This is a genomic window from Streptomyces sp. GQFP (assembly GCF_021545335.1).
Lineage (GTDB): Bacteria > Actinomycetota > Actinomycetes > Streptomycetales > Streptomycetaceae > Streptomyces.
In genome coordinates this window covers 4182702-4237607 of record NZ_CP089312.1, presented here as the reverse complement: position 1 = coordinate 4237607, position 54906 = coordinate 4182702, and the positions used below count along the sequence as shown (strand labels likewise).

59 protein-coding genes (2 of these 59 running past the window's edge) are annotated in these 54906 nt (G+C 70.3%); 33 read left to right on the top strand and 26 right to left on the bottom strand.

From position 1 onward, the window contains the following. Window positions 1-432, top strand: the 3' end of a protein-coding gene (locus tag LUX31_RS18840; protein WP_235475940.1) for a hypothetical protein. 666 nt of this gene lie to the left of the window's left edge; only the last 432 of its 1098 coding nucleotides appear in the window; its start codon lies off the left edge, out of view; it ends in the stop codon at window positions 430-432. A 308-nt stretch (window positions 433-740) separates the two neighbouring features. On the opposite strand, the gene LUX31_RS18835 is transcribed toward LUX31_RS18840, so the two are convergent. Together LUX31_RS18835 and LUX31_RS18830 are read right to left on the bottom strand one after the other, a co-directional pair. Beyond that, a complete protein-coding gene (locus LUX31_RS18835) occupies window positions 741-1034 on the bottom strand; it encodes a DUF6087 family protein (protein ID WP_235475939.1) in 294 nt (97 codons plus the stop codon). 13 nt (window positions 1035-1047) lie between these two features. After that, on the bottom strand, window positions 1048-2418 hold the full coding sequence (locus LUX31_RS18830) for a Tat pathway signal protein (RefSeq protein ID WP_235475938.1): 1371 nt from the start codon (window positions 2416-2418) through the stop codon (window positions 1048-1050). Between the two features lie 156 nt (window positions 2419-2574). Here LUX31_RS18830 and LUX31_RS18825 point away from each other — a divergent pair, with 156 nt between their 5' ends. Genes LUX31_RS18825 through tgmC form a run of 3 tightly spaced genes read left to right on the top strand, consistent with a single transcriptional unit; the run spans window position 2575 to window position 5023 of the window. Next, window positions 2575-2841 (top strand): putative ATP-grasp-modified RiPP, encoded by a 267-nt coding sequence (locus LUX31_RS18825; protein WP_235475937.1) that lies wholly within the window; start codon window positions 2575-2577, stop codon window positions 2839-2841. Window positions 2842-2844: 3 nt separating this feature from the next. Further along, window positions 2845-3843, top strand: a complete 999-nt coding sequence (tgmB, locus tag LUX31_RS18820; protein WP_235475936.1) for an ATP-grasp ribosomal peptide maturase — start codon at window positions 2845-2847, stop codon at window positions 3841-3843. Beyond that, entirely contained in the window at window positions 3821-5023 is a 1203-nt protein-coding gene (gene tgmC, locus LUX31_RS18815; RefSeq protein WP_235475935.1) for an ATP-grasp peptide maturase system methyltransferase, read from the top strand. The genes tgmB and tgmC overlap by 23 nt, the downstream gene beginning before the upstream one ends. A gap of 154 nt (window positions 5024-5177) precedes the next feature. On the opposite strand, the gene LUX31_RS18810 is transcribed toward tgmC, so the two are convergent. Both LUX31_RS18810 and LUX31_RS18805 read right to left on the bottom strand, forming a co-directional pair. Beyond that, a complete protein-coding gene (locus LUX31_RS18810; RefSeq protein WP_235475934.1) occupies window positions 5178-5384 on the bottom strand; it encodes a DUF397 domain-containing protein in 207 nt (68 codons plus the stop codon). After that, a complete protein-coding gene (locus LUX31_RS18805; RefSeq protein WP_235475933.1) occupies window positions 5381-6250 on the bottom strand; it encodes a helix-turn-helix domain-containing protein in 870 nt (289 codons plus the stop codon). Before LUX31_RS18805 ends, LUX31_RS18810 begins: the two co-directional genes overlap by 4 nt. Window positions 6251-6421: 171 nt before the next feature. Between LUX31_RS18805 and LUX31_RS18800 the strand changes: the two genes are divergently transcribed. The 3 genes from LUX31_RS18800 to LUX31_RS18790 are packed head-to-tail and all read left to right on the top strand — an operon-like array spanning window position 6422 to window position 7536. After that, complete coding sequence (locus tag LUX31_RS18800; RefSeq protein ID WP_235475932.1) at window positions 6422-6835, top strand: ATP-binding protein; 414 nt, start codon at window positions 6422-6424, stop codon at window positions 6833-6835. Further along, window positions 6823-7146 (top strand): hypothetical protein, encoded by a 324-nt coding sequence (locus LUX31_RS18795; RefSeq protein WP_235475931.1) that lies wholly within the window; start codon window positions 6823-6825, stop codon window positions 7144-7146. Before LUX31_RS18800 ends, LUX31_RS18795 begins: the two co-directional genes overlap by 13 nt. Before the next feature lie 45 nt (window positions 7147-7191). Next, window positions 7192-7536, top strand: a complete 345-nt coding sequence (locus LUX31_RS18790; protein WP_235475930.1) for a hypothetical protein — start codon at window positions 7192-7194, stop codon at window positions 7534-7536. On the opposite strand, the gene LUX31_RS18785 is transcribed toward LUX31_RS18790, so the two are convergent. After that, a complete protein-coding gene (locus LUX31_RS18785) occupies window positions 7526-7918 on the bottom strand; it encodes a type II toxin-antitoxin system VapC family toxin (protein ID WP_235475929.1) in 393 nt (130 codons plus the stop codon). The two genes, LUX31_RS18790 and LUX31_RS18785, sit on opposite strands and share 11 nt — an antisense overlap. Then, a complete protein-coding gene (locus LUX31_RS18780; RefSeq protein WP_235475928.1) occupies window positions 7915-8196 on the bottom strand; it encodes a hypothetical protein in 282 nt (93 codons plus the stop codon). Before LUX31_RS18780 ends, LUX31_RS18785 begins: the two co-directional genes overlap by 4 nt. A 292-nt stretch (window positions 8197-8488) precedes the next feature. On the opposite strand from LUX31_RS18780, the gene LUX31_RS18775 reads away from it, so the two are divergent. Continuing rightward, window positions 8489-9754, top strand: coding sequence for an acyltransferase family protein (locus LUX31_RS18775; RefSeq protein ID WP_235475927.1), 1266 nt, complete (start codon window positions 8489-8491; stop codon window positions 9752-9754). Between the two features lie 258 nt (window positions 9755-10012). Here LUX31_RS18775 and LUX31_RS18770 read toward each other — a convergent pair whose 3' ends face one another. Continuing rightward, window positions 10013-11794 (bottom strand): FAD-binding dehydrogenase, encoded by a 1782-nt coding sequence (locus LUX31_RS18770; protein ID WP_235475926.1) that lies wholly within the window; start codon window positions 11792-11794, stop codon window positions 10013-10015. Between the two features lie 249 nt (window positions 11795-12043). Between LUX31_RS18770 and LUX31_RS18765 the strand changes: the two genes are divergently transcribed. Together LUX31_RS18765 and LUX31_RS18760 are read left to right on the top strand one after the other, a co-directional pair. Next, on the top strand, window positions 12044-13351 hold the full coding sequence (locus LUX31_RS18765; protein WP_235475925.1) for a PucR family transcriptional regulator: 1308 nt from the start codon (window positions 12044-12046) through the stop codon (window positions 13349-13351). Window positions 13352-13448: 97 nt separating this feature from the next. After that, entirely contained in the window at window positions 13449-14381 is a 933-nt protein-coding gene (locus LUX31_RS18760) for a glycosyltransferase family 2 protein (protein WP_235475924.1), read from the top strand. 221 nt (window positions 14382-14602) lie between these two features. Here LUX31_RS18760 and LUX31_RS18755 read toward each other — a convergent pair whose 3' ends face one another. Together LUX31_RS18755 and LUX31_RS18750 are read right to left on the bottom strand one after the other, a co-directional pair. Then, a complete protein-coding gene (locus LUX31_RS18755) occupies window positions 14603-16315 on the bottom strand; it encodes a bifunctional 3'-5' exonuclease/DNA polymerase (RefSeq protein WP_235479977.1) in 1713 nt (570 codons plus the stop codon). Window positions 16316-16373: 58 nt separating this feature from the next. Beyond that, on the bottom strand, window positions 16374-17132 hold the full coding sequence (locus LUX31_RS18750; protein ID WP_235475923.1) for a Clp protease N-terminal domain-containing protein: 759 nt from the start codon (window positions 17130-17132) through the stop codon (window positions 16374-16376). A 79-nt stretch (window positions 17133-17211) separates the two neighbouring features. On the opposite strand from LUX31_RS18750, the gene LUX31_RS18745 reads away from it, so the two are divergent. Continuing rightward, complete coding sequence (locus LUX31_RS18745; RefSeq protein WP_235475922.1) at window positions 17212-18372, top strand: DUF2786 domain-containing protein; 1161 nt, start codon at window positions 17212-17214, stop codon at window positions 18370-18372. Between the two features lie 506 nt (window positions 18373-18878). Here the strand turns inward: LUX31_RS18745 and LUX31_RS18740 are convergent. From LUX31_RS18740 to rpmB, 3 genes are all read right to left on the bottom strand, one after another. Next, window positions 18879-19445, bottom strand: coding sequence for a hypothetical protein (locus LUX31_RS18740; RefSeq protein WP_235475921.1), 567 nt, complete (start codon window positions 19443-19445; stop codon window positions 18879-18881). A 66-nt stretch (window positions 19446-19511) separates the two neighbouring features. Beyond that, a complete protein-coding gene (gene rpsN, locus LUX31_RS18735) occupies window positions 19512-19817 on the bottom strand; it encodes a 30S ribosomal protein S14 (protein ID WP_235475920.1) in 306 nt (101 codons plus the stop codon). A 47-nt stretch (window positions 19818-19864) separates the two neighbouring features. Next, window positions 19865-20101: a 50S ribosomal protein L28 gene (rpmB, locus tag LUX31_RS18730; RefSeq protein WP_235475919.1), complete on the bottom strand. Its 237-nt coding sequence runs from the start codon at window positions 20099-20101 to the stop codon at window positions 19865-19867. A gap of 72 nt (window positions 20102-20173) precedes the next feature. Here rpmB and rpmG point away from each other — a divergent pair, with 72 nt between their 5' ends. The 5 genes from rpmG (at window position 20174) to LUX31_RS18705 (ending at window position 22634) form a co-directional block, all read left to right on the top strand. Then, a complete protein-coding gene (gene rpmG / locus LUX31_RS18725) occupies window positions 20174-20338 on the top strand; it encodes a 50S ribosomal protein L33 (protein WP_030573688.1) in 165 nt (54 codons plus the stop codon). Between the two features lie 9 nt (window positions 20339-20347). Beyond that, window positions 20348-20596: a type B 50S ribosomal protein L31 gene (locus LUX31_RS18720; RefSeq protein WP_105970889.1), complete on the top strand. Its 249-nt coding sequence runs from the start codon at window positions 20348-20350 to the stop codon at window positions 20594-20596. A 10-nt stretch (window positions 20597-20606) separates the two neighbouring features. Beyond that, complete coding sequence (locus LUX31_RS18715) at window positions 20607-21833, top strand: CobW family GTP-binding protein (protein ID WP_443045978.1); 1227 nt, start codon at window positions 20607-20609, stop codon at window positions 21831-21833. Between the two features lie 7 nt (window positions 21834-21840). Further along, window positions 21841-22074: a 30S ribosomal protein S18 gene (gene rpsR, locus LUX31_RS18710; RefSeq protein ID WP_235475918.1), complete on the top strand. Its 234-nt coding sequence runs from the start codon at window positions 21841-21843 to the stop codon at window positions 22072-22074. A gap of 281 nt (window positions 22075-22355) precedes the next feature. Further along, window positions 22356-22634: a DUF397 domain-containing protein gene (locus tag LUX31_RS18705; RefSeq protein ID WP_235475917.1), complete on the top strand. Its 279-nt coding sequence runs from the start codon at window positions 22356-22358 to the stop codon at window positions 22632-22634. 104 nt (window positions 22635-22738) lie between these two features. On the opposite strand, the gene LUX31_RS18700 is transcribed toward LUX31_RS18705, so the two are convergent. Next, on the bottom strand, window positions 22739-23248 hold the full coding sequence (locus LUX31_RS18700) for an ATP-binding protein (protein ID WP_235475916.1): 510 nt from the start codon (window positions 23246-23248) through the stop codon (window positions 22739-22741). Window positions 23249-23594: 346 nt separating this feature from the next. On the opposite strand from LUX31_RS18700, the gene LUX31_RS18695 reads away from it, so the two are divergent. From LUX31_RS18695 to LUX31_RS18670, 6 genes are all read left to right on the top strand, one after another. Continuing rightward, window positions 23595-24419, top strand: a complete 825-nt coding sequence (locus LUX31_RS18695) for a helix-turn-helix domain-containing protein (protein ID WP_235479975.1) — start codon at window positions 23595-23597, stop codon at window positions 24417-24419. A gap of 103 nt (window positions 24420-24522) precedes the next feature. Beyond that, complete coding sequence (locus LUX31_RS18690) at window positions 24523-25992, top strand: aldehyde dehydrogenase family protein (protein WP_235475915.1); 1470 nt, start codon at window positions 24523-24525, stop codon at window positions 25990-25992. 58 nt (window positions 25993-26050) lie between these two features. Next, the gene (locus LUX31_RS18685) at window positions 26051-26311 is read left to right on the top strand and encodes a type II toxin-antitoxin system prevent-host-death family antitoxin (RefSeq protein WP_235475914.1); all 261 of its coding nucleotides are present in this window, start codon (window positions 26051-26053) and stop codon (window positions 26309-26311) included. Window positions 26312-26334: 23 nt separating this feature from the next. Further along, on the top strand, window positions 26335-26976 hold the full coding sequence (locus tag LUX31_RS18680; protein ID WP_235475913.1) for a PadR family transcriptional regulator: 642 nt from the start codon (window positions 26335-26337) through the stop codon (window positions 26974-26976). 90 nt (window positions 26977-27066) lie between these two features. Further along, entirely contained in the window at window positions 27067-28023 is a 957-nt protein-coding gene (locus LUX31_RS18675; protein WP_235475912.1) for an ATP-binding cassette domain-containing protein, read from the top strand. Window positions 28024-28088: 65 nt separating this feature from the next. After that, window positions 28089-28817, top strand: coding sequence for an ABC transporter permease (locus LUX31_RS18670; protein ID WP_235479974.1), 729 nt, complete (start codon window positions 28089-28091; stop codon window positions 28815-28817). 9 nt (window positions 28818-28826) lie between these two features. Here the strand turns inward: LUX31_RS18670 and LUX31_RS18665 are convergent, their stop codons facing one another. Next, on the bottom strand, window positions 28827-30254 hold the full coding sequence (locus tag LUX31_RS18665; RefSeq protein WP_235475911.1) for a glutamate decarboxylase: 1428 nt from the start codon (window positions 30252-30254) through the stop codon (window positions 28827-28829). 88 nt (window positions 30255-30342) lie between these two features. Here LUX31_RS18665 and LUX31_RS18660 point away from each other — a divergent pair, with 88 nt between their 5' ends. Then, the gene (locus LUX31_RS18660; RefSeq protein ID WP_235475910.1) at window positions 30343-31104 is read left to right on the top strand and encodes a MerR family transcriptional regulator; all 762 of its coding nucleotides are present in this window, start codon (window positions 30343-30345) and stop codon (window positions 31102-31104) included. A gap of 18 nt (window positions 31105-31122) precedes the next feature. Here the strand turns inward: LUX31_RS18660 and LUX31_RS18655 are convergent, their stop codons facing one another. After that, the gene (locus tag LUX31_RS18655; protein WP_235475909.1) at window positions 31123-31488 is read right to left on the bottom strand and encodes a YbjQ family protein; all 366 of its coding nucleotides are present in this window, start codon (window positions 31486-31488) and stop codon (window positions 31123-31125) included. Window positions 31489-31636: 148 nt separating this feature from the next. Between LUX31_RS18655 and LUX31_RS18650 the strand changes: the two genes are divergently transcribed. Continuing rightward, entirely contained in the window at window positions 31637-32482 is an 846-nt protein-coding gene (locus LUX31_RS18650) for a DedA family protein (RefSeq protein ID WP_235475908.1), read from the top strand. A gap of 107 nt (window positions 32483-32589) precedes the next feature. Here LUX31_RS18650 and LUX31_RS18645 read toward each other — a convergent pair whose 3' ends face one another. Further along, window positions 32590-34287, bottom strand: coding sequence for a threonine/serine ThrE exporter family protein (locus tag LUX31_RS18645; RefSeq protein WP_235475907.1), 1698 nt, complete (start codon window positions 34285-34287; stop codon window positions 32590-32592). Window positions 34288-34402: 115 nt separating this feature from the next. After that, window positions 34403-34894: an inorganic diphosphatase gene (locus LUX31_RS18640; RefSeq protein WP_053746895.1), complete on the bottom strand. Its 492-nt coding sequence runs from the start codon at window positions 34892-34894 to the stop codon at window positions 34403-34405. Window positions 34895-34973: 79 nt separating this feature from the next. On the opposite strand from LUX31_RS18640, the gene dacB reads away from it, so the two are divergent. The 6 genes from dacB (at window position 34974) to folE (ending at window position 43012) form a co-directional block, all read left to right on the top strand. Beyond that, a complete protein-coding gene (gene dacB, locus LUX31_RS18635; RefSeq protein ID WP_235475906.1) occupies window positions 34974-36725 on the top strand; it encodes a D-alanyl-D-alanine carboxypeptidase/D-alanyl-D-alanine endopeptidase in 1752 nt (583 codons plus the stop codon). Between the two features lie 318 nt (window positions 36726-37043). Continuing rightward, window positions 37044-38177, top strand: a complete 1134-nt coding sequence (locus tag LUX31_RS18630; protein WP_235475905.1) for a zinc-dependent metalloprotease — start codon at window positions 37044-37046, stop codon at window positions 38175-38177. Window positions 38178-38367: 190 nt separating this feature from the next. Beyond that, window positions 38368-39411, top strand: coding sequence for a tRNA lysidine(34) synthetase TilS (gene tilS, locus LUX31_RS18625; RefSeq protein ID WP_235475904.1), 1044 nt, complete (start codon window positions 38368-38370; stop codon window positions 39409-39411). A gap of 52 nt (window positions 39412-39463) precedes the next feature. After that, entirely contained in the window at window positions 39464-40024 is a 561-nt protein-coding gene (gene hpt, locus LUX31_RS18620) for a hypoxanthine phosphoribosyltransferase (RefSeq protein WP_044471976.1), read from the top strand. A gap of 197 nt (window positions 40025-40221) precedes the next feature. Further along, window positions 40222-42258: an ATP-dependent zinc metalloprotease FtsH gene (ftsH, locus tag LUX31_RS18615; protein WP_235479973.1), complete on the top strand. Its 2037-nt coding sequence runs from the start codon at window positions 40222-40224 to the stop codon at window positions 42256-42258. A gap of 148 nt (window positions 42259-42406) precedes the next feature. After that, window positions 42407-43012 (top strand): GTP cyclohydrolase I FolE, encoded by a 606-nt coding sequence (gene folE, locus LUX31_RS18610; RefSeq protein ID WP_235475903.1) that lies wholly within the window; start codon window positions 42407-42409, stop codon window positions 43010-43012. 86 nt (window positions 43013-43098) lie between these two features. Here folE and LUX31_RS18605 read toward each other — a convergent pair whose 3' ends face one another. The 6 genes from LUX31_RS18605 to LUX31_RS18580 form a co-directional block, all read right to left on the bottom strand. Next, window positions 43099-43563 (bottom strand): DUF3180 domain-containing protein, encoded by a 465-nt coding sequence (locus tag LUX31_RS18605; RefSeq protein WP_389355982.1) that lies wholly within the window; start codon window positions 43561-43563, stop codon window positions 43099-43101. Between the two features lie 80 nt (window positions 43564-43643). Next, window positions 43644-44255, bottom strand: a complete 612-nt coding sequence (folK, locus tag LUX31_RS18600; protein WP_235475901.1) for a 2-amino-4-hydroxy-6-hydroxymethyldihydropteridine diphosphokinase — start codon at window positions 44253-44255, stop codon at window positions 43644-43646. Continuing rightward, a complete protein-coding gene (gene folB, locus LUX31_RS18595) occupies window positions 44252-44611 on the bottom strand; it encodes a dihydroneopterin aldolase (protein WP_189150548.1) in 360 nt (119 codons plus the stop codon). Before folB ends, folK begins: the two co-directional genes overlap by 4 nt. Window positions 44612-44856: 245 nt before the next feature. After that, complete coding sequence (locus LUX31_RS18590) at window positions 44857-45360, bottom strand: nuclear transport factor 2 family protein (RefSeq protein ID WP_235475900.1); 504 nt, start codon at window positions 45358-45360, stop codon at window positions 44857-44859. Then, entirely contained in the window at window positions 45357-46253 is an 897-nt protein-coding gene (folP, locus tag LUX31_RS18585) for a dihydropteroate synthase (protein WP_235475899.1), read from the bottom strand. The genes LUX31_RS18590 and folP overlap by 4 nt, the downstream gene beginning before the upstream one ends. A gap of 179 nt (window positions 46254-46432) precedes the next feature. Continuing rightward, window positions 46433-48241 (bottom strand): phosphatidylglycerol lysyltransferase domain-containing protein, encoded by a 1809-nt coding sequence (locus tag LUX31_RS18580; protein WP_235475898.1) that lies wholly within the window; start codon window positions 48239-48241, stop codon window positions 46433-46435. A gap of 232 nt (window positions 48242-48473) precedes the next feature. On the opposite strand from LUX31_RS18580, the gene LUX31_RS18575 reads away from it, so the two are divergent. Next, on the top strand, window positions 48474-49595 hold the full coding sequence (locus LUX31_RS18575; RefSeq protein ID WP_235475897.1) for an alpha/beta hydrolase: 1122 nt from the start codon (window positions 48474-48476) through the stop codon (window positions 49593-49595). A 134-nt stretch (window positions 49596-49729) separates the two neighbouring features. Further along, a complete protein-coding gene (locus LUX31_RS18570; protein ID WP_235475896.1) occupies window positions 49730-51058 on the top strand; it encodes a hypothetical protein in 1329 nt (442 codons plus the stop codon). 31 nt (window positions 51059-51089) lie between these two features. Here the strand turns inward: LUX31_RS18570 and LUX31_RS18565 are convergent, their stop codons facing one another. Both LUX31_RS18565 and LUX31_RS18560 read right to left on the bottom strand, forming a co-directional pair. After that, window positions 51090-52427, bottom strand: coding sequence for a PH domain-containing protein (locus LUX31_RS18565; protein ID WP_235475895.1), 1338 nt, complete (start codon window positions 52425-52427; stop codon window positions 51090-51092). Beyond that, the gene (locus LUX31_RS18560; RefSeq protein ID WP_235475894.1) at window positions 52424-52939 is read right to left on the bottom strand and encodes a PH domain-containing protein; all 516 of its coding nucleotides are present in this window, start codon (window positions 52937-52939) and stop codon (window positions 52424-52426) included. The genes LUX31_RS18565 and LUX31_RS18560 overlap by 4 nt, the downstream gene beginning before the upstream one ends. Window positions 52940-52970: 31 nt before the next feature. Here LUX31_RS18560 and LUX31_RS18555 point away from each other — a divergent pair, with 31 nt between their 5' ends. Continuing rightward, on the top strand, window positions 52971-54131 hold the full coding sequence (locus LUX31_RS18555) for an NADH-quinone oxidoreductase subunit D (RefSeq protein ID WP_235475893.1): 1161 nt from the start codon (window positions 52971-52973) through the stop codon (window positions 54129-54131). A gap of 24 nt (window positions 54132-54155) precedes the next feature. Here LUX31_RS18555 and LUX31_RS18550 read toward each other — a convergent pair whose 3' ends face one another. Then, window positions 54156-54906 carry the 3' portion of an SAM-dependent methyltransferase gene (locus LUX31_RS18550; RefSeq protein ID WP_235475892.1) on the bottom strand. It continues 263 nt past the right edge of the window, so 751 of the gene's 1014 nt are visible here — the last part of the coding sequence; the start codon falls outside the window, past its right edge — the gene reads right to left on this strand; the stop codon is at window positions 54156-54158.

Sequence of the window (54906 nt, the reverse complement as noted above, 5' to 3'; positions counted from 1 at the left end):
TTCAGCCGCTTCCAGCCCTCCCGCACCCAACTGGTCGGCGACGTCGTGAAGACCCGGGGCCGGCTCACCTACCGGGAGGGCGAGCGCGGCGCGCTCCAGGTGACCGCCGACGTCACCTTCGTCTACCCGGTCACCCGCGCGGACGGCGGCGGCGACGAGATCGTGCGCACGATAGCCCGGCGCGAGCTGGTCCTGAACTGGGACGACCCGGACAAGGTGATCACCGAGCCGGGCACGTTCTCGATCGTCTCGTACAAGTACGACGTGACCAACGGCGGCTGCGGCGTCCCCACGGGCTACTTCACCCCACCCTTCGACACGGACGACCAGACGGCCGAAACCGGCACGGAGATCGACCCGTACGACCGCAGCGTGCCGGTCGGGCAGGCCGGGTCCGCCGGGGACGAGTGCGTGAGGGCGACGCGGTCGTAGGGCGGCCTTGACCGGTGGCCGCGTGGTGAGGCGTATCGGCTCCAGGTATCTCCAGCCTTGGTGACCAAACGGGTGGCTGGGTCGTGGAGGGACGCCGATCTCCCGCAGATGGACTTGGAGGCTGACCGGGTTCATCGGCTGTCCGGGCAGGTTCGGCAGGACAGCACTCGGCTCAGCCAGCGCCTGGAGCGAGCCGAAGACGACCTCGCGACGGCGCGAACCAGCCTCCGCCGCATGATCCGGGACGAATGCCGTACCAGTGGCCGTTGGCCAGGTGCTCTCCGTTGCCGGGCGCCTCTGCCGAGGCTCTACTCATGATCGGTCGATTCGTGGGAGCCGAGCCCGTGAGCCCAGGCTGTGGCTGCTGCGAGGTCGGGGGCAGTACCGACAGGGACGTAGGCGAAACCGTCCCACTCCTCCAAGGCCCTGGGCTCTTCAGGCCGACAGTGGCCGGCACCGCCGTGCAGCGGCCGGTAACGCCGGTACTGGTCCATCGGAGGACGGCGCCGCTTGGTGTATGCGGCGAGCGGGTCGTCGGCATCGACGCGCGGGAGAGCGCGCGACGGCTGGTTCGGCGGTCCGGGACGGCTGTGCTTGCCCATGCGCTCGATGGTCTCAGGCCGCGATGGTGGTCGGCCGGGCGGTGGCGAGGTCTTTCGCCCTCGTACGCACCGCGTCGACGACGGCTGTTTCGTGCGGGCGGGCCGCGTCGAGCAGGGTGTTGAGCCGCGAGACCACCAGTGTGGAGTCAACCCGAGCGGCATCGTCGAGCGCCCGCTGGGCCGCCGCGGCGCCTGTCTGGGCCTCACCCTCGTCGAACAACGCGGCGGCGAGACCAACGCGGTCCATGACGCGGACGCGGTCGAACCCCGGCCTCCTGAGTTTCAGCGCATCCTCGAAGTGGCGGCTCGCTCGTTTGCGGGCACGGCCGAGCCCCGTGAGATCCCGGGCGGAGACCGCGCGGGCACCGGCGTGCTCGGCAGCGTCGAAGTACGCGACCCATTCCGGGACGTCCTCACCCAGCCCGTCGGCCACGAGTTCATCGGCGTCGCCGAGATGCTGCTCGGCCTGGCGCTGGTCGCCGAGGGCCGCGTGCACCCGACCTGTCTGCGAGGCGACCAGCGCCTTGACCGCGGGCAACTTCGCCTTCGCCGCGGCGACACCGAGGAGACCGAGAGCGTCGGCAGGGCGACCGAGAAAGATCATCTGATGTGACATGCGGGTGACGATCTCCACTCCGCGATCGCGCTGCCCGGCCTCACCGGCCGCGTACACGCCGTAGCTCCAGTACCGCTGTGCCGTCGGGTACCGGCCGCAGTCATGGCTGACCCACCCGGCGAGCGCCGCCAGGTCGGCCGTCGCCGCGAACACCCGGGGTCGCAGACTCTTCGGGATGCCGTCCTGGATTCGACGGGCGGCCTCGGCGAGCTGGGCGACGATCGCCGAGCGGTACAGGCCGCCGCCCTTGGACGCGTCCGCCCTGGTGAAGAAGGCGGTCACCTCCTCCAGCGCGGTGACGGTATCGGCGTCGAAGCCCTTACGGCCGTGATTCAGGGTGCGGGCGGTACCGCCGAGCATCCGCTCGGCGGCGAGGATCAGCGGGGCGCCGACGGCGAGCTTCAGGGTGTCGCGGCGGCTCATGAACAGGTCCATCTGCGTCCATCCGGCCAGGGTCTGGGCGGCTGCCTCTGTCAACAGCGGGAGCTGGATGCCATCCAGCTCCGGGCCCGTGGCCGTCAGGCCGAGATCACCGGGAGTGAGCGGTTGCCCGACCGCCTCCGAAAGGACCTCCGCGAGCAGGGCGGGCACCGGAGAGCGGGGCCGCTCGCCGTCGACCCAGCGCCGGATGCGGGTCGTGTCCGGCGCGACCTGGCGATGGCCTTGGGCTTTGGCCGTCGCGGCGATGCGTCGGGCGATTTCGCCGTGGGACAGCCCGGTCGCCACGATCCACAGCGCCAGGTGCGGGTTGCTGGATCTGCTGCCCATCACTGCCTCGCCTTCCCCGCCTGCATATACGGAGCGTGGCATTTTCGCCACGATTCGCGACCTCTACGGTACTGGTCAGGGCACCGGGCGGGCACCGATTCTGTGCAGGCGGGAGCCAATCGGCTACCGCGCGGCGTACAGGGGAAGGAACAACGCATGGCGACGCTTGCACCCAGGGTTCCGTGGGCGATGCGGCTGGTCACCGACCGGCTCCCGGTCGGCCCGCCGTCGTACGCGGCGGTGACGCTCGATCCGGTCACACAGACCGCGCGCTACACCGACAGCGCCGGCCACCTGGTGGAGATGAGCAAGCACGGCACCAGCAAGACCACCGGCACCGCGTCGATGTCGGGTGGCGGCGACGGTCAGAACCCGCAGCCACAGACCCAGGACGACCACACCACCGACTACGAGTCGGACTGACCGATGGCCTCCACCGTCCTGGTCGTCACCGCGCTGGAAGACGTCACCGCGGACTGGGTCGTCGCCGCGCTGAACGAGCGTGAGGTACCCGTCGTGCGCGTCGACCCCGCCGACATCGGGCCAGGCCTGACGTTCTGCGCCCGCATCGGTCCGGACACTCCGACATGGGGCGGGCGGCTGCGCACGGCGAGCCGGGAGGTGGAGCTGGGGGAGGTGGCGGCGGTCTACTACCGTCGCCCCACCCCCTACGCCAGCCGGTACGAGCATCTGCCCGCCCAGCAGCGGGACTTCGCCGCCGCTGAGGCCCGGCACGGGCTCGGCGGCATCCTCAACAACCTGCACAGCGCGCTGTACGTCAACCACCCGGCTGCCGTGGCCCGCGCCGACTTCAAGCCCGCCCAATTGCAGAGCTTTGCCGGACTCGGGCTCCGGATCCCGCCGACGGTGATCACCAACGACGTTGAGCAGGCACGCAAGTTCGCGACCGAGCACGAGCACGTCATCTACAAGACGTTCCGAGGCCTGCCCCGAGGCGAGGACGGGCACACCGGCGCGATCTGGGCCCAGCGCATCGATCCGGAGACCTTCGACGACTCGCTCGGGGTGATGCCGCACCTGTTCCAGGCAGAAATCCCCAAGATCGGCGACGTGCGGGTGACCGTGGTCGGCCGACGCGTCTTCGCGAGCCGGATCGAGTCACCGGACGGCGCCTTGGACTGGCGCCGCGGCGACTGGAACGACCTCACCCACACTCCCGTAGCTGTCCCGGCCACGATCGAGGTGGCTCTGCACCGCTATCTGGCGTCGTTCGGCCTGGTCTTCGGCTGTTTCGACTTTGCTCTGACCGGCCCCGAGAGCATGACCGGATCCTGGACGGCCATTGAGTGCAACAGCAACGGGCAGTGGGGCTGGCTGCCCGACGCACCAGCCATTATCGAGGCGTTCGCCGACATCCTGACCAGGAAGGAGACGGTGGACCATGACCACGCCCACCGACCTTGAGACCGACGCGGCCCGTCTGCGCGAGGCCATGGTGAAGGCCCTCGCCGAAGACGGAGCTCTCACGGATCCGGCCTGGCGACAGGCGGCGGAGAAGGTGGCGCGGCACCCGTTCGTTCCCGGCTTCTACCTGCCCGCCGATGAGCGCGACGGACAGGGCCTGACGGTGTGGGACCCGGTCACCGCCGAACTCGACCATGACCGATGGCTGGCCGCCGCGTACTCGGACACCACGCTCATCACACAGTTCGATGGCGATGAACCCGACTGGAAGAACCCGGCGGAAAGGCATGGCGGAGCCCCGACGTCGTCCTCCACGCTGCCCTCGCTCGTCCTGCGGATGTGGGCCGACGCCGACCTTCAGGAGGGACACACGGTGCTGGAGATCGGCACGGGGACCGGCTACTCGACGGCGCTCGCATGCGAGCGCCTCGGCTCCGCCGACGTCACCAGCATCGAGGTCGACCCACACCGACTGGAGACGGCGGCGAGCGCACTGTACGGCTGCGGCTACACCCCCACACTCGCCGTGGCGGACGGGCTGTACGGCTACTGGCCCGAGGCCCGCTTCGACCGGATCGTGGCCGCCTGCTCGTTCCGAGCTGTACCGCCCGCGCTGCCCGCCCAGACCCGGCCGCGAGGGAAAATCCTGCTCACCCTCAGCGGCTGGCTCTACGGATACGCCCGCGTCCTGCTGACCGTCGCCGAGGACGGCACGGCTGAGGGCCAGTTGCTGGGCGGCACAGTTTCGTTCATGTCCGCGCGTGCCCACGCGGCGCCGACGTTCGGCAACCCCGCCCACTGGGCGGCCGGCCTGCCGGAGAGACCGCGGACCGGTCGACACAGCCCGCAGCGGATTACCGACGTCACCGAGGAGGCGTTCCACCTGCGGTTCCTCGCCCAGAGCGCGGTGCCGGACACGCAGATGACGACGGTCGGCGATGTCGTGCACCTGGTCGACGTGGTGACCGGCTCAGCCGCCACCCTCACCCCGTACGACGGCGGTTGGCAGGTGCGCGAGGTCGGCCCGGTGCGGTTGTGGGAGCGCGTCGAGCGCGTCCTGGACGCCTACGACGAGGCAGACCGGCCGGGACCGGAGACATTCACCCTGCACGTCCACGAGGGCGGACAGCACCTGCGACACCCGCAGATGCCAGGTCTGCCGTTGCCAAGGCTGTTCTGATCCATGTCCCGGAGCGCGAGCTGTACCGCCAGTTCTGTCCCGTGCCCTTGTACTCGGCGAAAGCGCCGCCACGATCTACCGGGCCTCCGCGGTCTCTTGTGGCAGTTCGAAGCGCTGTCGTCGGCGGCGGACGGCGTGGTCACTGACCTGCTCCTCAGTGAGTGGAGCGGCCGAACTCCTGGGCCTTGGCCCCACCGAGGAAGCCGTGCCAGCTGCCGGGGCCGAAGGTGAGCATCGGGCCGGCCGGGTCCTTGCTGTCGCGCACGGCTCGGCCGCCGGTGGTGGTGTCGGCGACCTCGACGCAGTTGCTCTGCGTCCCGGAGTACGACGACTTCCAGAAGGGGCCTGCAACCTCGGTCACGGTGTGTCTTCCTTGGTGGTCCGCAGTACACGCCGGATGAGTCTCGTACTCGCGTCCGGTGCCAGTGCTGCCGAGCGTAGTAGGTCGTACGCGTTGGCGTAAGCGGTTAGATCCTCGGGCCCTTCGAGGACCGATGTGCCTCGCAGGTTCTCCAGGGTCACGGCCTCGACCGTTGGTTCCGCGTCAAAGCTGAACGTGGAGAAGGCAGAGGTCAGCGCCGCCAATGCACCCGCGCTGAACGGCAGCACCTGCACGGTGACGTTCTTCCGCTTACTGATCTCCAGGATCGCGGACAGCTGATCCCGGTGAACCTCGGTGCTCACCAAGGGATGCGTGATGACGCCTTCCCAGAGGATGGCGCTGTACGTTGCTCCGCCCTCCTCGATCTTGACCTGTCGCGCCTTGCGTACCTTCAGCAGGTCAGCGACCAGTTCTGGGGCAACGTAGTTGGGATCGGCCGCGATGTTCCCCTCCGTGTAGGCGGGGATCTGCAGAAGTCCCGGCACCAGAACCGGCTGCCACTCGCGGATGTACGTTGCGTCGTCCTCCAGCGCGATGTGGTCGAGGTAGTCCGGACGCAGGTGCGCCGCATGTTCGAGCCACCAGCCGCGCCGGTTCGACTGCTTGGCCAACTCCTCCAGTTTCAGGCGTACTTCGGGTTCGTCGTTGCCGTACGCCTTCAGCATCGCCCGGATCTCGATGGGGCGGGCGATGACGTGTCCAGTCTCGATGCGGCTGACTCGGGTCTGGTGTGCCGCGATCACCTCGGCAGCCTGCGGCTGGTCAAACCCGGCCGCTTGCCGGAACCTCCTGAGCGCCGCCCCAAGTCGCCTGCTGCGCACGGTCGGTCGTCCCCCTGCGGGCATCCCGAATCCCCTCTCTCGCAACTCCACTGTAGGGCAGGGCAGTTGTCGCACATTAGTAATACCGCATGCATGCGACCTTTCTGCTTGCGGTTGTTTCTCATGTGGCTCTAGCCTCAGTGCACACGCTCCACTACAGAGCGCGAACATGACCGAGCGTCAGGGGGTACCGCCATGCCCGAACCCACCACCTTCCGCATCCCCAAGCACCCCAGAAGCGTCCCCGAAGCCCGAGCCCAGGTCCGAAAGGCCCTCGCCGACTGGGGCCTGCCCCCTGAACTCGCCGCCGACGTCGCCCTCGTGGCCACTGAGTTCGTCACCAACTCCGTACGGCACTGCGAGGTGACCTTCTCCCTGGTCGAGGTGACCCTGTCCCTCCAGGACGGCCAACTCCTGCTGGAGGTCTCCGACCCCGACAAGGAGAAGACCCCGGCACCCCGCACCGCCGGTCAACACGACGAGAACGGGCGCGGGTTGGCAGTCATCGCAGCCCTGACCAACCAATGGGGATACGACGTACGCCGCTTCACCAAGTGCGCCTGGGCCACCTTCCCGCTGCCGGAAGTCGCCCCCGCATGCTCCGGCTGACGACCCGACTGCTCACCAGGCTGACCGCCGTACTCCACCCCCGCCCACCAGCCGCCCCCACACCCACCTCGCCACCACGCACCCCCGACCCCTACGTCTGGACCCTCCCCAACCCCCACCACGCCCGCTGGCGCCGCTGGCACCGACGCACCCAACACACCCCACCCCAGGACCGAACCTCCCCCCTCCTCCCCGAGGAACCCTGCTGGCAGCAACCCGCACCCACCCCGCCCCGCCGCCCCTTGAACCGCGCACCGCACGACGACCCCGTACGCCTCTACGTACTCCAGGCCCTCGGCGAGGAGTGGTGACGCCAGGATCTAGGCTGCGGTCAGGACCTTGGAGGGGGGGCCGGAATGGGATTTGAGGGACAGATCTGGCGCCTGGAGCGGGACCGGCAACTCCTCGGCGAGATCCTGATCGACGACGCCGACTTCCCCTGGCTCAGGGGCCGCTTCGCCCCCGAGCCCGCGTTCGTCGAGGTCGAGCCCTGGTTCGTCGAGCTGCTCGCGCTGGTCGAGACGGAGGAGCACGAGCGGTTCGACGAGGTGTACGACCGGATCGCCCGGGCCCTGACTCTGGTGTCGCCGTCGGGGCCGGTCGCGGAGTTCCTCCTGCACGTCGAGGGCGACCAGGCCTGGTTCCGCTGGAGTGACGAACCGTTCGAAGACTTCGAAGACGTGGCTGAGATCAGACCTTGATCACTTGGGCACCCGTGCCGCACAGCATGACGAGATCCTCGGGGTCCGAGGTCAGGACGGTCACCGGGGCCGGTGACGCGAGCGCGGTGGCCGCGACGATCGCGTCGAGGGCGTGCTTGTGGCCGTGCAGCCCCGCCGCGGCCAGGAGCTTGCTCGCGTGGCGGGCTATGGCCTCGGTGGGCGGGATGATGTTGACGCGAGAGACGGCGTGGTCGAAGCGGGCCTGACCGGTCCTGGGATCGCGGGCCTCGACGAGGGTGACGGAGCTGGTGACGACGCGGATGTCCTCGCCCTCGGCCGCGGCCAGCCACTCGGTGAGTTCGGGCGTACGGCGCACCAGCTTCGACAGACCCTCGCAGTCCAGGACAAGGGTGCCGCTCACGCGGCGTTCACCGAACCTGTGGCGTCGCCGCGCAGAACGGCTCGCTTGGCCTCGACCGCTGCCTGGTCGACCGGGCCGTGTTCGGTTTCCGCGTCCTCGATGAGCTCGCGGAGCCGCTCGCGTTCCAATTGACGCTGGATGAGGGCTTCGACGTACGCGGACATGCCTCGCTTGCCGGTCCGCTCCTTGAGGGCGGCGATGGTGCCCTCGTGGAGGGAGACAGAGACCGGGCGGACGGGGCCTTCGCCGGGGGCGGGGGATGCGGGGGGTGTACCCATGGGGCCATTTTAACAAGAGTTTTGTTATCAAGGTGTCGCCAACGCATCGCCCCGACCGCGGCACGATCAGGAACAGAACCCTCCGTATTCCGTCGAAATCCGATCCCTTTCGCTCTACAACCCTTGAACTGACCCAGAAGTCTCTTTGCGTGAACCATGAGGTTCTACGGTGTTCGCGGGTTTGCCGTGGCTCTTGATGGGCAAGCGCTCGCCGTTCCGCTGTCGGCTGCTGACGCCGTTCCAGGGGCGCAGACGGTCGGTGCGGGCGAGCTTTCCGATGGGGGAAAATCAGGTGTCGATGCAAGGTGCGGACAGTGGGCCGCCGATGCGTGGGCGGGTCACGGCCGGGATGCAGAAGGTGATCCCGTCTCCGAGGCAGCCGCTCCCGCTGGCCACTACCGAGCATGTGCCGGGGCCTGCGGGATCCGCAGGGGCGACGAAGAAGCCCACCCGGACGACGGCGAAGCACGCCGCCCTCCCGGGGCGCGGCGACCGTCGGCTCTACGCCATCGACGGGCTCCGTCTGCTCGCCGCCCTCGTCGTGGCCCTGCATCACTACGCCGGGACCTGGAGGGTCAACCAGCCGGACAATGCGATCTGGGGCCGGGCGGTGTCCGACATCATGCCGACCTGGTTCCGGTTCTCCGCGTACGGCTGGCTCGGCGTCGAGATCTTCTTCGTCATCAGCGGGTTCGTCATCTGCATGTCGTGCTGGGGCCGCACCCCGCGCCAGTTCTTCACCTCCCGCGTGATCCGGCTCTACCCCGCGTACTGGTTCGCCATCATCTTCACCTCGGTGGCCCTGATCGTCCTGCCCGGGGTGTGGCCGCGGCACCGGGCACGCGACGTCCTGCTCAACTTCACGATGCTGCAGTCCGGTTCGTTCGTCGCGAACGTCGACAGCGTGTACTGGACCCTCTGGTCGGAAATGCGCTTCTACCTGCTCTTCATGGCCGTCGTCGTGACCGGGCTGACGTATCGCAAGGTCGTGGTGTTCTGCTGCCTCTGGGGCGCCGCCGCGATGATCGCCCCGGCGGCCGGCTTCCGCCCGGCGACACTGATCATCAACCCGGAGGGCGCCTGGTACTTCATCGCCGGCCTCGCCCTCTACCTCATGCACCGCTTCGGCCAGGACCTGCTGCTCTGGGGCATCCTCGCCATGTCCTGGCTGATGGGTCAGCGGGAACTGGGGCATCGCATCGACACGGTCGAACGCGTCTCCAGCTGGCGCGGAAGCGTGCTGATCTTCACCCTCTTCCTGCTCCTCATGGTCGCCATCGCGCTCGGCTACACCGACCGCATCCGCTGGAAATGGCTGGTCACGGCCGGTGCGCTGACCTACCCGTTCTATCTGATGCACTACCTGGTCGGTACGACGGTCATCAACCGCCTGCGCGACACCATGGACGCCCGCCTCCTGGTCGTCTCCGTGATCGCCGGCTTCCTGGTGCTGAGCTGGTTCGTCCACAAGTTCGTCGAAGCACCCCTGGCGCGGATCATGAAACGGGGCCTGGACACGTCGTTCGCACGACTGCGCAACGCCTCGTCCATGCACTGAGCCCATGCACTGAGTCCATGCGCTGACCGGCCGACCGCGCCCCCTCCGCCGAAACCCCGGGTCACCCTCCTGGCCCGGGGTTTCTCGGTGTTCGCGGACGGCCAACCGACGTCCGCCTCGCGGGCGTTGACCCGCCCGGGGCTACTCGTTCCTGCGCGGCGATCGAGTAGTGATCGAGTAGTGCTGGAATACGGCCGGACAACAAGGGAGTGCGCCGCACGACGACCGTGCGGCGCACCCAAGCAAACTGAAGGACAGTCAGGCAGTGGCCGCAGCCGCCGCCCTCCCCGCCTGCCGCCCAGAGAACAGACACCCCCCGAGGAACGTCCCCTCCAGCGACCGGTACCCATGCACCCCGCCACCCCCGAACCCCGCGACCTCCCCAGCCGCGTACAGCCCGGGAATCGGCGCCCCGGCAGCATCGAGAACCCGCCCCGACAGATCGGTCTGGAGCCCGCCCAGGGTCTTGCGCGTCAGGATGTTGAGCCGCACGGCGATCAGCGGCCCGGCGGACGAGTCCAGGATCTTGTGCGCCGACGCCGTACGGCTGAGCACGTCACCGGGATACGACAGCGCGTTCCGGATGCCCATGACCTGCGCGTCCTTGCTGTACGCGTTGTCGATCTCCCGGTCCCGCGCCTCGATCTGCCGCTGCAGCGAGGCCAGGTCGATCAGACTCGTCCCGGTCAGCTTGTTCATGCCCCGGACCAGCTCGGACAGCGTCTCGGAGACGATGAAGTCCTCGCCGTACTTCTTGAACCGCTCCAGCGGTTCCGGCGTCTGCCAGATGCGCGAGAGCAGCATCCAGATGTCCTTATTTGTTAGATCAGGATTCTGTTCGGACCCGGAGAGCGCGAACTCCTTCGCGAGGATCTTCTGGGTGGTCACGAACCACGAGTAGTCGTAACCGGTGTCGGTGATCGACTTGAGGGTGTGGAGGGTGTCGTAGCCCGGCATGTCGGGCGCGGAGAACCGCTTGCCCGTCGCGTCGAACCACATCGAGGACGGCCCGGGCAGGATCCGGATGCCGTGGCCCGCCCAGATCGGGTCGTAGTTCTTGATCCCCTCCGTGTAGTGCCACATCCGGTCCGGGTTGACGATCCGCCCGCCCGCCTTCTCGGTGATCCCGAGCATCCGCCCGTCCACGTGCGCGGGCACACCCGTGATCATCGACTTGGGCGCGGTGCCCATCCGGGCCGGCCAGTTGGCCCGTACGAGATCGTGGTTGGCGCCGATACCGCCGGACGTCACGATCACCACCTCGGCGCTCAGCTCGAAGCTCCCGACCACCGTCCGCGAACTGGCCTTGCCCCGCGCGGCTGTACTCGCTTCGAGCACCGCGCCGCGGACGCCGGTGACGACACCGTTCGTCCGCACGATCTCGTCCACGCGATGGCGGTGCTTGAACGTCACCAGCCCGTCCGCCACCGCCGCCCGCACCTTCTTCTCGAACGGTTCCACTACGGCGGGACCCGTACCCCAGGTGACGTGGAAGCGCGGTACGGAGTTGCCGTGGCCGTCCGCGAGACCGCCACCGCGCTCCGCCCAGCCGACCATCGGGAACCACTGCATGCCGAGGCCCGCCAGCCAGGACCGCTTCTCGCCGGACGCGAAGTCGACGTACGACTCGGCCCACTTATAGGCCCAGTAGTCCTGGCCGAGCGGGTCGTCGATGCCCCGGTCGAAGCCGGCCGTGCCCAGCCAGTCCTGCCAGGCCAGTTCCGGCGAGTCGTTGACGCCCATCAGGCCCTGCTCGACGGAGTCGACGAAGAACAGCCCGCCGAACGACCAGAACGCCTGCCCGCCGAGGTTGGTCTCCGGTTCCTGGTCGAGCAGCAGCACCTTGCGGCCCGCGGCGGCGAGTTCGGCCGTGGCGACCAGCCCGGCGAGACCGTGGCCGACGACGATCGCGTCGGCGGTCGTGGCCGCCGCCGAGGCCCCGAAGGCCGTACCCGTCTGGGTGAGGGCGGTGGCGGCGACCGCGCCGCCGGCCAGGGTCAGTGCCCGGCGGCGGCTGACCGGGTCAGTCAAGTGCTCCATGGGGGTGCCTTCCGGGAGGACGTACGGCGGATGCGGGTGCGAATGCGTGATCGGACGCGGGATCGGATGCGCGTGCACGGGCGCGTGGGGCGTCCGCGCGAAGGGTGTGTTTCTGGCGAGCCTGGGGTTACCGTCGGTAGCGCCCAGGGAATCAGGTCGGTACGACAGCGCGGTAGTAGCCGGGAGCCAACGCATCCGCCCCTCCGTTGTGTCCCGGCGACACCGCACCGACGCGGAAGGGAGAGGCCCATGACGGTCCTCACCGACGTCTCCGAGCGGTCCGGACGGCCCGACCGCGAGACCGTCGCCGAGGTGCTGCGCGCCATGGCCGCCGACGCGGACGTCCAGGGCGAACTCGTGCACGCGGCCCGGTCGCACTCTCCCGAGGTGGCCCGGCTCGCCGAGGCGGAGACCCACTGGCACGTCACCGCCATGATCGACGCGGCCGGCGCCTGGCTGGGCGACACGAACCTCGATGAAGGCGGCCTCCGTATAGGGGACAGCGACGAACTGGGCATCGACACCCAGGACTTCGCCGCCGCCCTCCTCCTCGGCGCCGACCGCGCAGCCCAGGGCGTGCCGATGACCGCCGTACTGCGCGGAGTTCAGGCCGCCCACACCCGCGCCGTCGAGATCACCGTCGACCGCTGCCGCTCGGCCGGCGTCCCCGACGCCGCGCTGCTCACCGCCGTCCTGCGCCTCAAGGAGTACGGCGACGCCCTGCAACGGCACGTCGTGCACGGCTACCGCGCCGCCGAGTGGGACACCCCGCGCGCCCTGGGCGAGACCCGGGCGCGACTGCTCCGCCGGCTCCTCGTCGAGGGCGAACCACCGCCCGCCGCCGAGGAGTTGACGCGCGCCGGGCTGCGCCAGGACGCCGTACGCCACCTCCTGGTCGCCCGCCCGGGCGGCGACCCCGCCCGCACCCGGCGCCTGACCCACCGCCTCGCCGCCCTGCGCGGCTGCCTCTTCGGCATGCTCGACGGCCGCCTGGTGGGCCTGTACCCGCAGCTGCCGGCGGGCGAGCGCATCGATGACGGGGAAGGAGAGGGGGAGGGGGAGTGGGGCGAGAACGGTAGCGGTAGCGGTAGCGGTACGGAGGGCGCCGGGCCGCTCGTCGTGGTCTCACCGGCCGTCCCCCTGGACGACCTCCGGGCGGCGTACGGCCTCTGTGTCCGCGCCCTGGACCGGGGCCCGTGTCTGCACCCCGGCGTGTACGAACTCACCGAGCTGGCCGCCGAGATCGCCCTCGCCGACCAGCCGCTGCTGGGCGCCTGGCTCAGCGCCCGTCTGCTCGCGGACCTGGACCCCCGGGACGACTTCCACCGCCAGATCGCGGTCACCGCGCTCGCGTTTCTCGATCACGGTCGCCGCCTGGACCGGACGGCGGCTACCCTGTTCACCCACCCCAACACCGTCCGCTATCGCCTGGCCCGCCTCCAGCAGCTCACCGGTGAGTCCCTGACCGATGATCTGCCGGGCGTCTCCTCCGGACCGCTGGGAACGTTGCACTGGTGGTGGGCGCTGCGGACGTGGTTGGAATCCGGCTCCGACTGAACGCCTTAGGGTGTTTGTGCAAGGGTGTTATGCAGAAGAGACGTACTCAATGCGTACTTAATACATCCTTACTGTAAACAGATAACATCCGACCGCGATGGTGGACGTCGGCGGCCGGAACGAGGTGGGTCTGGTGGGTGGCATGACGGTGGAGCCGCGTATCGCGGTGGCCGTGGTGACCATGGGAAACCGGCCCGCCGCGCTGAACGCGCTGCTGGAGTCGGTCGCCAAGCAGGACCTCGCCCCCGACCGCGTCGTGCTCGTCGGCAACGGCTGTCCGCTGCCCGAACTCCCCGGCCTCTCCGGCGAGGTCACCACCATCGAGGTCGACGAGAACCTCGGCTGTCCGGGCGGCCGAAACGTGGCGCTGGCCCGGCTGCGGGAGTTCGGCGACATCGACGTCGTGGTCGACCTCGACGACGACGGCCTCCTCGTCGACCCCGATGTGCTCACCCGCGTACGGGACCTGTACGCCGCCGACCCCCGGCTCGGCATCGTCGGCTTCCGCATCGCCGACGAGAACGGCGTGACCCAGCGCCGGCACGTGCCCCGGCCCGGCGCCGGCGATCCGATGCTCGGCGGGTACGTCACCCAGTTCCTCGGCGGCGGCCACGCCCTGCGCATGGAGATGCTCGACGAGACCGGCGACTGGCCGGCCGCCTTCTTCTTCGCGCACGAGGAGACCGACCTCGCCTGGCGGGCCGTCGACGCCGACTGGAAGATCCTCTACGAACCCAGGCTCCTGCTGCGCCACCCCAGCACTTCACCTGCCCGCCACGCCATCTACCACCGGGTCACCGCCCGCAACCGGGTCTGGCTGGTCCGCCGCCGACTGCCGCTGCCGCTGATCCCGGTGCACCTGGCCGTCTGGATCGCGATCACCGTCCTGCGGGCCCGCTCCACGGGCGCACTGCGGGCCTGGTTCGCCGGCTTCGCGGAGGGCCTGCGCGAACCGGCGGGCGAGCGCCGCCCGATGAGCTGGCGAACGGTGTGGAGACTGACGAGACTGGGCCGCCCACCGATCCTGTGAACCGGCGAATCCTGTGAACCGGCGAACCCGCGGACGTCGTGCCTAGGCAGCCCTGAACCGCCTGGTCTCCGTAGCCCTCCTCAGCCCTCCTTGTACGGCCACTACGCACCCACGACCTGGTCCGGGACTTCGCGCGTGAACCGGCCGCGGCCGAGCAGGCGGCCGAAACAGCGGGCGAAGAGACGGCCGCCGCCCCAGCCACCCGGCGCGGTTGACGCGCGTCACTTGGCGTCGGCATAGCACTCCACCACCGCCGTACTGAACGGAAACCGCACCGGCGTCTCCCCGAACGTCAGCCGCCCCGCCAGCTCGGCCGCCTCCCGGATCGCCGCCACGACCGTCTCCGCCTCCGCCTCGGGACAGTGCACGATCACCTCGTCGTGCTGGAAGAAGACCAGCTCGGCTGCCATCCCCGCACAGGTCCGGCGCAGCGCGGCGAGCAGCAGCAGCGTCCAGTCGGCGGCGCTGCCCTGGACGACGAAGTTCCGCGCGAAGCGGCCCCGGGCACGGGAGTTGGAGGAGGCGTACCCCGGCACCCACTCCTGCGCCTCCGCACTCGCCGGCCCGCTGCCCTCGTCCTCCGAGAGCGGGATACCGGCCTCCTCCACCGAGTCGTCGCCGGTCCGCACGGCCGGGGGACACGTACGCCCCAGCCAGGTCCGTACGAGCCGCCCCTCCTCTCCCGCGCGGGCGGCCTCGTCGACGTACGCCACCGCCTTCGGGAACCGGCGTCTGAGTGCGGCGAGGTTCTTGAGGCCGTCCCCGGACGTCTGTCCGTACACCGCGCCCAGCACGGCGAGCTTGGCCTGCTCCCGGTCGCCGGAGAACGCGCGCTCGGAGACCGACTGGTACAGGTCGCTCTCCCGCCCCGCGACCTCCATCAGCCCGGGGTCGCGCGAGATGGCGGCCAGCACCCGCGGCTCCATCTGGTCGGCGTCGGCGACCACGAGCCGCCACCCCGGGTCGGCGACCACGGCCCGCCGGATCACCTTGGGGATCTGCAGCCCGCCCCCGCCGTTGGTGACCCAGCGCCCGGTGACCGTCCCGCCCGCGAGGAACTCGGGCCGGAACCGCCCGTCCCGCACCCAGTCCTGAAGCCAGGACCAGCCATGGGCGACCCAGATCCGGTACAGCTTCTTGTACTCGACAAGCGGCTTCACCGCAGCATGATCAAGACTCTCGATCTCCCATCGCCGCGTGGACCGCACCTTGATCCCGGCCTGCGCGAAGGCCTTGACGACATCGGCGGGCAGATCGGGCCGTACCCGCCGCCCGAACGCCGCCGACACCTCGTCCGCCAGCTCGGCGAGCCGCCGGGGCTCACCGCCGCCCGCGTACCGCTCGCCCAGCAGCTCGTGGAGCAGCTCCCGATGGACGTCCGCCCGCCACGGCAGCCCCGCCGCGTTCATCTCGGCGGCCACCAGCATCCCCGCCGACTCGGCGGCCGTCAGCAGCCGCATCCGGTCCGGGTGCGCGGTCGCGTCGTGCCGGCGCTGCTGATCGGCGTACACCTCCAGCAGATCCGCCAGCGGCAGCCGCACGCTCTGCGGTTCGAACAGCGGTGACTGCGCGCCCGGCTCGGCGGCCCGCTGGGGCGGATCCGGCGGTACGGGACCACCGCGCAGCCGGCCGAGGGCCGCCGCCGCGGACCGGGGCTCACCGAGCCGCCCCTCGTGCCCGAGTAGCAGCGTCTCGGCGTCCTCGATGTCGTAGCACCGCTCGACTCGCACCCCCGTGGCGAGCAGCCGTGGATAGACCTCGGCGGTGGACCGCCACACCCACCGCGTGACCTCCGGCCGGTCACGGACGGCCGCGCCGAGATCCCCCTCCCGCCGCACCGGCCCGGCGGGCAGCCCGTCCGGACCGAGGGGGGCGATCTCCACGCCGCCGTCCTCGGCCGGAGCGAGCGCCCAGCGCTCGGCGGTGTCCGCCATCCCTGCCATGTCCGAGAGTGTGGCAGGAGGGTCTGACAATGCGCCTGACCTGGACTTTTCAGCCCTTCTCCGCGCCCTTGCCCTCGCCCTTCCCCTCGAAGTCCACCTTGATCTTCGCGAGGGCCGCGACGACGTACTCCTCCGTCGCCGCCTTGGTGAGACCGGCGCCGGAGAGCACTCCCTCGCCGTTCTCGAACTCCAGCAGGGCGAGCAGGATGTGCTCGGTACCGATGTAGTTGTGGCCCAGGCGCAGGGCCTCGCGGAAGGTGAGTTCGAGGGATTTCTTCGCGTTGGCGTCGAAGGGGATGAGGGCGGGGTCGTTCTCGCCCCGTGGCGGGAGGTCGGCGGTCGCGGCCTCGCGCACGCTGTCCAGGGAGACGCCCTGCGCGGTGATCGCCTTCGCCCCGAGGCTCTCCGGGTCGGCGAGGAGGCCGAGGATCAGATGCGCGGTGCCGATCTGGTCGTTGCCGGCGGCCTTGGCCCCTTCCTGGGAGAGGACCACCACGTTCCTGGCCCGTGGCGTGTAGCGGCTGAACCCCTGGCTCGGGTCGAGGTCCGACTCGCCCTTCGGCACGAACCGCTTCTGCGCGGCCTGCCGGGTGACGCCCATGCTCCTGCCGATGTCGGTCCAGGAGGCCCCGGAACGCCGGGCCTGGTCCACGAAGTGCCCGATCAGATGATCGGCCACCTCCCCGAGGTGATCAGCGGCGATCACCGCGTCCTGGAGCTGTTCGAGGGCGTCGGTGTGCACTTTCTTGATGGCCTCGATGAGGTCGTCGAGACGTACGGAGGCCCGGACGGGCTGATTGGTCGTCATGTGTCAACCGTAGGTTGGCAGTGGTGGACTGTCAACCAAGAGTTGACGCTCGAGGTGGCGGACATGGCACGATCGACAGGTGACCAGCAGCACCAACAACACCAACAACGCCGGCGACACCGTCGAACAAGCCTTCAAGGCGGCCCTGTACGCCGACACGGACACGACCCTCGACACGGGCGCGTCTCTCCTCGCCGCCGATCCGACGGCGGACGCCGAACTCGCCCGCCGAGGCGAGGAGTTCGTGGCGTCGGCCTGGCGCCGGGGCTGGCAGCCGGCAGATGTCGTACGCCTGGTCCGCCGCGAGCTGGACGAAGCACACGTACGCGCGGTGTCGACCCTGATAGTCGCCCAGGCCCGCAACGACCGCGCCCGGGACCACCGCTGGACGGCACAACTGACCGACCTGCGTACGGAGACCACGCACCCCGCGGCCCGCACGGACCGCTTCACGCACGCGACGACGATCTTGGAGCTGTACCGCCTCCTGCTGACACTGCCGACGCTGGAGCCCTTGGACGGCGGTTCGACCGGAGGCGCGGTCCGCCCGGAGTCCCGAATGCTGCCCCGTATCCGCGCGCTGCTGGCGAAGGCGGAGGCGACGGGCTTCCCGGAGGAGGCGGAGGCGCTGAGCGCGAAGGCCCAGGAACTGATGGCCCGGCACAGCATCGACGAGGCCCTGCTGGCGGCCGGCGCCCCCGCACCCGACGCCCCGCGCGCGTGCCGCCTGGGCGTGGACGCGCCGTACGAGGAGGCGAAGGCGGTCCTGCTCCACGCGGTGGCCGACGCGAACCGCTGCCGAGCGGTGTGGAACGAGGCGCTGGGCTTCTCGACGGTGGTGGGCTTCGAACCGGACCTGGAGACGGTGGAACTCCTGTACACGTCGCTGCTGGTGCAGGCCACGACGGCGATGACGAGGGCGGAGGCGGCGCAGCGGGCGCAGGGTCGCAAGCGCACAAAAACATTCCGCCAGTCCTTCCTGGCGGCGTACGCCTACAAGATGGGCGCACGCCTGGAGGAGGCGGCAGCAACACAAAGTCCGGCGCCCGAGACGGCCGACTCCCTGCTCCCGATCCTGGCGACCCGAGACCTGGCGGTCACGGCCCACCTGACCCACCTGTTCCCGACGACAACGACAACGCGCCTGAGGGGCGTAACAGACGAGGCAGGCTGGACAGAAGGCACACGAGCGGCAGCCCAGGCAGCGCTGCACGACCGCCGACGCCTACCGGGCGCCTAGGGGGCCTTGTCCAGCCGCGGCGGCCCGGCGACGGCTGATCGCGCAGTTCCCCGCGCCCCCGAAAACGCCGCCTGTCCCGATCCGTCTGTCTGCGGCCCGGTGGGGGCTGCTCGCGCAGTTCCCCGCGCCTCTGAAAACGCCGCCTGTCCCGATCCGTCCGTCTGCGGTCCGGTGGGGGCTGGTCGCGCAGTTCCCCGCGCCCCTGAAGGGGCGCCCCAGCGGCCCGGAGTTCACAGGCACCGAGCCGCGCGACCAACTCGCCCGCCGCCTCCCGCCCAGCCGCGGGCATGCGCGCCGTTGGGCGGCGCCCATCAAACCCGCATAGCTGCGGGCATGCGTGCCGCTAAGGGCGGCACGGGTGGGCGCAGCGGCACCCCGTACAGCGCCGGGCTGCGCGACCCACCCCGAGGTTCACGTCAACGCCGGGTGCCTTGGACGCCGCCCGCCCCCGAGGTCCACGTCAACCAGGGGCGCCGTGGACACCGCCACCCCCCGGAGGGACCCCCTCAGGACCCCAACCCCGCCGTAGGCAACCCCGACGGCAGCTGGCCGCCCTCCGCCTTCGTGTACGTCTCCGTGCCGAGACCGCTCTCCCACGTCACCTTCATCGACGTCGCGTCAACGGAGTCGACCATCCCCTCGGCCCGGTCCTTGTTCCCGTCGGAGCATGTGAGCCGGATCATCTGCATCCCCGTCTCCTTGCCCGCCGTACCGCTGCAGACCATCCCCCCGGTCGCGAACAGCCCGGCCTTCGCCCCGGTGACCACCAGCGCCACAGCACTGCCCTTGCTGGTGGTCAACCAACTGCCCGCCAACGCCGTGTCCGCCGCGGTCGTACCCCCGCTGCCCGAGCCCGAGCCCGATCCGGAGTCGGAGGGCGACGGCGAAGAGGACGCGGCCGACGAGCCCGTACCCCCGCTCCCCGCCCCGTCGTCCGACCCCCCGTCACCACTGCACCCGGCCAGCAACACCACCCCAGCCACCCCGGCCACCGAAGCCACACCAGCCCTGCGCAGCAGCCCGCGCGCGTACGACACCGAAGTCACCGAAGTCACCGAGTTCAGCGAAGTCACCGGGAAGCTCCCAACCAGTAGCCGTCGGCAAGAGCCGTCACGACCGCACGACAGGACCGCAGCAAGCTACCAGGAGGACTTTCGAACCCCTGGGAGGAACCCTGCATGCGCCTGTGAACGCAAGCTCACCCGCGACAGCCCGAACGCCCGGAAGTACCCGCGGGGCCGCCCGTCCACCTGGTCCCGGTTCCGCACGCGCGTCGCGCTCGCATCCCGAGGCTGCCGTTCCAGCTCCCGCCGCGCAGCAGCCCGCTCCGCCTCCGTCGACCCCGGCCGCCGGATGATCTCCTTCAGCTCGGCCCGCCGCTCCGCGTACCGCGCGACGATCTCCTGCCGCTTCCCGTTCTTCGCGATCTTGCTCTTCTTCGCCATGTCGCTACTCCCTTACCCCTTCTGCCCTTTCCGCCCTTTCCGTCCCCTCAGACCCTGACTCCACGCGCCCGAATCCGGGCCACCGCCGCCTCGACCCCGATCGTGTCGACGGTCTTGATCCCCTTCGTGCTCAGCCGCAGCCGCACATGCCTGCCCTCGCTCGGCAGCCAGTACCGCTTCGACTGGATGTTCGGGTTGAAACGGCGCGACGTACGCCGGTGCGAGTGGCTGATGTTGTTGCCGAAGCCCGGCTGGGCGCTGGTCAGCATGCAGTGGGCGGACAAGGTGACGCACCTCTCTCGGTTGGATCTCGTTCAGGTTATGCAAATGGAAGTCGTTTTCAGTAAGATACCAGCATGGCTCGCAACGAACTCCGGCCGGTCATCAAGCTCCGGTCCACGGCCGGGACCGGCTACACGTACGTCACCCGCAAGAACCGCCGCAACGACCCGGACCGTATGACCCTGCGCAAGTACGACCCGGTCGCCGGCCGTCACGTCGACTTCCGAGAGGAGCGCTGATCAGCCGCCATGCGTAAGGGAATCCACCCGGCGTACGGGCCCGTCGTCTTCCGCGACCGGGCCGCGAACCACGCCTTCCTCACCCAGTCCACGATGACCAGCGAGAAGACGGTCGACTGGGAGGACGGCAACACCTACCCCGTCGTCGACGTCGAGATCTCGAACATCAGCCACCCCTTCTACACCGGCACGGCCCGAGTCCTGGACACGGCCGGCCGCGTGGAGCGCTTCGAGCGCCGGTACGGCAAGAAGGGCTGAGGGGCCACACGTGCAGGCGCACAAGCATGAGCATGAGCACGAGCCTTCGGGAACGGCTCGCAACCTCTCCGTGGCGATCGTCGGCGGACTCCACGCCGACGCCCGCAAGGCAGCCGTCGCCCGGCTGCTCGTCGACGTCCCCGGCAGCGTCGTACTCCACCACGACCTCGCCACGGCCGTCGCCGGCACGGTCGTCCGGACCGTCAGCGACGCCGGCGGCATCCTCTCCGCGGGAGAGGCGCCGCTGGTCAACGACTGTGCGTGCTGTGCCCTGCGCGAGGACCTCGTCCCGGAGCTGCGGCGGCTCGCGGACGCCGGGCTGACGCGGCTGGCGATCGTCGAACTGTGGGACTCCGTCGAGCCCAAGGCGATGGCCGAGGTGGTGACGGCGGGCGGCCTCACGGTCACCGGCGTCATCACCGCCGTCGACCCCGCGCTGCTGCTGCCGTACCTCGGCAACGGCGACGACCTGGCCGAACGTGGCCTCGCCGCCGCGGCCACCGACCGGCGCACGGTCGCGGACACCTTCGCCCGCCAGCTGGAGTACGCCACCGTCCTCGCCCTCGTCGACTCCCCGGAGGCCGACGACGAGGACCGCGAACTGCTCGCCCAGCTCCACCCGACAGCCCGCCAAGTCCCCGTAACGGGCGGCCACCCAGGGGACTTGGCGGGCCCGGCATCAAGGGAGACGGCGCCGCTCTCCCCCCTCGCCTCCGCCGCCCTCGCCGGATTCGACGTCGAGGCCGCCGCCGCTGCCCAGCACCCGGCGTGCGCCCTGCTGCCCGCCGAGGCCGACGCGCACGGCGTGTCCACCTTCGTCTGGCACCGGCGCCGCCCCTTCCACCCGGAGCGGCTGTACGAGGCGCTGGAGGACCTGACCTGTGCCGCAGCCCGCAGCCGGGGCCGGTTCTGGCTCGCCGACCACCCGGACACACTGCTCCACTGGGACGCGGCGGGCGGCGCTCTGTGCGTGGAGAGCGCGGGCCCCTGGCTCGCCTCCCTCCCGGACGCCGCCTGGGACATGGTCCCGCCCGTACGCCGGGCCGCCGCCGCCCTCGACTGGCACCCCGAACACGGCGACTGCTGCCAGCACCTGGTGTTCACGTCCCCCGGCCTCGACCGCGACGGGCTTGCCGAGCTCCTGGAGTCGTGCCTGCTCACCGACGCCGAGTACGAGGGCGGGCGCGTCGCCTGGAAGCGTCTGCCGCCCGCCTTCGACACCCTCCTGGAGGTCTGACCCCGCCATGGCCCGCAAGATCGAACGCAAGCCCGTCAAGGCCCGCCCCAACCCGCTGGACGCCGCCAAGATCACGTACATCGACTACAAGGACACGGATCTGCTGCGGAAGTTCATCTCCGACCGCGGCAAGATCCGCAGCCGCCGGGTCACCCGCGTCTCGGCCCAGCAGCAGCGGATGCTCGCCCGCGCGATCAAGAACGCCAGGGAGATGGCGCTGCTGCCGTACGTGTCCCGCTAGCCCCACGCATACCTTCAGCCCCGTACCCCCGCCTCCATTTGTCCCAGGAGGTGGGGGTACGGGTGTGCTGGGGGCCCGTGGGGGAACGCGTAGGGGCGCGCGTGCGTCAAGGTGTGTAGCGGCGCGAACACCCCGCGTGCACGTGCATCTGACCGTGCGCATGCGCATGCATACGCCCGTGCATACGTCCATGCGTCTGCACGTGAACAGAGTTATGATCCGGGTCAGTTGACCACTGCAGCAATGGCCTCACCAGCCAGTGCACCACCAGGGAGCGACCTGTGGACCACGACGTGTACGACGTTGGCGTAGACGATGAGTCCGGCGTGTACAACGGCATGGCCGCCGCGCGGCTGGACGGCGTCGCCGCCTGGCAGAAGAGCCGGCACAGCAACTCGCAGGGTTCCTGCGTGGAGTTCGCGCGGCTGCCCGGCGGCGAGGTGGCGGTACGCAACTCCCGCTTCCCCGACGGTCCGGCGCTCGTCTACACGCGCGCCGAGATCGAGGCGATGCTCCTCGGCATCAAGGACGGCGAGTTCGACCATCTGATCGCGAGCTGACCGCCCCGCTTCCGTTCCGGCGCCGAAGCCGGTCGAAGCGGGGCGTAACCACTGTTCAACTCACGGTGACGCGCGTAGAACCGAGACGCGAGAAAACGCCCGCCTCACTCCGCGGGGTGCAGCCGGAACAGCGCCCAGACGACCTTGCCGCCCAGCGAGCCCGAGAGCGGGTGCCAGCCCCAGCTGTCGCTGAACGAGTCGACCAGGAACAGCCCGCGCCCCGACTCGGCCGAGAAGTCCTCCGAGAACTCCTCGGCGTCGTACGCCACCGGACTCTCCCGGCTCGGATCGCGCACCGCGCACACCAGCCGCTCGGTCCAGCGCATCAGATGCAGCCGTACGGGCGGCTCCTGGGCCGACGGGAGCGAGGTGTCCGCGGGCACCGCGTGCCGCAGGGCGTTGGTGACCAGCTCGGAGACGACCAGGCAGACATCGTCGAAGCGGTCGCCGACGTCCCACTGGGCGAGTGTTCTGCGGCTGAACTGCCGTGCCTCGCGCACCGCTTCGTAGCGGGCGGGCAGCGCGCACGACGCCGCGTTGGACACGGTGGAGGGATCCAGTGGCGGAAGGCCCTGCCTTAACGGCTCGAGCATGGTTGATCCATTCGTCCCCATGCGAGGCACTCCCGGGAGATCGCGGTCGTTGCGAAGCAGTCATTGCGTTGCAGCGGTGGCGCGAGACCATGGTTTCCGATGCGTACGGCGGATGCAAGGGCAGATGCACGTGCACGCGCCCCAATTGGACCCTCCCGTACCGCTTCTTGGTCATTTTTTCCGCCAACTTTTCACCTCTGGCTGGTCTTCCCCTTGCCCCAACCTGTGCGTACGCTCTGACGTCTTCCCATTTGAGTAACCGGACGAGTACTGCTCGGAGTGATTTAGTGGCAGACTGCGGCCCCTGGAGAGGTTGGGGAGGTTGTCGAACGTGAGCGCGGGAGAGCCGGGATCGGTGGTGCGGCGCATGCTGCTCGGATCACACCTGAGGCGACTGCGTGAGGCGCGGGGGATCACGCGAGAGGCGGCGGGTTACTCGATCCGTGCCTCCGAGTCGAAGATCAGTCGTATGGAGCTGGGACGGGTGAGCTTCAAGACGCGGGACGTCGAGGACCTGCTGACGCTGTACGGCGTGAGCGACGAGGCCGAGCGCAACGCGCTCCTCTCCCTCGCCAGAGAGGCCAACGTCGCGGGCTGGTGGCACAGTTACTCGGACGTCCTGCCGAGCTGGTTCCCCACCTACGTGGGCCTGGAGGGCGCGGCATCACTGATCCGCGCCTACGAAGTCCAGTTCGTGCACGGCCTGTTGCAGACCGAGGCGTACGCGAGTGCGGTCGTCGGGCGCGGCATGAAGGGCGCGAGCCCCGACGACATCGAGCGCCGGGTCGCGCTGCGCCTGGAGCGGCAGAAGAACCTCCTCTCCGACGGCGGCGCGGAGTTCCATGTCGTCCTGGACGAGGCGGCCCTGCGCCGGCCGTACGGCGACCGCGAGGTGATGCGCGGCCAGCTCCAGCATCTGATCGACGTCTCCGAGCGGCCCAACGTACGGCTGCAGATCATGCCGTTCGGCTTCGGCGGACACGCGGGCGAGAGCGGCGCGTTCACCATCCTGAGCTTCCCGGAGTCGGACCTGTCCGACGTGATCTTCCTGGAGCAGCTCACCAGCGCGCTGTACCTGGACAAGGCGGAGGACGTCACCCAGTACGAGAAGGCGATGAAGGAGCTCCAGCAGGACAGCCCCGGGCCGGGCGAGAGCCGGGACCTGCTGAGGGGTCTGCTGCAACTGTCGTGACCGGCGAGCCGGTTGATCCCCCAACTCCCTTGGAACGCACGTACGATGACGTGCGATCAGACCGTGATAAGGGCTTTACGGTATTGAGGGATTGAGGGATCACATGCCAGCACCTGCGTACTACTTCACCGACCTCGCGCAGCAGTACATCGGCGGTGAGTGGCGCCCGGGCACCGGCTCCTGGGACATCATCGACTTCAACCCGTACGACGGCGAGAAGCTCGCCGCCATCACGATCGCCACGGTGGACGAGGTCGACGAGGCGTACCGTGCCGCCGCCGCGGCCCAGAAGGAATGGGCCACGACCAACCCGTACGCCCGCCGCGCGGTCTTCGAGAGAGCCCTGCGCATCATCGAGGACCAGGAGCAGGAGATCGCCGCGGCGATCATCGCCGAACTCGGCGGCACCCACCTCAAGGCCGGCTTCGAACTGCACCTCGCCAAGGAGTTCCTGCGCGAGTCGATCCGCCTGGCGCTGACCCCCGAGGGAGAGATCATCCCCTCGCCGGTCGACGGCAAGGAGAACCGCGTCTACCGCGTCCCGGTGGGTGTGGTGGGCGTGATCAGCCCCTTCAACTTCCCCTTCCTGCTCGCCCTGAAGTCGGTCGCCCCGGCCCTCGCGCTCGGCAACGGCGTCGTCCTCAAGCCGCACCAGGACACCCCGATAGTCGGCGGCTCCCTGGTGGCGAAGATCTTCGAGGACGCGGGCCTGCCGCCGGGCCTGCTGAACGTGATCATCACGGACATATCCGAGATAGGCGACGCGTTCATAGAGCACCCGATCCCGAAGGTCATCTCCTTCACCGGCTCGGACAAGATCGGCCGCCACGTCGCGGCTGTCTGTGCCCCCCTCTTCAAGAACGTGGTCCTCGAACTCGGCGGCAACAGCGCCCTGGTGGTCCTGGACGACGCGGACGTCGACTACGCGGTCGACGCGGCGGTCTTCAGCCGGTACGTCCATCAGGGCCAGGTCTGCATGGCCGCCAACCGGGTCCTGGTGGACCGCTCGATCGCCGCCGAGTTCACCGAGAAGTTCGTGACCAAGGTCAAGTCCCTGAAGGTGGGCGACCCGAGCGACCCCACCACGGTCATCGGCCCGGTGATCAACTCGTCCCAGGCGGAGGCGCTCTCGGGCGTGGTGCGACGGGCACTGGAGGACGGCGCGACGGCGCTGCTGCACGGCACGACGAAGGACAACCTGGTCGAGCCGTCGGTCCTGACCGACCTCGCCGCCGACTCGCCCCTCCTCCAGCAGGAGATCTTCGGCCCGGTGGCCCTCCTCGTCCCCTTCGACGGCGAGGAGGAGGCGGTCCGCCTCGTCAACAACACGCCGTACGGCCTCAGCGGCGCCGTCCACACGGCCGACGTCGAACGCGGCATCGCCTTCGCCAAGCAGATCGACACGGGCATGTTCCACGTCAACGACGGCACGGTCCACGACGAGCCCCTGGTCGCCTTCGGCGGCGAGAAGTCCTCGGGCATCGGCCGCCTGAACGGCGAGGCGACGGTGGCGGCGTTCACGACCCAGAAGTGGATCTCCGTGCAGCACGGGCGGAGCGGCTTCCCGTTCTGAGCTGTCGGTTCTGCCGCTCTGCGGACATGCGTCCAGGGTTGCATGTACATATGGACGTATGTCCGCTACGTATCCGATCGCCGAGGCGAGGGGCGAGCTCGGTGATCTCGTGCGCCGGGCCGCCCAGCACGAGCGCATCACTCTGACCGATCGGGGTGTCCCGGTGGCCCTCCTCATGTCCCCCACCGAACTGGCGGACCTCGAGGGCGCGCTGGCTCTGGCTCGCCTGGAGCGCGACCGTGCCCTCGGCTGCCCGGAGGCTCGCGTCCCACACGAAGAGGCGCGCCAAGCTCTGCTGGCCCGGGAGCGGGCCGCTTGACGTCGGGGTCCTAATGTGGCCGCATGTCAGCGATTCGTCTCCTCGTGCTCGGCGCGGTCCGTCAGCACGGGCGGGCCCACGGCTACCAGGTGCGCAACGACCTGGAGTACTGGGGCGCGCACGAGTGGTCCAACGCCAAGCCCGGCTCGATCTACCACGCGCTCAAGCAGATGGCCAAGCAGGGGCTGCTGCACGCGCACGAGATCGCGCCCTCCACGGCCGGCGGCCCGCCCCGCACGGAGTACGAGATCACCGACTGGGGCACCGACGAATTCCTGCGCCTGCTGCGCGAGGCCCTGACCTCGTACGACCAGAAAATGGACGTCAAGTCGGCGGCCATCGGCTTCATCGTCGACCTGCCCCGCGTCGAGGCGGTCACCCTCCTCAAGGAACGCACCCGGCGCATCGGCGAGTGGCGGGCCTCCGTCACCGAGCACTACGTCCCCGAGGACGGCCCCGAACAGCTGGGCCACATCGGCGAGATCATGAACCTCTGGATCCACACGGCCGACGCCGAGGCCGAGTGGACGCTGGGCCTGATCGCCCGGATCGAGGGCGGGGCGTACACCTTCGCGGGGGAGGGCGAACCGTTCATCGGCGTCCTGTCCGAGGGTGAGGCGAACCCGTACGCGACGGGGGAGAAGCACCCCGAGGACGCCAGCTAATCAAGTTTGACCAATTACTCCGGGCGGGTTACCTTCGACATGTAATCAAGTTTGACTAGCAAGCTGGCTTTGCCTAACGAGGAGGGCTCCGTGGCCGACGCGGCGATCACCGTCGAAGGCGCACACAAGAAGTACGGCGACACCCAGGCACTGTCCGGACTCGACCTCCTGGTCGCCCGCGGCACGGTGCACGGCGTGCTCGGGCCGAACGGCGCGGGCAAGACGACCCTGGTCCGCATCCTGTCCACCCTGCTGCGACCCGACGGCGGCCGGGTCGAGGTGGCCGGCCACGACGTGCTGACGGAGGCCCGGCAGGTCCGCTTCCGCATCGGCCTCCTCGGCCAGCACGCCGCGCTCGACGAGGAGCTGAGCGGCCGGCAGAACCTGGAGATGTTCGGCCGCCTCTACCACCTGGGCGCCCGCCACGCGCGCGTGCGGGCCGGTGAACTCCTCGCCCGCTTCGGACTCGCGGACACCGGCCGCAAGGCGGTCCGGCACTACAGCGGCGGAATGCGCCGCCGCCTCGACCTCGCCGCCTCCCTGATCACCGACCCGGAGGTGCTCTTCCTGGACGAACCGACGACCGGCCTCGACCCGCGCGGCCGTACGGAGGTGTGGACCGCGGTCCGCTCCCTCGTCGGCGGCGGTACGACGGTCCTGCTCACCACGCAGTACCTGGAAGAGGCCGACCAGCTCGCCGACCGCGTCTCGGTCGTCGACCGGGGCCGGGTCGTCGCCGACGGCACACCGGACGAGCTGAAGGCCCGCGCGGGCGGCGACCGCATCGACGTCGTCCTGCGCGACGCGGGCCAACTGGGCGCGGCCGTCGCCCTGTTGCCCGTACCCGCCGACGGCGTCTCCGCGGACCCCGACCGGCGGCTGCTGAGCGCCCCGGTCACCGACCGCATGGCGGCGCTCTCCGGGGTCGTACGGGCCCTGGAGGCGGCCGGGATCGAGGCCGAGGACATCGCCCTGCGGCGCCCGACGCTGGACGAGGTGTTCCTGGACCTCACCGGCGGCGACGAACGGACGAAGGAGCCCGCGTGACGACGTGCGAGACGTACAAGGTGACCGGTGGGCCCGGCACGCGCGCGTTGAGCGACTGCTGGACCATGACCCGCCGTGAACTCGCCCATTGGGCGCGGCAGCCGGTCCAGGTGGTGGTCGGGCTGGTCTTCCCGGTGATGCTGCTGCTGATGTTCGGCTACCTGGTCGGCGGCGGCCGGGAGGTGAGCGGGGACTACGTCGACTACCTGGTCCCCGGCATGCTCGTGCTGACCATGGCCTTCGGCCTGGAGGGCACGATGCTGGCCGTCACCCAGGATCTCAACAAGGGCGTGATCGACCGTTTCCGGTCGATGCCCATGGCCAACGGCGCGGTCCTGGTGGGCCGTTCGGCCGCCGACATGCTCCAGTCGGCCCTGGGGCTCGCCGTGATGCTCGCGGTGGGGTACGCGATCGGCTGGCGCGCCCACGGGGGCGTGGCGGCCCTCCTGGGGGCCGTGGGCCTGCTCCTGCTGTTCCGCTTCGCCATGCTGTGGATCGGCATCCAGCTGGCCATGGTGGCCGGGAAGCCGGAGCTGGTGCAGGCGGTCCAGATCCTGGTCTGGCCGGTCGGCTTCCTGTCCAACGCCTTCGCCACCCCCGAGTCCATGCCGGGCTGGCTGGGCACGGCCGTCCAATGGAACCCCATGTCCCAGACGGCCACCGCGGTACGCGACCTGTTCGCCAACCCGGGCGGCGAACCGGGCCACCTCTGGGCGGCCGTCGCCTGGCCCCTGGCCCTGCTGGCGGTCTTCTTCCCCTTGGCGGTACGGAGGTTCGGCCGCCTGAGTCGGTAACTCGGCGTCCTAGTGGTGGAAACCGGTGGCCGCGTCCTTGTCCCGGGTGGACGGGCGCGGCTGCCGGCGCAGTTCCGGCAGCAGTCGTTCCAGGTCCTCCACGAACAGTTCGGCGAGGTCCGCGGAGAAGCCGTTGCGGCACACGACCCGGAGTACGGAGAGGTCCTGCCGGTTCTCCGGGAAGGTGTACGCGGGCACCAGCCAGCCCCGTTCGCGCAGCCGCCGGGAGACGTCGAAGACGTCGTACGCGGTCACGTCCGCCCCGGTCGTGAAGGCGAAGACGGGCAGCTCGTCGCCCCGGGTGAGCATTCGGAAGTCGCCCAGCTCCTCGATCCTCTTGGCGAGGGAGCACGCCACATCGCGCGTGGACTGCTGCACCGCCCGGTAGCCGTCGCGGCCCAGCCGCAGGAACGTGTAGTACTGCGCGACCACCTGGGCTCCGGGACGCGAGAAGTTGAGCGCGAACGTCGGCATGTCGCCACCCAGATAGTTGACGCGGAAGACGAGTTCCTCGGGGAGGGCCTCCTTGTCCCGCCACAGCGCCCAGCCGACGCCCGGGTAGACCAGCCCGTACTTGTGCCCGGAGGTGTTGATCGAGGCCACGCGAGGCAGCCGGAAGTCCCACACCAGGTCCTCGTCGAGAAAGGGCGCCACCATGGCCCCTGAGGCCCCGTCGACGTGCACCGGGATGTCGAGCCCGGTCCGCTCCTGCAGGGCGTCCAGGGCCTCGCACAGGCCCGCGACGGGCTCGTACGACCCGTCGAAGGTCGACCCGAGGATCCCGACGACCCCGATGGTGTTCTCGTCGCACAGCTCGGCCGCCGCCTGCGGATCGAGATGGAACCGGTCGCCCTCCATGGGCACCAGACGCGGCTCCACCTCCCAGAAGTTGCAGAACTTGTCCCAGCAGACCTGCACGTTGACGCCCATGACGAGGTTCGGCCGGACGTCCCGCCCCGGATACCGGTCGGCGTTGCGTGCCGCCCACCGTCGCTTCAGCGCCATCCCGGCGAGCATGCACGCCTCACTCGAACCGGTGGTCGAACAGCCCACCGCGGCGGCCGGATCGGGCGCGTTCCACAGATCGGCAAGCATCGCCACACAGCGCCGCTCCAGCTCGGCGGTGCGCGGGTACTCGTCCTTGTCGATCATGTTCTTGTCCCGGCACTCACCCATCAGGACACTTGCCTGCGGCTCCATCCAGGTGGTGACGAAGGTGGCCAGGTTGAGCCGCGAGTTGCCGTCGAGCATCAGTTCGTCGTGCACGAGCTGGTACGCCGTCGTCGGCGGCAGTGGCGCGTCCGGCAGCCGGTGCGTGGGCGGGGCCTCGGTCATCCCGCCGACCGGATTGGCCTCCCCGTAGAACGGGTTGACGGCGAGCCTGCGCCCGTCGCCCTTGTCGGCCGGTGTTCCGCTGTCCCCTGGGTGCAGTGGCATGCCTACGACGGTAGGTCCGGGCCGTGGGACTTGCACCTCACGCCACGTAAGGATTCATCGTGAAGGGCGTACCCAGAAGGGAGCGGAGATGAGCTACTCGGTCGGCCAGGTCGCCGGTTTCGCCGGCGTCACGGTGCGCACCCTGCACCACTACGACGAGATCGGCCTGCTCGTACCCAGCGAGCGCAGCCACGCGGGCCACCGGCGCTACGGCGACGCCGACCTCGACCGGCTGCAGCAGATCCTGTTCTACCGGGAGCTCGGCTTCCCGCTCGACGAGGTCGCCGCCCTGCTGGACGACCCGAAGGCGGACCCGCGCGCGCAGTTGCGCCGCCAGCACGAGCTGCTGACCGCCCGGATCGAACGGCTCCAGAAGATGGCGGCGGCCGTGGAGCACGCCATGGAGGCACGCAGAATGGGCATCAACCTGACACCCGAGGAGAAGTTCGAGGTCTTCGGCGACAAGGACCCGGAGGCACACGCGGAGGAGGCCGAGCGCCGCTGGGGCGGCACGGAGGCCTACGCGGAGTCGCAGCGCCGCGCCGCCGCCTACACCAAGGACGACTGGAAGCGCATGCAGGCCGAGGTGACCTCCTGGGGCGAGCGCTACGACGCCCTGATGGCCGCCGGTGAGCCCTCGTCCGGCGAGGCCGCCATGGCCCTGGCCGAGGAACACCGGCAGCACATCACCCAGTGGTTCTACGCATGCACGTACGAGCTCCACCGGGGCCTCGCCGAGATGTACGTCTCGGACGAACGCTTCAAGGAGTTCTACGACTCCATGCGCCCGGGCCTCGCCGAACACCTCAGGGAGGCGATCACGGCGAACGCGGCCCGGCACACCGCATAGGGATCTCCTGGTCCGGGACTACTCCCGGACCAGGACCACCGCGGTCCCGTACGCGCAGACCTCCGTGCCCACGTCGGCCGCCTCGGTCACGTCGAAGCGAAAGGCGAGGACCCCGTTGGCGCCACGCGCGCGTGCCTGCTCGACGAGCCGCTCCATGGCCTGATTGCGGGTCTCCACCAGCGTCTTGGTCAGCCCCTTCAGCTCGCCGCCGATCATCGACTTCAGCCCGGCCCCGATCTGGCTGCCGAGATGCCGCGACCGCACGGTCAGCCCGAAGACCTCACCGATGACCCGCTCGACCCGGCGACCGGGTACGTCGTTCGTCGTCACGACCAGGACGTCCGACTCAGGTCCCTGGCCGCCGCCGTACTCTTCGATGCCCATAACCTCACAGGGTGGCCCCAGTTCCCGCACAGCGCACCCTGGAGTGGCGCATGGAAGCTGTTGGAACCTGGAGGGGGCACGATGCGTTGATAGCTTTGCCCCACTCAATTCTCTGCTCATCTCTGCCAAGCACCAGGAGCCCGGAACAGTGACGACGCTTGCCCTTGGACCGAGCTGGCTGGACCCGGACTATCTGCTGGACCAGTTCGGCATCTGGGGCCTGCTCCTGATCGTGTTCGCCGAGTCCGGCCTGCTCATCGGCTTCTTCCTGCCGGGTGACTCGCTGCTGTTCACGGCGGGCCTGCTGATCACCTCGGGCACGCTGGACTTCCCCCTGTGGGGGGCGGTCGCCCTGATCTGCGTCGCCGCGATCCTCGGTGACCAGGCGGGCTACATGTTCGGCAAGAAGGTCGGACCGTCGCTCTTCAGCCGCCCGGACTCCCGGCTCTTCAAACAGGAGAACGTCACCAAGGCCCACGAGTTCTTCGAGAAGTACGGGCCGAAGTCCCTGGTCCTGGCCCGCTTCGTGCCCATCGTGCGCACGTTCACGCCGATCATCGCCGGCGTCAGCGGCATGAAGTACCGCTCGTTCCTCATCTTCAACGTCATCGGCGGCGTCCTGTGGGGCGCGGGCGTCACCGTGCTCGGCGCGGTGCTCGGCGACATCGAGTTCGTGAAGAAGAACATCGAGCCGATCCTGCTGCTGATCGTCTTCATCTCGGTCGTCCCGATCATCATCGAGTTCGCCCGAGCCCGCAGCAAGGCCAAGAAGAACCCGCCCCAGCAGCCCCCGGCTCCGCCGACGCCGATGGACGACGCGACAACCCAGCTCCGCCGAATCCCCCCGGCCCAGCAGCAGAACGACGACCAGGGCTACGCCCAGCAATACGCCCAGCAGTACCCGTACAACCCGGACTACGGCTACCAGCAGCAGCCCCAGCAGCAGTACCCCTACGGCAACCAGAACCAGAACAACGGCTACCCCCAGAACTGACCCGCGCCGGGACGCGCCCCAAAGGGGCGCGGGGAACTGCGCGACAAGCCACAACGCCCCCGCACCCGCGACACAACAGAACCCCCCGAGCTCCTAGGCGCCCGGCATCAGAACCCGCGGGTTCGCTTGGCGGCCCTGCGCCCCCCAGCGGCCCCGCTGGGCAACCTCAGGAACAACCGCGAGATCTCCGACCCCAGATTCACCCCGATGGCAATAGCCATCGACAGCGCCGCCGCTTTCGCCAACGACACCAACCCCGCGTCCATATCGTTCTGCGCGATCGACAACAGCCCGAAATACGTGGCCGACCCTGGCAACAGGGGCCCGATCGCCGCGGTGGTGTACGGCAGCGCCGACGCGAACCGGTACCGCGACAGCAACTGCCCGAACAACCCCACCAGCCCCGCCGCGACGGCGGTCGACGCCACCGGCGAGAACTCACCGGTGTCGTGCATCGCGCCGTACACGGTCCAGGCGACACCCCCGTTGAGCGTCACGACGAGCACGGTGGATCGTTCCTGCTGGAGCATGACCGCGAAGGTCAGCGACAGCAGCATGGAGGCGCCGATCTGCAACAGCGGCTCAGCCGTCCCCAGTGCGGCGTCCGGATTGAGCTCGGCGCCGAGCTCGACCCCGAAGTACAGAATCAGCAGCACCCCGACGACGATGCCCACGAAGAAGTACATGACCTCCAGCAGGCGCGCGGACGCGGTGATGTAGAACCCGGTCAGCCCGTCCTGCACCCCGGCCACCAGCGCCCGCCCGGGCAGCAGCGCGAACAGCCCGCCGGTGATCACCGCGGACGCCTTCACGTCCACGTCCGCGAGCGTCAGCGCGACCCCCATCGCGGCCGGCGGCATCGCGGCCACCGTGAACTGGTAGAACTCCGGCAGCCCGCGCCCCGCGCACAGCCACGCCAGCCGGTCGCCCAGCATCGCGCCGAGCGCCGCCGCCACGAACACCACCAGGTCGCCGCCGACGAGCACGGAGGCGGCGCCCGCGAGCAGCCCGGCGGCCACGGTGAGCCCCCAGCCGGGATACGGGTGCCGGTTGCGCCGGATCTCCGCGAGGCGCCCGTAGGCCTCTTCCAGCGACGGGGCGGTCTCCGGGTCGCTCAGGTCGTCCACGAGCCGGTAGACGGCCGCCAGGCGCGTGTAGTCGGTGCCCCGGCGCCGGACCGTCCGTGACGCCGTCACGGGGTCGTCGACGAGCGAGGGCTGGTACGAGATCGACAGCAGGGTGAAGGTGACGTTCGGCTCGCAGCGGTCGAGGCCGTAGGACCGGCAGACGGCGAACATGGCCGCCTCCACGTCCTCGGCGCCCTCGCCGCCCGCGAGCAGCAGCTCGCCGATGCGCAGCGTCAGGTCGAGCACGCGCGGGACGGCCGGCCCGCCCTCCTCGGCCGCCTTCTGCAGCCGCTCCGGCGCGGGCCGCTCGGCCACCGGCATCCGCAGCATCGTGCGCATCCGGTCCTGCCAGGGCACGTCCTTGGTGAGACTCACCACAGGGATCCCGCTGGGCGGTGTGAACGCGGGCGCCCGGTACGTACGCGGGGTGCTGAAGGCGGAGCCCTCGCTGTCGCCGCCCGGCGGATGCGGGACGTCGAGCCCCTCCGGCAGGGCGAACTCGGAGGTGGTCTCGGACTCCCCGGCGACGGGCTTCGGCGGAGCCAGCCCCTCGGGAAGCGCGAACTCGGAGGTCGTGGACGAATCCCCGTCACCACCGCCGGTCGTACCGCCCACGAGGGGAACCGTGAAGACGCCCCTGGCCTCGTCCGACGGCGGCTTGCGGTCCTCTTCCGTCACTCCGTATCGCTCCCTGCGCACGCCCTTTCAGTACGCCTCAGTATGCGCACAGACACACGAACGGGCCGCACGCGCACGCGTGCGGCCCGTTCAGCGTGACGGGGCTGGAGGGGCCTCAGTGGCCGCCCTGCTCCTTCAGTCGCTTGTACGACCGCTCGATCTCGGCCTCGGCGTCCGCGCGGCCCACCCAGTTGGCGCCCTCGACGGACTTGCCGGGCTCCAGGTCCTTGTAGACCTCGAAGAAGTGCTGGATCTCCAGCCGGTCGAACTCCGACACGTGGTGGATGTCCCGGAGGTGCTCCACGCGCGGGTCGTGCGCGGGCACGCACAGCAGCTTGTCGTCGCCGCCGGCCTCGTCCGTCATCCGGAACATGCCGATCGCACGGCACTGGATGAGGCACCCGGGGAAGGTCGGCTCGTCCAGGATGACCAGCGCGTCCAGCGGGTCGCCGTCCTCGCCGAGGGTGTTCTCGACGAAGCCGTAGTCGGCCGGGTAACTGGTCGAGGTGAAGAGGCGACGGTCCAGGCGGATCCGACCGGTCTCGTGGTCCACCTCGTACTTGTTCCGCGAACCCTTCGGAATCTCGATCGTGACGTCGAACTCCACCGGTGGCTCCTCCATGATCAGCACATAGTTCTGGTGGTTAAGTGTCCCTCACGCCGGAGTGTGATCGCGAAAGGGGCTGGTGTTCGTGCCAGAGCTGAGGCCTTGGCGGGCCGCGAGGCCGCGTGTGGCGCGGCTGGCGCGGACCGTACGACCGCGTCTCACCCGTGCCAGGGCAACGGTGAAACCGCAGCTCGTACGGGCCAGAGCGGCTGTGAAGCCACAACTCGAACGAGCGACGGCGACGGTCAGGCCACAACTCGAACGGGCCGGACGAGCCACAGCCGCCGTGAAACCGCGGGTCACGCGCATCACACGGGCCGTGGCACCGAAGCTCGCCGCTCTCCCGAGGCCGAAGAACCTCAGGACACTGACGACACTGCCGCGGACCTGGCAGTACACCGCGGGCGCCGCCACCGCCGGACTGGCGTTGACCGCCGGCGTGGTGACCGCCGCCGGCCCCTGGGACTCCTCCGGTCAGCGTACGGCGGAGCGGGACTGGGCGGCCGTACAGGAGCGATCTGGTGGTACAGATCACGGTCGTAATTCTGATACGTCCGATACATCCGGTACCTCCGGTACGTCGGCCGGGGCGCCCGCACCCGCGCCGAGCGCCCCCTCCGTGCTGGCAGGCCTCGGCAGCGCCACCGGCACCCTGAAGGCGGCCCCTGCGGGAAGCGCCCTCGCGGCCGTTCTGGACCCGCTGCTGAAGAACCCGGCGCTCGGCACCCGCCGTACGGCCGCCGTCGTCGACGTGGCCACCGGGAAGCGCCTGTACGGCCTGGGCGCCGGGGAGGCGCTCGTCCCCGCCTCGACCACGAAGATCGCCACGGCTGTCGCCGCGCTCTCCGCGATGGGCGCCGACCACCGCCTCACCACCCGGGCCGCCCTGGAGCCCGACACGAACGAACTCGTCCTGGTCGGCGGCGGCGACCCCACCCTGACGGCCCGTACGGACCCGGAGGGCTGGGCCAGTCTGCGTACCCTGGCCGACTCGACGGCCGCCGCCCTCAAGAAGCGCGGCGTACGCCAGGTGACGCTGTCGTACGACACCACGCTCTACGCGGGCGAGGAACTCCACCCGATCGGGGTCAACGACAACCTCGCCCCGGTCAGCGCCCTGATGGCCGACGAGGCCCGCACGGACGACTCGACGAGCGGACCGGCGCCGCGCGTCACCGACCCGGCGGCGGCCGCGACCCGCACGTTCGCGGCCCTGCTGGCGAAGCACGGCATCAAGACGACGTCCCCGGGCCCGTCCAAGGCCACGGGCCGCGCGGGCACCCTCGCGAAGGTCTCGTCACCGCCGCTCTCGGCCCTGGTCGAGCGCATGCTGACCAACAGCGACAACGACCTCGCGGAGGCCCTGGCGCGTCAGACGGCGCTGGCGACGAAGACCCGGCCCGACTTCGCGGGCGGCGCCAAGGCGATCCACGCCCAACTGAAGAAGCTGGGCCTGCCCATGACCGGTGCCCGCTTCGCGGACGGCAGCGGCCTGAACCGCGCCGACCGCCTCACCCCGGACCTCCTCACGGCCCTCCTGGCCAAGGCCGGCGACCCGTCCCGCCCCGACCTCCGCGCAGCCCTCACGGGCCTTCCGGTGGCAGGCTTCACAGGCACCCTCAGCGCCCGCTACACGGACGGCGCGGCAGGCGTCGTACGAGCCAAGACGGGCACCCTGACCGGCGTGAACGCCCTCGCGGGCACGGTAGTGGACCGAGACGGCCGCCTCCTCGCCTTCGCCTTCCTGGCAGCGAACACGACCAGCCCGACAGAGGCCCAGGCGGCCTTGGACCGCACGGCTACGGCACTGGCGGCGTGCGGCTGCGGGTAGCTTCGCCGGCTGGGCGGTTCTTCGTCCGCGGGCCGGTGGGGGCTGGTCGCGCAGTTCCCCGCGCCCCTAAGGGGCGCTCCTGCTGGCGTGCGTGAGTCCCGCACCCGGCGCGGGCAGCACCCGGTCCTCACCGCCGTGGGCAGCGCCTGGTCCGCACCGCTGTGGGCAGCGCCCGGTCCGCACCGCTGTGGGCAGGCGTTCCGCAGGGCGGAACGGGTGGGCACAGCCTGCAACGCCGGGTGCAGCCCGAACAGACCCCGGCCCCTGCCCACCGAACTGCCCTGCCCCCGGAGGGCACCGCTCACGTACCGTTGACGCATGACGAGCATCGGTGGTGCGGCATCTGCTGGGATGGTCGACTGGAATCTCGCGGTGGCGACCGCGACCCGGCTGGTGAGGCCGGGCCCGGAGGTGAGCCGTGACGAGGCCCGGGCCATCGTCGCGGAGCTGCGGCGGCACGCGAAGGCGTCCGAGGAGCACGTCCGGGGGTTCACCCGGATGGGGACCGACGCCGTTCATGACACTCCCGTACTCGTCGTCGACCGCCCGGGCTGGGTGCGGGCGAACGTCGCCGGGTTCCGTGAGGTGCTCAGGCCGCTGCTCGGCAAGATGGAGGAACGGCGCGGGAGTTCACCGGGCGGGGCCGTGCTCGGCGCGGTCGGCGGCAAGGTCACCGGCGTCGAACTGGGGATGCTGCTGTCGTTCCTGTCGTCGCGGGTTCTCGGCCAGTACGAGACCTTCGCACCGGCCACCCGCGAACTCCCGGCGGGCGCCAATGGCGGCGGCCGGCTGCTCCTCGTCGCGCCGAACATCGTGCACGTGGAGCGCGAACTCGACGTACAGCCCCACGACTTCCGGCTCTGGGTGTGTCTGCACGAGGAGACGCACCGCACCCAGTTCACCGGCGTGCCCTGGCTGCGCGACCACCTGGAGGGCGAAATCCAGTCGTTCTTGGGGGAGACCGACGTCGACCCCATGACGTTCCTGGAGCGCATCAGGGAGGCTGCGCAGTCCCTCGCGGGCGGCCGGCCGGAGGGCGAGGAGGACGACGGCGGACGTTCCCTGGTCGAGCTGGTGCAGACGCCGGCCCAGCGGGAGATCCTCGGCCGGCTCACCGCGGTCATGTCCCTCCTGGAGGGGCACGCCGATTTCGTGATGGACGGAGTGGGCCCCGCGGTGGTGCCCTCCGTGGCCGAGATCCGGGAGAAATTCCAGCAACGACGGGCCAAGGGCGCCTCCCGCCTGGACCTCGCGCTGCGCAAGCTGCTCGGTCTCGATGCCAAACTCAAGCAGTACCGGGACGGCGAACGCTTCGTCCGCGCGGTCGTCGACCAGGTCGGCATGGACGGCTTCAACCGCGTCTGGACCTCCCCGAACACCCTCCCGACGAAGGCGGAGATCGCCAAACCGGCGGACTGGGTCGCGAGGGTGCACCGCAAGGCGGAATCGTGAGCCCATGGGGTACGTGGTGAACGAATCCGGCCGACGGCAGGTGAACGCCCCTTCAATCACCCGTCCGAGGGACCGTGGGGCATGGGTAGGCGTGCAATGCTCGGGGAACGGCCCGTTTCTGTCACCATCTACACACTCTGAGTGACCGGAATCGGCTCACCCCCCGAAAACTTCATGAAGGGAACCGGACATGGGTCCCCATCCTGCGGTCGCGGCGATACGCCTGGCGGTTCGCCGCGCCCTCCACGACATCCTCAACGGGCACACCTCGCCCAACGCTCTCCTCCCCGCCCCCACCACCTCAGGCGAGTCCTCCCCGCTCGTCCTCGTGGCGTGCTCCGGCGGCGCCGACTCCATGGCGCTCGCCTCCGCTCTCGCGTTCGAAGCGCCCAAACTCGGCCTGCGCGCCGGGGGCGTGACCGTCGACCACGGCCTGCAGCCCGGCTCCGACCTCCGAGCCGACGAGGTCGTCCTGCGGTTGACCGAACTCGGCCTCGCCCCGGTCGAGTCGATCGCCGTCACTGTCGGCCGTGAGGGCGGCCCCGAGGCCGCCGCCCGCGACGCCCGGTACGCCGCCCTGGACGCCGCCGCCGAGCGCCACGGCGCCGCCGCGGTCCTCCTCGGCCACACCCGCGACGACCAGGCCGAAACCGTCCTGCTCGGCCTCGCCCGCGGTTCCGGCATCCGCTCCCTCTCCGGAATGGCCGCTGTTTCCGGGGGTCCGGGGGCCCCCGGCCGTTACCGACGGCCCTTCCTGCAGCTCGACCGGCAGACCGCCCGCAAGGCGTGCATGGTCCAGTCCCTCCCGGTCTGGGACGACCCGCACAACGCAGACCCGGCCTACACCCGGTCCCGGCTGCGCCACGAGGGCCTGCCCGCCCTGGAGAAGGCCCTCGGCAAAGGCGTCGTCGAGGCGCTCGCCCGTACGGCCCAGCTCTCCCGCGACGACGCCGACGCCCTCGACACCTGGGCCCGCCAGGCCGAGGCCTCCGTACGGGACGCGGCGGGCCTCCTGGAGTGCGCCAAGCTGTACGCCCTGCCGCCCGCCGTACGCCGCCGCATCCTGCGCAGCGCCGCCATCGAGGCGGGCGCTCCGGCCGGTTCGCTGTTCGCCCGCCACATCGAGGAAGTCGACCGGCTGATCACCGGTTGGCGCGGTCAGGGAGCCATCAATCTCCCCGGCCGGGTCGTCGCCCAGCGGCAGGGTGGCAGACTGGTGATTCGGCAAGGCTGAATCCCACCCCCTTCCGAGCGGGGCCGGGCAGCAGGTGGGACGACCGAAAGTGATGCGGGTGGACGCGAAAGACATGGGTGCCGACCTCAAGTCGGTGCTCATCACCAAGGAAGAGATCGACGCGAAGCTCGTGGAGCTGGCGGCGAAGATCGACGCGGAGTACGCGGGCAAGGACCTGCTGATCGTCGGTGTCCTCAAGGGCGCGGTGATGGTCATGGCCGACCTGGCCCGGGCGCTGTCCACCCCCCTCACCATGGACTGGATGGCCGTGTCGTCGTACGGCGCGGGCACCCAGTCCTCCGGTGTGGTGCGGATCCTCAAGGACCTCGACACCGACATCAAGGGCAAGCACGTCCTCATCGTCGAGGACATCATCGACTCCGGGCTGACCCTGTCCTGGCTGATCTCCAACCTCGGCTCCCGTGAGCCCGAGTCGCTGAAGATCTGCACCCTGCTGCGCAAGCCGGAGGCCGCGAAGGTCGCCATCGACGTGGAGTGGGTCGGCTTCGACATCCCGAACGAGTTCGTGATCGGCTACGGCCTCGACTACGCGGAGAAGTACCGCAACCTTCCGTTCGTCGGTACGCTCGCGCCTCACGTCTACGGCGGCTGAGCCAAAGGGCCGGTCCTCTCGGACGTCCGGGAACCCCGGAGGGTTCCGCGCCGTTGGAGCATGCGTAGACGGGATTGCCAGCCCGCCCGTGAGCCTTCGGGTGACAAAGCTGGGGTACCGTCCGAAGAGCAGTCTTTAGAACAGTCTTTATCAAACTCACTATGGCAGGAGGGACGGGGCGGCACCGCTCCGTATGGATGGACGTGAAGCGATACTTCCGTGGGCCGGTCATGTGGATCGTGCTGGCCGTCCTTGCCGTGGTCGTGTTGATGCAGGTCGTCGGCTCGTCCGGCGGCTACAAGACGGTGGACACAGGCCAGGTCGTCCAGGCGATCAACGACAACAAGGTCGAGCAGGCCAAGATCACCACCGGTGACGAGCAGGTCATCAAGGTCCAGCTCAAGGACGGCCAAAAGGTCGAGGGCAGCTCGAAGATCCAGGCGAGCTACATCGGCGACCAGGGCGTCAACCTGGCGAACACTCTCCAGGACAAGTTCCAGAACAAGCAGATTCCGGACGGCTACACGGTCTCCCCGACCAAGCAGAACGCGTTCGTGGGCATTCTGCTGTCGCTGCTCCCCTTCGTCCTCATCGTCGTCGTGTTCCTGTTCCTGATGAACCAGATGCAGGGTGGCGGCTCCCGAGTCATGAACTTCGGGAAGTCCAAGGCCAAGCTCATCACCAAGGACACCCCGAAGACGACGTTCGCGGACGTCGCGGGCTCGGACGAGGCCGTCGAGGAACTGCACGAGATCAAGGAGTTCCTCCAGGAGCCGGCCAAGTTCCAGGCCGTCGGCGCCAAGATCCCCAAGGGTGTGCTCCTCTACGGGCCTCCCGGTACGGGCAAGACGCTGCTCGCGCGTGCCGTCGCGGGCGAGGCGGGCGTTCCGTTCTACTCGATCTCGGGTTCCGACTTCGTCGAGATGTTCGTCGGTGTCGGTGCCTCCCGGGTCCGTGACCTCTTCGAGCAGGCCAAGGCGAACGCTCCGGCGATCGTCTTCGTCGACGAGATCGACGCGGTCGGCCGCCATCGCGGCGCCGGCCTCGGCGGTGGTCACGACGAGCGCGAGCAGACGCTCAACCAGCTGCTCGTCGAGATGGACGGCTTCGACGTCAAGGGTGGTGTGATTCTCATCGCAGCCACCAACCGTCCCGACATCCTCGACCCGGCGCTGCTGCGTCCCGGCCGCTTCGACCGTCAGATCGCGGTCGACCGCCCGGACATGATCGGCCGACTGGAGATCCTCAAGGTTCACCAGAAGGGCAAGCCGGTCGCTCCGGACGTCGACCTGTCGGCGGTCGCCCGTCGCACGCCGGGCTTCACCGGCGCGGACCTGAGCAACGTCCTCAACGAGGCCGCGCTGCTCACCGCCCGAGGCGACAGGAAGCTGATCGACAACGCCGCGCTGGACGAGGCGATCGACCGCGTCGTGGCGGGCCCGCAGAAGCGGACCCGGATCATGTCGGACAAGGAAAAGAAGATCACCGCGTACCACGAGGGCGGCCACGCCCTGGTCGCGGCGGCCTCCCCGAACTCCGACCCGGTCCACAAGATCACGATCCTGTCCCGCGGCCGGGCCCTCGGTTACACGATGGTGCTCCCGGACGAGGACAAGTACTCCACCACTCGCAACGAGATGCTCGACCAGCTCGCCTACATGCTGGGCGGCCGGGCGGCGGAGGAACTGGTCTTCCACGACCCGACGACGGGTGCCGCGAACGACATCGAGAAGGCCACGGCAACGGCCCGCGCGATGGTCACGCAGTACGGCATGACCGAGCGCCTCGGCGCGATCAAGTTCGGCGGCGACAACACCGAGCCCTTCCTGGGCCGGGAGATGTCGCACCCGCGCGACTACTCGGAAGAGGTCGCCGCGCTCGTCGACGAAGAGGTCAAGAAGCTCATCGAGAACGCGCACAACGAGGCCTGGGAGATCCTGGTCGAGAACCGCGACGTCCTCGACGCGCTGGTGCTGCAGCTGCTGGAGAAGGAGACGCTGAGCAAGGAGCAGATCGCCGAGGTCTTCGCTCCCATCGTGAAGCGCCCGGCCCGCCCCGCGTGGACCGGCTCCTCCCGCCGTACGCCGTCCACCCGCCCGCCGGTGCTCTCCCCCAAGGAGCTGTCGCTGACGAACGGGGCGAACGGCTCGGCGCCGGCGATCACCGCCAACGCCGGAGCCACCGAGTCCGTCCCCGCGGCGGAGTCGGTGCCGGAGGACCGCACGGAGAGCTGATCCCGGCTCTCCCGCCTCCTCCCGCTCAGTGGGCCCGGAATGTATGCCGTGTCCCTCAGGTTCTAGCCTGGGGGGCGCGGCATTTCGGTATGTCCGCACGTGCGACGCGTGGTCCACACGCGTGACAGGTACAGGAACGAGGCACCAAATGACCGACCCCGTGACGCTGGACGGCGAAGGCACGATCGGCGTGTTCGACGAGAAGCGGGCGGAGAACGCCGTGCGCGAACTGCTGATCGCGGTCGGTGAGGACCCGGACCGCGAGGGCCTGAGGGAGACGCCGGGGCGGGTGGCGCGGGCGTACCGGGAGATATTCGCGGGGCTGTGGCAGAGGCCCGAGGACGTCCTGACGACGACGTTCGACCTGGGGCACGACGAGATGGTGCTGGTGAAGGACATCGAGGTGCTGTCTTCCTGTGAACATCACCTCGTGCCGTTCGTCGGGGTCGCCCACGTCGGCTACATCCCGTCCGTCGACGGCAAGATCACCGGGCTGTCGAAGCTGGCTCGGCTGGTGGATGTCTACGCCCGCCGGCCGCAGGTGCAGGAACGACTCACCACGCAGATCGCCGACTCCCTGATGGAGATCCTGGAGCCGCGTGGGGTGATCGTCGTCATCCAGTGCGAGCACATGTGCATGTCGATGCGGGGGGTTCGGAAGCCGGGGGCGAAGACGATCACTTCGGCGGTGCGGGGGCAGTTGCGGGATCCGGCCACCCGTAACGAGGCGATGAGTTTGATCATGGCTCGCTGATGTAGTCCGGTTCTTCGTCTGCGGGTGCGTTGTGGCTGGTCGCGCAGTTCCCCGCGCCCCTTTGGGGCGCTCCTCATGAGGCCTGTCTACGCCGCAGGCGCCGTGCCCGCGTTGTTGTCGTCGTCCTCCGGGAGTTTGCAGACTCGTTCCAGGAAGAAGGCTGCCGCTATGACCGCGATGCCTGCCAGGACCGAGAAGCCGGCGTAGATGGCCTGGTCCCGGCGGGCGGGGATGTCCAGGGACTCCAGGAGGAAGACGCCCGTTCCGCCGTACATTCCGGCGACCAGGGCGGCCACCAGGGCGCTGGCCTGGCCGAAGACGACCGCGCGGGCGGCCATCAGGGGGTCGACCCCCTTTGCGCCGGGGCGGCGGTCGCGCTGGGCCTTGAGGCGGGCGCGGAGGGAGAGGGCCGTGGCCAGCAGGACCGCGGCGATCAGGGCGAGGACGATGGGGGCGGCCAGTGGGACGCTCGGGAGTGTCCCCACCGAGTTCCACAGCCGGGCGCCCGCCCAGGAGAGCACTCCGGCGACCACGAACACGCCGGCCAGCATCTTGACGTGCAGCTCTCTCACGGTGTCCCTTCAGCTCCCCGGACCGGACCACCGACCTGTGGCCGTCATGACCTTAACGGCTATTCCGGCAGCTGGAGTTCCAGGTCGGCGCGGGGCGCGACACTGTCCTGGGCGAGGGTCTCCAGGAGCGCCGCCACCGGGCCGCGGCCGGGCAGCTGGGCCTCGGGGTCCACGTCGTGCCAGGGGGCGAGGACGAAGGCCCGCTCGTGGGCGCGCGGGTGGGGGAGGGTGAGCACCGGGTCGTCGGAGACCTCGTCGGCGTACGCGACGATGTCGACGTCGATCGTGCGCGGGCCCCAGCGCTCCTCGCGGACGCGGTGGAAGGCCTCCTCGACGGCGTGGGCGCGCTCCAGGAGCGAGGACGGGGGGAGTGTCGTCCGCAGGACGACCACCGCGTTGAAGTACGACGGCTGGCTGCCCGCGGGGACGCCCCACGGCTCCGTCTCGTACACCGGCGAGACCGCTTTGACGCGGACGCCCGGGGTGTCCTCCAGGGCGTCGATGGCCCCCTGGAGGGTCTCCAGGCGGTTGCCGAGGTTCGAGCCGAGGGAGATCACGGCGCGCTTCGGGTTCTGCAGGGTGGTGTCGGCGGCGTCCACCTGCTGGACGACGGAGGCGGGCACCGGCTGGACGGTCGGGTCGCTCTGACTCTCGGTGAACGAGGCGGTCATACTCGGCTCCGGGTGATGGTGATGGTCACGTCGTCGAAGGGGACCGTGATCGGCGCGTCCGGTTTGTGGACGCACACCTCGACCTCCTGGACCCCCTGGTGCTTCAGACAGACCTGCGCGATGCGTTCGGCGAGCGTCTCGATGAGATCGACGGGCTCGCCCTCGACGACGGCCACGACCTCCTCCGCCACGATGCCGTAGTGCACGGTCTTCGCCAGGTCGTCGTCGGCCGCGGCCGGACGGGTGTCCAGGCCGAGGGAGAGGTCCACGACGAAGGTCTGGCCCTCTTCCCGCTCCTGCGGGAACACGCCGTGGTGTCCACGGGCCCTCAGGCCGCGCAGCGCGACACGATCCACGCGAATCACTCCTGCAATCGTCGTTGGCGGCCGCTTCGGACCGGGTGCGCCCGGCCCGGCAGCCACTTCCGAATCTACCCGCGGGCACTGACAGTGCCCGCCCCACGAGGGGCCCGTCCACGTGATGGTCAAGAGGGTTCATCGGGTGTTTCCCCGTGGGAACACGGCTGCTCACGGGCTGGTAGCCGCACTTACCCCATGTTCGTGATTCCAACCACGTTCGGCGCGCTTCGGCCACGTTCGGCTCACGAGGGTGTGTCGTCGGTCTCGTCCTCGTCGGTCTCGGCGAGGACCGGGGAGGCGTGGTGCGACCAGAGCTTCCAGCCGACGGGCGTACGCCGGAACACGTTGGTGGCGACGACCAGCTGCCCGACCAGCGGCCCCAGCTCGTCGCTGTCCTCGGGGGCCGGGCCGCCGCTGAGGATGTTCTCGGTGCAGGTCACCAGGGCGGTGTCGCCGGTCACGGAGACGTGCACGTCGGTCAGGAAGAACTGGATGTACTCGGTGTTCGCCATGATCAGCGCGTACGAGCGCAGCACCTCGCCGCGTCCGGTCAGCACCGGCCAGCCGGGGTGCACGCAGGAGACCACGCCGGTCTCCGCCGGGTCGTGGTACTCCTCGTCGACGCCCAGGTCGGCGGGGGTCAGCCAGAGCGAGGACACTTCGTCGAAGTCGCCCTGTTCCAGCGCCTCGTAGAAGGCGCGGTTGGCGAGGTCGACCTGCTCGACGTCGGTGTGGGGCGCGCTCACCGGGCTCCCTCGGCGCTGCGGACGGCTTCCGCGTCGCGGGCCCACTCCACCGCGCGGGCGACCCGTACGGCGTCGGCGGTGGCGCGGACCTCGTGCACGCGGACCGCCCAGGCGCCCTGGTGGGCGGCGAGCGCGGAGACGGCGGCGGTGGCGGCGTCGCGCTCCCGCGCGGGCGGCGGGGGGCCCTCGGGGCCGGCCAGTACGCGGCCCAGGAACCGTTTGCGGGACGCGGCGACCAGGAGGGGGTGGCCCAGGCCGTGCAGCCGGTCGAGGTGGGCCAGGAGGGCCAGGTCGTGATCGGCGCCCTTGGAGAAGCCGAGACCCGGGTCCACGACGATCCGGTCGGGGGCGACACCGCCGGCCAGTACGGCGTCCACGCGCGCGTGGAGCTCGTCGACGACCTCGGAGACGACGTCCTCGTACACGCCCTTGATGTTGCCGCCCTCCAGGAAGCCGCGCCAGTGCATGACGACGAAGGGGGCGCCGGCGTCCGCGACGACCGGGATCATCGCGGGGTCCGCGAGGCCGCCGCTGACGTCGTTGACAAGTGCGGCGCCCGCCGCCAGGGCCTGCTCGGCGACCGAGGCGCGCATGGTGTCGACGGAGACGGTGACGCCCTCGGCGGCGAGGCCGCGGACCACGGGGACGACGCGCTTGAGTTCCTCGGCCTCGTCGACGCGGGTGGCGCCGGGGCGGGTGGACTCGCCGCCGACGTCCACCAGGTCGGCGCCCTCGGTGACCAGGTCGAGGCCGTGTTTGACGGCGTTGGTCGTGTCGAACCAGCGGCCGCCGTCGGAGAAGGAGTCCGGGGTCACGTTCACGACGCCCATGACCGCGCAGCGGTCCCAGGCCGGGAGGCCGGCGACCCGGCCGCGTCCGCTGTGGTTGTTCATGCGTTCAGCGTAGGCCCCCGGCGGTTGGACAGGGTCTTTGGTGCGGGTGCGTTGTGGCTTGGGCCTTTTGTTTCCCACCCACCCACCCGTCTCGGTTCGTCGATCAGTTCGATCGAAAAGCATCTCGGCCCGGTCGAAAAGCAGCCTCGGCGCCGTCCGGGCCTGGTCGTGGGGCCGGCCTATGCCGCGCGTACCGTCCCTCTGTCCGACACCCCGTGGGCGCACGGGCGCCGGGACGCGGTGCGGCGGTGGAGGATCCGGGGGAGGGCGAGGTTCACGAAGCCCTCTGCCTGCATGGCGGCCAGGCCGATGCGGGGGAGGTCGCTGGAGGTGCGGTAGACGACGAAGCGGGGTTCCCAGCGGGGGCGGAACTTCGCGTTGAACTTGTACAGGGACTCGATCTGGAACCAGCGGGACAGGAACACCAGCAGGCCCCGCCAGGCGCGCAGTACCGGTCCGGCGCCGATCTTCTCGCCGCGGGCCAGTGCCGAGCGGAACATGGCGAAGTTCAATGACACGCGGGCTACGCCGAGGCGGGGAGCGGCCTCCAGGGCGGCCACGATGAGCAGTTCGTTCATGCCGGGGTCGGCCGAGCGGTCGCGTCGCATCAGGTCCAGGGAGACGCCGTCGGTGCCCCACGGTACGAAGTGCAGGATCGCCTTGAGGTCGCCGTACGGGCCGGGCTGCTCGTCGGCCTTGTGGGCGGTGGCGATCAGGCAGTCGCCGTCTCCGGGGTCGCCGATGCGGCCCAGGGCCATGGAGAAGCCGCGCTCGGTGTCGGTGCCGCGCCAGTCCTCGGCGGCGAGCCTGATCCGCTCCAGCTCGTTCTCCCCGAGGTCACGGATGCGCCGTACCCGGGTCTCGTAGCCCGCGCGTTCGATGCGCTTGACCATCTGGCGCACGTTTCGCATCGCGCGCCCGGAGAGGGAGAAATCCGCGACGTCCACCACCGCCTCGTCGCCCAGTTCGAGGGCGTCGAGGCCGGTCTCGCGGGTCCAGACCTCGCCGCCGGTCTCGGAGCAGCCCATGACCGCGGGGGTCCAGGAGTGGGCCTTGGCCTCGTCCATGAAGCGCTCGATGGCGCCCGGCCAGGCCTCCACGTCGCCGATCGGGTCGCCGCTGGCGAGCATCACGCCGGAGACGACGCGGTAGGTCACCGCCGCCTTGCCGCTGGGGGAGAAGACGACCGCCTTGTCGCGGCGCAGCGCGAAGTGGCCGAGGGAGTCGCGGCGGCCGTGCTTGTCGAGGAGGACGCGCAGCCGGTCCTCGTCCTCCTGGGTGAGGTGTGCGGCCGGGTGTTCGGGGCGGAAGGCGAAGTAGATCGTCGTGATGGCGGTCAGCAGGCCCAGGGCGCCCAGCGAGTAGCCGACGGTCCAGGAGGTGGGCCCGTCGTAGTCGACGGGGCCCTCGAAGCCGAACAGGCCGTACAGGACGTGGGTGATGCGGTCGGCGAGGCTCGGGTCGCCGTACATGCGGTCGCCGTGGGCGCTCACTATGACCAGCCCGAGCGCGAGCGAACCGGCGCTCATCAGCACGAAGTTGGTGAGCGCGCGCCAGCGGCTGCGCGGGTCGGGCAGCGCCTCGAACTCGGTGCGGTGGCGCAGCAGCATCACCAGCAGGAGGACGGAGATGACCAGCCCGACGAGCGAGTGTCGGTAGGTGAACTGGGCCACGGCGCCGGCCGGCAGCAGGGCCACGGCTGCCCGCCAGGCCCGGCGCTTGCGGCGCCTGAGGCCGTGCGCGAGGAGCAGCAGCAGGACGCCGGTGCTGAGCGAGAGCGCGGCGGCGAACGGGCCGAGCGCGCCGGGCAGCACCTCGGCGATCGCGTGCATCCGGCTGTGCCGGAAGCGCGGGAACACCCCGGCGGCGATGTCGACGAGACCCACGAGCGCACAGGCCCGGGCGACCACCGTGGGGACGGCCTCGGGACGCGGGCCGCGCAGTACGCGTCGTACTCGGCTTGATCGTCCCGGAACCCCGGTCGACATTTCACCATCTGTCCTGACAGACATCGCATCCCGTAGTTCTGCGAGAGACCTGGAATCCGGAGCCAATCCGGCATCCGGCGACATTGCGCCCTCTAGGACGGTGTCTCGGGGGAACAGGTTCACTCCCCCGTGGAAAGCCGTTTCAAAGGACACCCAAAGTCCGGGGCAAGCCGCTGTGAAGGAACGTGAGCGCGGCGGCCGGCGCCGGGGGAGAGAGCGGGCAACAGCAGTCATGGGTCTCACGAGCAGGACAGTGCTGGCGCTGGCGATCCTGGCCGCCGCCCTGTTGTTCATCGGCACGATCGCGTTCTGGCCCCGGCTGGCGCGCCGCAACTGGCGGGCCGTCAGCGGCAGGGCGGTGCTCCTGTTGGCCACTCAGGTCGCGGTGTTCGCCTCGGTCGGTCTTGCCGTCAACCAGAGTTTCGGGTTCTACGCCTCCTGGGACGACCTCCTGGGCAAGGAGACCGACCAGGGCGTGGTCGTCGACCAGAGCAGCGGGGCGCACGGCGGTTTCCAGGTGCTGTCCACCCAGTCGGTGCGGGTGCCGGGCGGTCATCTGCCCAGGGTCGGCGGCCAGATCCAGAAGATCGGCGTCGTCGGCAAGAAGACGGGGATCACCTCTCCGGCGTACGTCTATCTGCCACCGGAGTACTTCCAGCCGCAGTACGCGAAGCGCACCTTCCCGGTCGTGGTCGTGCTCACCGGCTATCCGGGGACCTCCGAGTCCCTCATCACGAAGCTCAACTTCCCGCACACCGCGCACGAGTTGGCGCGCGACGGCAGGGCGCAGCCGATGATCCTGGTGATGCTGCGGCCGACCGTGGCGCCGCCCCGGGACACCGAGTGCGTGGACGTGCCGAACGGGCCGCAGACGGAGACGTTCTTCGCCCAGGACCTGCCCAGGGCCATCGCCGGCCACTACCGGGTGGGGTCGAGGCCCGGCAGTTGGGGCATCATCGGCGACTCCACGGGCGGCTACTGCGCGCTGAAGCTCGCGATGCACCACCCGCGCGTGTACACGGCCGCGGTGGGCCTGTCGCCCTCCTACAAGGCGCCGATCGACGCCACCACGGGAGACCTCTTCCAGGGCGACAAGAAGCTGAAGCGCCACGCGGACCTGGAGTGGTACATCAGGCACATGCCGCCGCCGGACGTCTCCCTGCTGGTCACCACCAGCAGGCACGGAGAGGCCAACTACGGTCCGACGATGCGGTTCGTGGACCTCGTGAAGACGAAGGCCCCGACGAGGATCTCGACGATCGTCCTGGAGAGCGGCGGCCACAACTTCAACACCTGGCGGCGGGAGATCCCCGGCTCGCTGGAGTGGCTGAGCCAGCGGCTGACGGACCGTTGACGTCGCACACGCGCGCGGGAGGGGCGCGTCGAGGCCCGAGGCCAAGGGCCGTACGGCCTGTGAAGGGTCTGGGACGACTGTGTTTTTACCGGGCGGGGCACCAAGATTCGCCTACGCGCGGTAAGTTTCTGGCCATGCCACGTGGACGTCACCGCCATTCACCACCTCTGCACCGGCTGCTGCCTCCAGCGGCGATCGCGGGCGTCTCGCTCGTCTGCGCCCTGGGGCCTTGGGTGTTCACGGATACCGGCGTCCTCCGGGTGATCGCCGCGTTCGCCGCGGCGATCACCGTCGTGGGCGCGGCGGTCATGCGCCGCTGGGACATGGAGGCGGGCAAGCAGGTCGCCGACCTCACGCGCGCGCGTGCGAGCGACGACTGGCGGCACGAGGAGCGCATCGCCGAGCTGGAGACCGACCTGGAGGAGTCCCGCGAGCTGCGCGTCAAGCTGGAGCAGAAGCTGCGCGGGAAGCGGGCCGAGCTGCAGGGGCTGCGCAACGAGCACGCGGCGCTGCTGCGGCGGTACGCCACGGCGGAGACCGAGCGGGCCAGCGCGCTGGAGGGCCGGCGCCTGCTGGAGCTGGAGGCCGCGGTACCGGCCCAGGGTTCGGGCGAGGACGTCGACGTGGACGTGGACGTGAAGGCGGGTACGGGGTCGGCGCGGGCGCTTCCGGTCGGTTCCGGCGAGTCGGCGGACATCGCGGACGAGGCCGACGTGGTGGACTCCGACGCGGCCGCGCTGGACGCGGCGGCGGCCGGTGTCTCGGCGGCCCTGGGCGCGGTCGGCGCGCAGGCCACGGGCGACACGGCAGAGACGGCCGACGAGACCGACGAGACCGACGAGGAGACCCCGGCGGCACCGGCGGTCTTCTCCCCGGAGGGTTCCTCGCTCTTCCTGCGCGCGCGGGCGGCGCTGGCCAGGTTCGACGGCGAGACCCGGACGAAGACCGAACCGGCCCCCGCCGACGTGAAGACGGCGAAGACGGTGAAGACGGCGGAGATACCCGCTGACGTCGTGGTGGCCTCCGAGACGGAGGCCGTGCAGGAGGACGAGGCGAAGGGGAAGCCCGAGGCGGCCCGTGGGCACACGAGAGCCGCCGCAACTCCCGCCGAGGCCAAGCCTGCCAAGCCCGTGCGCGGCACCGGGCACTACACCGTGCCGACCGCGGTGGCCGTCGTACCGACGACCGCCCCCATGCGCAGGCCCACCGCCGAGGGCGGGTTCGACTTCTTCGGTACGCAGAAGGAGACGGCGTCGGCCGCGCTGGAGTCCGTGCAGAACGAGGACCTCGCCGACGTCGTCGGGCAGGAGGCGCTCGCCCTGCACAAGGCCGAGTCCGAGGCGCAGTTCAAGCCCGCGGACGAGGAGTCGCGCGGGGTCGGCATCGGTCAGGTGATCGACCTGACGGCGCACGACGAGACCGAGCACATCGACCTGCAGGGCCTGCGGAGCGCGGTCTCCTGACGGCAGGTCATGCCCCGCCCGTAGGTACCCGTCACGCCATCCACCGGTCCGGTCGCGCGTCCCGCCGTCCGGTCCGGGACCGCTCCGCCTGACCCCGGAGCAGCTCCGCGGCCTCCTGTGCGTCCCGTAGACCGGCTGTGACGGTCTTGTTGGCCCCCGTGTCCACATGGACGTCCGCGAGGCCCTTGAAGCGCGCCCAGGGCCCCTGCTTGAGCCGTACGGACTGGACCTTGGCGTGCGGGACCAGGGCGAGGCTGCGGCGCAGCAGCCCGTGCCGGGAGACGAAGACGCTGTCGGTGACGGCGATGCCGTAGCCGCGCCACCAGAACGGCAGGCACCAGGCCGCCCGGCGCGGCGGACGCGACAGCGAGGCGGGCACCTTCACCCCGGGCAGCACCTGGCCTATGACCGCCTCCGCGATCTCGCGCGGCGCCACCGGCACCAGCACCGAGTTCGACGAGCCCGCCACGTCCAGCTCCACCCGGACCCACCCGCGCCGCCGCCACAGCAGCGGCTCCACGATCCGTACGGTCTGCACGCGCCCGGGCGGCACCGTCTCGTGCGTACGGTCGAGGAGGCCGTGGTCGATGCGCAGCCCGTCCGGGGACTCGCCGACCGTCCAGTCGTACTCGGCGACGAACCGCCCCACGCTGCTCGCACCCGCCGCGCCGAGCAGCGGCACGCCGGTCGCGAGCACCGTCCACAGGCTGTGGGTGGCGAACCAGAGCAACGGCGGTACGACGAGGGCGGCGGCCAGCGAGCCCCAGGTCGCGCCGGTCAGCACCAGGGAGACGGCGAGCACGCGCGCGGGGATGTGCAGCAGCTGCCGCACGGGTGCCTCGCCCACCTCGTGCGCGGTCTCGGGCGCGAAACCGGCCGCGCGGGCGAGCAGTTCGGCCCGCAGGGCACGCGCGTGCCCCTCGCCCAGGTAGGCCAGCTCGTCCTTCTTGTCCGTCCCTACGACGTCCAGCTTGAGCTTGGCGACGCCCGCGACCCGGGCCAGCAGCGGCTGGGTGATGTCGACGGCCTGGATGCGTTCGAGCCGGATGTGCGCGGTGCGCCGGAACACCAGGCCGGTACGGATGCGCAGTTCGGTGTCGGTCACCGCGAAGTGGGTGAACCACCAGGTCAGAAAGCCGTACAGGGCCCCGCCCACGACAGCCACGGCGAGCCCGAGCAGCAGGGTCGTGGTCGTCAGCCGGGTCAACTGGCGCTGCGCCTGGTCGGGGTCGTGCACCGCCCACCCGATGAGCACGGCGACCGGCGCCCACGCGCGCCGCAGCGGCGTCACGGGATGCAGCCGCTGCTCGACGACCGGCTGCCTGCCGTTCTCTATGGGTACGTCCGTGTCGGTGCCGGGGGTCGTCACAGCCCCGCCGATCGGGCCTCGCCGAGTTCGGTGAGCCGGTCGCGCAGCCGTTCCGCCTCCGCCGGTTCGAGGCCGGGGATGAGCGCGTCGGTCGCGGCGGCGGCCGTGTGCAGCTGCACGCTGGCCAGCCCGAAGTGCCGGGCGACGGGACCGGAGGTCACCTCGACCAGCTGCATCCGCCCGTACGGCACGATCGTCTCCTCGCGCCACAGCACACCCCTGCTGATCAGCAGGTCGTTGGCCCGCTCGGCGTACCGCCAGGAGGCCCAGTTGCGGCCCAGCATCGGCCAGCCCCACAGCAGCAGGGCGAGCGGCAGCAGCGCGAAGGCCGCCCAGGCGGGGCCGCAGAGCAGGCCGAGCAGCAGCCCCGTACCGACCGTCAGCGGCACCAGCCAGACCACCAGCAGCAGTCGGCGCATCCGCAGCAGGTCTCGTGGCAGCCCGGTCCACACCGGCTCGCCGTGCGGTTCGCCTCGCGTTTCGCCCGCGGTCTCCGGGCTCCCCGTCTCCATGCCGCAAGCGTACGTACGACAGACTGTGTCCATGAGTCTCACGACGGGTCCCACGGAGACCGTGGTCGGGGTCGGCGGCGCCGCGGAGAGCACCGACATGGTGCTCAACATCGGGCCGCAGCACCCGTCCACGCACGGCGTGCTGCGGCTGCGGCTGGTGCTCGACGGTGAGCGCATCCAGCACGCGGAGCCGGTGATCGGCTATATGCACCGCGGTGCGGAGAAGCTCTTCGAGGCGCGCGACTACCGTCAGATCATCATGCTGGCCAACCGGCACGACTGGCTGTCGGCGTTCTCCAACGAACTGGGCGTGGTCCTCGCCGTGGAGCGGATGCTCGGTATGGAGGTCCCCACGCGCGCGGTGTGGACGCGCACGCTCCTCGCGGAGCTGAACCGGGTCCTCAACCACCTGATGTTCCTGGGCTCGTACCCGCTGGAGCTGGGCGGGATCACCCCGATCTTCTACGCCTTCACCGAGCGCGAGGAACTCCAGCACGTCATGGAGGAGGTCTCCGGCGGGCGCATGCACTACATGTTCAACCGCGTGGGCGGCCTCAAGGAGGACCTCCCTGCGGGCTGGACCACGCGCGCGCGTGCCTCCGTCGCGTCCCTGCGCTCGCGCATGGACCGGTTCGACGACCTGGTGCTCGGCAACGAGATCTTCCGGGGGCGCACGCGCGGTGTGGGCGCGCTCTCGGCGGAGGCCGTGCACGCGTACGGCGTGAGCGGGCCGATCGCGCGCGCCTCGGGCGTGGACTTCGACCTGCGCCGCGACGAGCCGTATCTGGCGTACGGGGAGCTGCAGGACACCCTGAAGGTGGTCACCCGGCAGGAGGGCGACTGCCTGGCCCGCTTCGAGTGCCTCCTGGAGCAGACGCACAACGCCCTGGACCTGGCCGACGCCTGCCTCGACCGCATCGCCGAGCTGGAGCCCGGCCCGATCAACCAGCGGCTGCCGAAGGTCCTGAAGGCGCCCGAGGGGCACACGTACGCGTGGACCGAGAACCCCCTCGGCATCAACGGCTACTACCTCGTCAGCAAGGGCGAGAAGACCCCGTACCGGCTGAAGCTGCGCTCGGCCTCCTTCAACAACATCCAGGCGCTCACGGAACTGCTGCCCGGGACGCTGGTCGCCGACATGGTGGCGATCCTGGGGTCGCTGTTCTTCGTGGTCGGGGACATCGACAAGTAGGGCAGAGGGCCGAAAGGCGGGTCCTCAGAGGAGCGGGTCGGGGATTCCCGCCGGCTCCATCAGCCACCCGAAGTCCCCGAGCCCGCCCGTCGCCGTCAGCTCGGCGGCCTCTCCCGCGCCCGCCAGGGCCCGTACGTACGCCGCCGGGTCCGTGGACGCCAGGGACAGCGGAGGGCGCCCGCCGGCCACCCCGAGGGCGTGCAGGGCCTCCCGCTGGGTCAGCAGGCGGGCTCCCGGCCCCGCGCAGGCGTCCAGCGCCACATGGGCGGTCAGATCGCACGAGCCGTCCGGCACGGGCGCGGTCTCCCGGCCGGCCCGGAAGCCGGTGAGCGTCCCGAAGGGCGGCCGGGCGTCGGCCGGGTGCGCGTAGTCGACGGCGACGGCGAGACCCCGGCCGACCGTGGCTCTGGCGGCGGCCCAGGCGGTGTCCCGGGGGAGCCCGATCTCGGCCCGCGTCCCCGGCTCCGGCGGCAGCGGCCACCACCGCGCCAGCCACTCCGCGTCCGCCCCGGAGACCGGCTCCCCGAGGCGCTCGGTGCCGTCCCGTCGTACGAGAACCAGGCGCGGTACGCCCGCCGGGTCCACCTCCGCGACCTCCACAGGGACGTTGTCCAGCCACTCGTTCGCGAACAGGAGCCCGGTGAGGCCGGCGGGGGGCTCGGTCAGCCACTCGATGCGGTGATCGAGGTCCACGGGGCGGTCGGCCAGCTCGACGGCGTACCCACGCGCGCGTGCCGCTACTTCAGGGGGCAGCGCCCCGAGGACGCCGGTGACG

Bases quoted from the DNA above. Each gene is read 5' to 3' on its own strand.
- LUX31_RS18835 (WP_235475939.1), bottom strand. From the start codon at position 1,034: ATGGGCAAGCACAGCCGTCCCGGACCGCCGAACCAGCCGTCGCGCGCT.
- LUX31_RS18830 (WP_235475938.1), bottom strand. From the start codon at position 2,418: ATGGGCAGCAGATCCAGCAACCCGCACCTGGCGCTGTGGATCGTGGCG.
- LUX31_RS18825 (WP_235475937.1), top strand. From the start codon at position 2,575: ATGGCGACGCTTGCACCCAGGGTTCCGTGGGCGATGCGGCTGGTCACC.
- tgmB (WP_235475936.1), top strand. From the start codon at position 2,845: ATGGCCTCCACCGTCCTGGTCGTCACCGCGCTGGAAGACGTCACCGCG.
- tgmC (WP_235475935.1), top strand. From the start codon at position 3,821: ATGACCACGCCCACCGACCTTGAGACCGACGCGGCCCGTCTGCGCGAG.
- LUX31_RS18805 (WP_235475933.1), bottom strand. From the start codon at position 6,250: ATGCCCGCAGGGGGACGACCGACCGTGCGCAGCAGGCGACTTGGGGCG.
- LUX31_RS18800 (WP_235475932.1), top strand. From the start codon at position 6,422: ATGCCCGAACCCACCACCTTCCGCATCCCCAAGCACCCCAGAAGCGTC.
- LUX31_RS18795 (WP_235475931.1), top strand. From the start codon at position 6,823: ATGCTCCGGCTGACGACCCGACTGCTCACCAGGCTGACCGCCGTACTC.
- LUX31_RS18790 (WP_235475930.1), top strand. From the start codon at position 7,192: ATGGGATTTGAGGGACAGATCTGGCGCCTGGAGCGGGACCGGCAACTC.
- LUX31_RS18780 (WP_235475928.1), bottom strand. From the start codon at position 8,196: ATGGGTACACCCCCCGCATCCCCCGCCCCCGGCGAAGGCCCCGTCCGC.
- LUX31_RS18770 (WP_235475926.1), bottom strand. From the start codon at position 11,794: ATGGAGCACTTGACTGACCCGGTCAGCCGCCGCCGGGCACTGACCCTG.
- LUX31_RS18765 (WP_235475925.1), top strand. From the start codon at position 12,044: ATGACGGTCCTCACCGACGTCTCCGAGCGGTCCGGACGGCCCGACCGC.
- LUX31_RS18760 (WP_235475924.1), top strand. From the start codon at position 13,449: ATGGTGGACGTCGGCGGCCGGAACGAGGTGGGTCTGGTGGGTGGCATG.
- LUX31_RS18755 (WP_235479977.1), bottom strand. From the start codon at position 16,315: ATGGCGGACACCGCCGAGCGCTGGGCGCTCGCTCCGGCCGAGGACGGC.
- LUX31_RS18750 (WP_235475923.1), bottom strand. From the start codon at position 17,132: ATGACGACCAATCAGCCCGTCCGGGCCTCCGTACGTCTCGACGACCTC.
- rpsN (WP_235475920.1), bottom strand. From the start codon at position 19,817: ATGGCGAAGAAGAGCAAGATCGCGAAGAACGGGAAGCGGCAGGAGATC.
- rpmG (WP_030573688.1), top strand. From the start codon at position 20,174: ATGGCTCGCAACGAACTCCGGCCGGTCATCAAGCTCCGGTCCACGGCC.
- LUX31_RS18720 (WP_105970889.1), top strand. From the start codon at position 20,348: ATGCGTAAGGGAATCCACCCGGCGTACGGGCCCGTCGTCTTCCGCGAC.
- rpsR (WP_235475918.1), top strand. From the start codon at position 21,841: ATGGCCCGCAAGATCGAACGCAAGCCCGTCAAGGCCCGCCCCAACCCG.
- LUX31_RS18700 (WP_235475916.1), bottom strand. From the start codon at position 23,248: ATGGGGACGAATGGATCAACCATGCTCGAGCCGTTAAGGCAGGGCCTT.
- LUX31_RS18695 (WP_235479975.1), top strand. From the start codon at position 23,595: ATGCTGCTCGGATCACACCTGAGGCGACTGCGTGAGGCGCGGGGGATC.
- LUX31_RS18690 (WP_235475915.1), top strand. From the start codon at position 24,523: ATGCCAGCACCTGCGTACTACTTCACCGACCTCGCGCAGCAGTACATC.
- LUX31_RS18685 (WP_235475914.1), top strand. From the start codon at position 26,051: ATGTCCGCTACGTATCCGATCGCCGAGGCGAGGGGCGAGCTCGGTGAT.
- LUX31_RS18680 (WP_235475913.1), top strand. From the start codon at position 26,335: ATGTCAGCGATTCGTCTCCTCGTGCTCGGCGCGGTCCGTCAGCACGGG.
- LUX31_RS18670 (WP_235479974.1), top strand. From the start codon at position 28,089: ATGACCCGCCGTGAACTCGCCCATTGGGCGCGGCAGCCGGTCCAGGTG.
- LUX31_RS18665 (WP_235475911.1), bottom strand. From the start codon at position 30,254: ATGCCACTGCACCCAGGGGACAGCGGAACACCGGCCGACAAGGGCGAC.
- LUX31_RS18660 (WP_235475910.1), top strand. From the start codon at position 30,343: ATGAGCTACTCGGTCGGCCAGGTCGCCGGTTTCGCCGGCGTCACGGTG.
- LUX31_RS18655 (WP_235475909.1), bottom strand. From the start codon at position 31,488: ATGGGCATCGAAGAGTACGGCGGCGGCCAGGGACCTGAGTCGGACGTC.
- LUX31_RS18630 (WP_235475905.1), top strand. From the start codon at position 37,044: ATGACGAGCATCGGTGGTGCGGCATCTGCTGGGATGGTCGACTGGAAT.
- tilS (WP_235475904.1), top strand. From the start codon at position 38,368: ATGGGTCCCCATCCTGCGGTCGCGGCGATACGCCTGGCGGTTCGCCGC.
- hpt (WP_044471976.1), top strand. From the start codon at position 39,464: ATGCGGGTGGACGCGAAAGACATGGGTGCCGACCTCAAGTCGGTGCTC.
- ftsH (WP_235479973.1), top strand. From the start codon at position 40,222: ATGGACGTGAAGCGATACTTCCGTGGGCCGGTCATGTGGATCGTGCTG.
- folE (WP_235475903.1), top strand. From the start codon at position 42,407: ATGACCGACCCCGTGACGCTGGACGGCGAAGGCACGATCGGCGTGTTC.
- LUX31_RS18605 (WP_389355982.1), bottom strand. From the start codon at position 43,563: ATGCTGGCCGGCGTGTTCGTGGTCGCCGGAGTGCTCTCCTGGGCGGGC.
- folK (WP_235475901.1), bottom strand. From the start codon at position 44,255: ATGACCGCCTCGTTCACCGAGAGTCAGAGCGACCCGACCGTCCAGCCG.
- folP (WP_235475899.1), bottom strand. From the start codon at position 46,253: ATGAACAACCACAGCGGACGCGGCCGGGTCGCCGGCCTCCCGGCCTGG.
- LUX31_RS18580 (WP_235475898.1), bottom strand. From the start codon at position 48,241: ATGTCGACCGGGGTTCCGGGACGATCAAGCCGAGTACGACGCGTACTG.
- LUX31_RS18575 (WP_235475897.1), top strand. From the start codon at position 48,474: ATGGGTCTCACGAGCAGGACAGTGCTGGCGCTGGCGATCCTGGCCGCC.
- LUX31_RS18570 (WP_235475896.1), top strand. From the start codon at position 49,730: ATGCCACGTGGACGTCACCGCCATTCACCACCTCTGCACCGGCTGCTG.
- LUX31_RS18560 (WP_235475894.1), bottom strand. From the start codon at position 52,939: ATGGAGACGGGGAGCCCGGAGACCGCGGGCGAAACGCGAGGCGAACCG.
- LUX31_RS18555 (WP_235475893.1), top strand. From the start codon at position 52,971: ATGAGTCTCACGACGGGTCCCACGGAGACCGTGGTCGGGGTCGGCGGC.